Annotated in this window: 44 protein-coding genes and 1 tRNA gene (2 of these 45 running past the window's edge); 15 read left to right on the forward strand and 30 right to left on the reverse strand. The window is 70.3% G+C overall.

Annotation, left to right across the window (positions count from 1 at the left end; all coding sequences use genetic code 11):
- Positions 1-697: the 5' portion of a FadR/GntR family transcriptional regulator gene (locus LX12_RS09555; RefSeq protein WP_253654292.1), read on the reverse strand. The gene continues 119 nt to the left of window position 1, outside the view; the window shows 697 of its 816 coding nt (coding positions 1-697); its start codon is at positions 695-697; the stop codon falls past the left edge of the window.
- A gap of 151 nt (positions 698-848) precedes the next feature.
- Here LX12_RS09555 and LX12_RS09560 point away from each other — a divergent pair, with 151 nt between their 5' ends.
- From LX12_RS09560 to LX12_RS09575, 4 genes are read left to right on the forward strand one after another with little or no spacing between them, the layout of a single operon-like run.
- On the forward strand, positions 849-2,558 hold the full coding sequence (locus tag LX12_RS09560) for an L-lactate permease (protein WP_253654293.1): 1,710 nt from the start codon (positions 849-851) through the stop codon (positions 2,556-2,558).
- A complete protein-coding gene (locus LX12_RS09565; RefSeq protein WP_253654294.1) occupies positions 2,555-3,295 on the forward strand; it encodes a (Fe-S)-binding protein in 741 nt (246 codons plus the stop codon). The genes LX12_RS09560 and LX12_RS09565 overlap by 4 nt, the downstream gene beginning before the upstream one ends.
- Positions 3,292-4,791, forward strand: a complete 1,500-nt coding sequence (locus LX12_RS09570) for a LutB/LldF family L-lactate oxidation iron-sulfur protein (RefSeq protein ID WP_253654295.1) — start codon at positions 3,292-3,294, stop codon at positions 4,789-4,791. The genes LX12_RS09565 and LX12_RS09570 overlap by 4 nt, the downstream gene beginning before the upstream one ends.
- Entirely contained in the window at positions 4,788-5,414 is a 627-nt protein-coding gene (locus LX12_RS09575) for a LutC/YkgG family protein (RefSeq protein ID WP_253654296.1), read from the forward strand. Before LX12_RS09570 ends, LX12_RS09575 begins: the two co-directional genes overlap by 4 nt.
- A 9-nt stretch (positions 5,415-5,423) precedes the next feature.
- Here the strand turns inward: LX12_RS09575 and LX12_RS09580 are convergent, their stop codons facing one another.
- The 3 genes from LX12_RS09580 to LX12_RS09590 all read right to left on the reverse strand — a co-directional run bounded on the left by LX12_RS09580 (position 5,424) and on the right by LX12_RS09590 (position 8,531).
- Positions 5,424-7,097: a cellulase family glycosylhydrolase gene (locus LX12_RS09580; RefSeq protein WP_253654297.1), complete on the reverse strand. Its 1,674-nt coding sequence runs from the start codon at positions 7,095-7,097 to the stop codon at positions 5,424-5,426.
- Positions 7,098-7,192: 95 nt separating this feature from the next.
- Positions 7,193-7,268 (reverse strand) — tRNA-Arg (locus LX12_RS09585).
- A complete protein-coding gene (locus LX12_RS09590; protein ID WP_308213995.1) occupies positions 7,224-8,531 on the reverse strand; it encodes a YbfB/YjiJ family MFS transporter in 1,308 nt (435 codons plus the stop codon). Before LX12_RS09590 ends, LX12_RS09585 begins: the two co-directional genes overlap by 45 nt.
- Between LX12_RS09590 and LX12_RS09595 the strand changes: the two genes are divergently transcribed.
- Positions 8,511-9,383, forward strand: coding sequence for a LysR family transcriptional regulator (locus LX12_RS09595; RefSeq protein ID WP_253654298.1), 873 nt, complete (start codon positions 8,511-8,513; stop codon positions 9,381-9,383). The two genes, LX12_RS09590 and LX12_RS09595, sit on opposite strands and share 21 nt — an antisense overlap.
- A 162-nt stretch (positions 9,384-9,545) precedes the next feature.
- Entirely contained in the window at positions 9,546-11,720 is a 2,175-nt protein-coding gene (locus LX12_RS09600) for a glutamine synthetase III family protein (RefSeq protein ID WP_253654299.1), read from the forward strand.
- Positions 11,721-11,767: 47 nt separating this feature from the next.
- Here LX12_RS09600 and LX12_RS22210 read toward each other — a convergent pair whose 3' ends face one another.
- From LX12_RS22210 to LX12_RS09635, 7 genes are all read right to left on the reverse strand, one after another.
- Entirely contained in the window at positions 11,768-13,480 is a 1,713-nt protein-coding gene (locus LX12_RS22210; RefSeq protein ID WP_253654300.1) for an AMP-binding protein, read from the reverse strand.
- A gap of 150 nt (positions 13,481-13,630) precedes the next feature.
- Positions 13,631-15,289, reverse strand: a complete 1,659-nt coding sequence (locus LX12_RS09610) for a substrate-binding and VWA domain-containing protein (protein ID WP_253654301.1) — start codon at positions 15,287-15,289, stop codon at positions 13,631-13,633.
- Between the two features lie 65 nt (positions 15,290-15,354).
- Positions 15,355-15,795, reverse strand: a complete 441-nt coding sequence (locus LX12_RS09615) for a type II toxin-antitoxin system Rv0910 family toxin (RefSeq protein WP_253654302.1) — start codon at positions 15,793-15,795, stop codon at positions 15,355-15,357.
- A 38-nt stretch (positions 15,796-15,833) separates the two neighbouring features.
- Positions 15,834-17,090 (reverse strand): lipase family protein, encoded by a 1,257-nt coding sequence (locus tag LX12_RS09620; protein ID WP_253654303.1) that lies wholly within the window; start codon positions 17,088-17,090, stop codon positions 15,834-15,836.
- On the reverse strand, positions 17,090-17,254 hold the full coding sequence (locus LX12_RS09625) for an antitoxin (protein WP_253654304.1): 165 nt from the start codon (positions 17,252-17,254) through the stop codon (positions 17,090-17,092). The genes LX12_RS09620 and LX12_RS09625 overlap by 1 nt, the downstream gene beginning before the upstream one ends.
- A 75-nt stretch (positions 17,255-17,329) precedes the next feature.
- The gene (locus LX12_RS09630; protein WP_253654305.1) at positions 17,330-18,469 is read right to left on the reverse strand and encodes an MBL fold metallo-hydrolase; all 1,140 of its coding nucleotides are present in this window, start codon (positions 18,467-18,469) and stop codon (positions 17,330-17,332) included.
- Positions 18,466-19,122, reverse strand: coding sequence for an SDR family oxidoreductase (locus LX12_RS09635; RefSeq protein WP_253654306.1), 657 nt, complete (start codon positions 19,120-19,122; stop codon positions 18,466-18,468). Before LX12_RS09635 ends, LX12_RS09630 begins: the two co-directional genes overlap by 4 nt.
- 218 nt (positions 19,123-19,340) lie before the next feature.
- On the opposite strand from LX12_RS09635, the gene LX12_RS09640 reads away from it, so the two are divergent.
- The 3 genes from LX12_RS09640 (at position 19,341) to LX12_RS09650 (ending at position 22,566) form a co-directional block, all read left to right on the forward strand.
- Complete coding sequence (locus tag LX12_RS09640) at positions 19,341-20,597, forward strand: cytochrome P450 (protein ID WP_253654307.1); 1,257 nt, start codon at positions 19,341-19,343, stop codon at positions 20,595-20,597.
- Positions 20,598-20,735: 138 nt separating this feature from the next.
- Positions 20,736-21,632: an SGNH/GDSL hydrolase family protein gene (locus LX12_RS09645; RefSeq protein ID WP_253654308.1), complete on the forward strand. Its 897-nt coding sequence runs from the start codon at positions 20,736-20,738 to the stop codon at positions 21,630-21,632.
- A 4-nt stretch (positions 21,633-21,636) separates the two neighbouring features.
- A complete protein-coding gene (locus LX12_RS09650; RefSeq protein WP_253654309.1) occupies positions 21,637-22,566 on the forward strand; it encodes an SGNH/GDSL hydrolase family protein in 930 nt (309 codons plus the stop codon).
- Between the two features lie 143 nt (positions 22,567-22,709).
- Here the strand turns inward: LX12_RS09650 and LX12_RS09655 are convergent, their stop codons facing one another.
- From LX12_RS09655 to lysX, 7 genes are all read right to left on the reverse strand, one after another.
- The gene (locus tag LX12_RS09655; protein ID WP_253654310.1) at positions 22,710-23,060 is read right to left on the reverse strand and encodes a hypothetical protein; all 351 of its coding nucleotides are present in this window, start codon (positions 23,058-23,060) and stop codon (positions 22,710-22,712) included.
- A 78-nt stretch (positions 23,061-23,138) separates the two neighbouring features.
- Positions 23,139-25,376 (reverse strand): FUSC family protein, encoded by a 2,238-nt coding sequence (locus tag LX12_RS09660; protein WP_253654311.1) that lies wholly within the window; start codon positions 25,374-25,376, stop codon positions 23,139-23,141.
- 65 nt (positions 25,377-25,441) lie between these two features.
- Positions 25,442-27,175 carry a twin-arginine translocation signal domain-containing protein gene (locus tag LX12_RS09665; protein ID WP_253654312.1) on the reverse strand — a complete coding sequence of 578 codons (1,734 nt, stop codon included), beginning with the start codon at positions 27,173-27,175 and terminating at the stop codon, positions 25,442-25,444.
- 121 nt (positions 27,176-27,296) lie between these two features.
- On the reverse strand, positions 27,297-28,088 hold the full coding sequence (locus LX12_RS09670; RefSeq protein ID WP_253654313.1) for a DUF1295 domain-containing protein: 792 nt from the start codon (positions 28,086-28,088) through the stop codon (positions 27,297-27,299).
- Between the two features lie 60 nt (positions 28,089-28,148).
- Complete coding sequence (locus tag LX12_RS09675; protein ID WP_253654314.1) at positions 28,149-29,456, reverse strand: SAM-dependent methyltransferase; 1,308 nt, start codon at positions 29,454-29,456, stop codon at positions 28,149-28,151.
- A complete protein-coding gene (locus LX12_RS09680) occupies positions 29,453-30,133 on the reverse strand; it encodes an alpha/beta hydrolase (protein ID WP_253654315.1) in 681 nt (226 codons plus the stop codon). The genes LX12_RS09675 and LX12_RS09680 overlap by 4 nt, the downstream gene beginning before the upstream one ends.
- A gap of 90 nt (positions 30,134-30,223) precedes the next feature.
- Positions 30,224-33,637 (reverse strand): bifunctional lysylphosphatidylglycerol synthetase/lysine--tRNA ligase LysX, encoded by a 3,414-nt coding sequence (gene lysX / locus LX12_RS09685; RefSeq protein ID WP_253654316.1) that lies wholly within the window; start codon positions 33,635-33,637, stop codon positions 30,224-30,226.
- A gap of 184 nt (positions 33,638-33,821) precedes the next feature.
- Here lysX and LX12_RS09690 point away from each other — a divergent pair, with 184 nt between their 5' ends.
- Positions 33,822-36,245, forward strand: a complete 2,424-nt coding sequence (locus LX12_RS09690; protein ID WP_253654317.1) for an APC family permease — start codon at positions 33,822-33,824, stop codon at positions 36,243-36,245.
- A 110-nt stretch (positions 36,246-36,355) separates the two neighbouring features.
- Here the strand turns inward: LX12_RS09690 and LX12_RS09695 are convergent, their stop codons facing one another.
- From LX12_RS09695 to LX12_RS09705, 3 genes are all read right to left on the reverse strand, one after another.
- Positions 36,356-37,666 carry an NAD(P)/FAD-dependent oxidoreductase gene (locus LX12_RS09695; RefSeq protein ID WP_253654318.1) on the reverse strand — a complete coding sequence of 437 codons (1,311 nt, stop codon included), beginning with the start codon at positions 37,664-37,666 and terminating at the stop codon, positions 36,356-36,358.
- 14 nt (positions 37,667-37,680) lie between these two features.
- Positions 37,681-38,184, reverse strand: a complete 504-nt coding sequence (locus LX12_RS09700) for a DUF5994 family protein (protein WP_253654319.1) — start codon at positions 38,182-38,184, stop codon at positions 37,681-37,683.
- A gap of 123 nt (positions 38,185-38,307) precedes the next feature.
- Positions 38,308-39,276, reverse strand: a complete 969-nt coding sequence (locus LX12_RS09705) for an ADP-ribosylglycohydrolase family protein (protein WP_253654320.1) — start codon at positions 39,274-39,276, stop codon at positions 38,308-38,310.
- 60 nt (positions 39,277-39,336) lie between these two features.
- Between LX12_RS09705 and LX12_RS09710 the strand changes: the two genes are divergently transcribed.
- The 3 genes from LX12_RS09710 (at position 39,337) to LX12_RS09720 (ending at position 44,138) form a co-directional block, all read left to right on the forward strand.
- Positions 39,337-40,833, forward strand: coding sequence for an APC family permease (locus LX12_RS09710; protein ID WP_253654321.1), 1,497 nt, complete (start codon positions 39,337-39,339; stop codon positions 40,831-40,833).
- A gap of 108 nt (positions 40,834-40,941) precedes the next feature.
- Positions 40,942-42,198 carry a bifunctional glycosyltransferase family 2/GtrA family protein gene (locus tag LX12_RS09715; protein WP_372504973.1) on the forward strand — a complete coding sequence of 419 codons (1,257 nt, stop codon included), beginning with the start codon at positions 40,942-40,944 and terminating at the stop codon, positions 42,196-42,198.
- Positions 42,195-44,138 carry a glycosyltransferase family 39 protein gene (locus LX12_RS09720; protein ID WP_253654322.1) on the forward strand — a complete coding sequence of 648 codons (1,944 nt, stop codon included), beginning with the start codon at positions 42,195-42,197 and terminating at the stop codon, positions 44,136-44,138. Before LX12_RS09715 ends, LX12_RS09720 begins: the two co-directional genes overlap by 4 nt.
- A 51-nt stretch (positions 44,139-44,189) precedes the next feature.
- On the opposite strand, the gene LX12_RS09725 is transcribed toward LX12_RS09720, so the two are convergent.
- Together LX12_RS09725 and LX12_RS09730 are read right to left on the reverse strand one after the other, a co-directional pair.
- Complete coding sequence (locus LX12_RS09725; protein ID WP_253654323.1) at positions 44,190-45,620, reverse strand: hypothetical protein; 1,431 nt, start codon at positions 45,618-45,620, stop codon at positions 44,190-44,192.
- A gap of 274 nt (positions 45,621-45,894) precedes the next feature.
- On the reverse strand, positions 45,895-47,364 hold the full coding sequence (locus LX12_RS09730) for a glycoside hydrolase family 183 protein (protein WP_253654599.1): 1,470 nt from the start codon (positions 47,362-47,364) through the stop codon (positions 45,895-45,897).
- 124 nt (positions 47,365-47,488) lie between these two features.
- On the opposite strand from LX12_RS09730, the gene LX12_RS09735 reads away from it, so the two are divergent.
- Positions 47,489-47,695, forward strand: a complete 207-nt coding sequence (locus LX12_RS09735; RefSeq protein ID WP_253654324.1) for a DUF2510 domain-containing protein — start codon at positions 47,489-47,491, stop codon at positions 47,693-47,695.
- A gap of 10 nt (positions 47,696-47,705) precedes the next feature.
- Here LX12_RS09735 and LX12_RS09740 read toward each other — a convergent pair whose 3' ends face one another.
- The 3 genes from LX12_RS09740 to LX12_RS09750 are packed head-to-tail and all read right to left on the reverse strand — an operon-like array spanning position 47,706 to position 50,295.
- Entirely contained in the window at positions 47,706-48,761 is a 1,056-nt protein-coding gene (locus tag LX12_RS09740; RefSeq protein ID WP_253654325.1) for a substrate-binding domain-containing protein, read from the reverse strand.
- Between the two features lie 53 nt (positions 48,762-48,814).
- Positions 48,815-49,267, reverse strand: coding sequence for a MarR family winged helix-turn-helix transcriptional regulator (locus tag LX12_RS09745; protein WP_253654326.1), 453 nt, complete (start codon positions 49,265-49,267; stop codon positions 48,815-48,817).
- Positions 49,264-50,295 carry an AAA family ATPase gene (locus LX12_RS09750; RefSeq protein WP_253654327.1) on the reverse strand — a complete coding sequence of 344 codons (1,032 nt, stop codon included), beginning with the start codon at positions 50,293-50,295 and terminating at the stop codon, positions 49,264-49,266. The genes LX12_RS09745 and LX12_RS09750 overlap by 4 nt, the downstream gene beginning before the upstream one ends.
- Positions 50,296-50,442: 147 nt before the next feature.
- Here LX12_RS09750 and LX12_RS09755 point away from each other — a divergent pair, with 147 nt between their 5' ends.
- Positions 50,443-51,480, forward strand: a complete 1,038-nt coding sequence (locus LX12_RS09755) for an aliphatic amidase (protein WP_253654328.1) — start codon at positions 50,443-50,445, stop codon at positions 51,478-51,480.
- A 59-nt stretch (positions 51,481-51,539) separates the two neighbouring features.
- On the opposite strand, the gene LX12_RS09760 is transcribed toward LX12_RS09755, so the two are convergent.
- The 4 genes from LX12_RS09760 to LX12_RS09775 all read right to left on the reverse strand — a co-directional run.
- Positions 51,540-51,902, reverse strand: a complete 363-nt coding sequence (locus LX12_RS09760; RefSeq protein WP_253654329.1) for a hemophore-related protein — start codon at positions 51,900-51,902, stop codon at positions 51,540-51,542.
- Between the two features lie 231 nt (positions 51,903-52,133).
- The gene (gene katG / locus LX12_RS09765) at positions 52,134-54,344 is read right to left on the reverse strand and encodes a catalase/peroxidase HPI (RefSeq protein ID WP_253654330.1); all 2,211 of its coding nucleotides are present in this window, start codon (positions 54,342-54,344) and stop codon (positions 52,134-52,136) included.
- A 72-nt stretch (positions 54,345-54,416) separates the two neighbouring features.
- Positions 54,417-54,854: a Fur family transcriptional regulator gene (locus LX12_RS09770; protein ID WP_253654331.1), complete on the reverse strand. Its 438-nt coding sequence runs from the start codon at positions 54,852-54,854 to the stop codon at positions 54,417-54,419.
- Positions 54,855-54,917: 63 nt separating this feature from the next.
- Positions 54,918-57,671: the 3' portion of an ATP-binding cassette domain-containing protein gene (locus LX12_RS09775; RefSeq protein WP_253654332.1), read on the reverse strand. The gene runs 753 nt beyond the window's last position; 2,754 of the gene's 3,507 nt are visible here — the last part of the coding sequence; the start codon falls outside the window, past its right edge; the stop codon is at positions 54,918-54,920.

Genomic DNA, 57,671 nt, shown 5'->3' on the forward strand with positions numbered 1-57,671 from the left:
CCGCGCCGTCCGCGTCCCCCGCGTCGATCGCCGCGAGGATCCCGCGGTGCTCCCGCATCAGGTGGTCGCGCACGGTGCCCCAGTCCGTCAGTGCGTGGAACGCAGCGAGGATTGCGGGTCGCTGCGCGTTGCGGATCGCCACCGTCATCGCCGTGACCAATGTGTTGCCGCCGGCCTCGGCGATGGCTGTGTGGAACGCGGTGTCCGCGTCGTTGAACGCCGTCCGGTCCTCGCCCGCCTGGTCCATCGCGGTGATCGCTGCCCGTGCGCCCGCCATCCGTTCGGGATCCGGGTGTCGGGCGGCGAGGGCGACACTCGACGACTCGAGCGTGACCCGGGCGTCGACGATGTCGGCGACGGCGAAATTGGACAGGGCGATGTGCAGGCGCAGGAAGTGGGTCAGCGCCTCCGACGGCATCGACGCGACGAACGTACCCGCACCGCGACCGCGTCCGACCGCCGAGCGGACTACCCCCTGCGCTGCGAGCACTCGGAGGGCCTCACGCACGGCGGGTCGGCTGACCTGCAACAACGCCGCCAACTCCCGTTCCGGCGGCAGGGGGTCACCGACACGCAGCGTCCCGGAGAGGATCTGCTCCTCGATGGCGGCGACAACCATCTCGAACGTCTGTCCTCGGGCGACCGGCTGCCACGCGGCGTCGTCGGCGCCGCGTGACCCCGTGTCCTCCGCCGGCATGGGTCAACTCTGCCACGCGAGTCCACCGATCGAACTCGACCGACACCGCACCCGCACGACCATTGACATCGTGACGCGCGTCACTCTACCGTCGAATGGTCTGACCACAAGAGGTCTGACCAATACGGATCCGATTGTCGAAGGCAGGTCCATGTACATCCCCGACGTCACCCCCGTCGCCGACAGCGGGCTCGCATCCGCTGCGGTGGCGGCACTCCCGTTGCTCACCGTCTTCGTGACCCTCGGAGTCCTGCGGTGGCGAGCGCACCTCGCCGGCCTGGCGGGGGTGGTCGTCGCGATCGTGGTGGCGATCGCCGTCTACGGAATGCCCGCGCACCTCGCGCTGCTCTCGGGCACCGAGGGCTTCGTGTTCGGGCTCTTCCCCATCATCTGGATCGTCCTGAACGCGATCTGGCTGTACGAGATCACCGTCGCGAGCGGCCGTTTCGACGATCTGCGACGCGTCATCGACAACGTCTCGGACGACGCGCGGATCCAGGCCATCATCATCGCGTTCTGCTTCGGCGGGCTGATGGAGGCGCTGGCCGGATTCGGCGCCCCGGTCGCCATCACCGGTGTGATGCTGATGGCTGTCGGGTTCACCGCGATGCGGGCGGCCGCGATCGTGCTGCTCGCGAACACCGCGCCGGTCGCCTTCGGGGCGATCGCGACGCCGATCCTGACCGCCGGCAAGCTCACCGGCATCGACTACCGCGACATCGGCGCCTACGTCGGCCACCAGACCCCGCTCCTCGCCGTCATGGTCCCCGCGTTCCTCGTGCTCATCGCCGACGGCCGTCGCGGACTGCGCGACGTGTGGCCGGTCGCGCTCGTCGTCGGCATCACCTTCGCCGTCACACAATGGGTGTCGGCGACCTTCATCTCGGTGGAACTCACCGACATCATCGCCTCACTGGTCTCCCTCGCCGGCGCCGTCGGGATGCTGCGTGTCTGGCGGCCGGCCGGTTCCGCCGAGGCGTCACGGCGCCTCGGCACCGAACGCACACGGGAGCTGCAGTCGGTCTCGGCGTCCGCCGGCGATGGTCCCGACCTGCCACCGCGGGACGACGCGGCCCGGATCGGGGGCAGCTCCGATGGCGACGTGGAACCGATCGGAGCACGTCGCGCGATGGGTGCGCTGGCACCGTATCTGCTGATCGTTGTCGCGTTCGGGATCACCAGGCTGATCGGCCCGGTGAAGGACTTCCTCACCGGCACCGACATCCTCGTCCGGTGGCCCGGACTCGACGGGCAGATCGCATCGTCGTCCGGGAAGGTCTCCACGGCGACGCAGTACGTCTTCGGTTGGCTGTCGTCGCCGGGCTCCACGTTGTTGGTCTGCGGAGTCCTCGTCGCGGGCCTCGCGGGGATGTCCCCGCGGCGCGCCGCGTCGATCTGGGTCGCGACCGTCGTGAAGATGCGCTGGTCGATCCTCACGGTCGCCTTGGTGTTGGCGCTCGCGTACGTCATGAACCTGTCGGGCCAGACCATCACCATCGGTGTCTGGATCGCCGGTGCGGGAACGGCGTTCGCGTTCTTCTCCCCCGTCCTCGGGTGGCTGGGCACCGCGGTGACCGGTTCCGACACCAGCGCCAACGCCCTGTTCGCGACGCTGCAGCAGGCCGCCGCGCAGAAGGCGGGACTCGACCCGACGCTGCTGGTCTCGGCCAACACCTCCGGCGGCGTGGTCGGCAAGATGATCAGCCCGCAGAACCTGACCATCGCAGCGACGGCCGTCGGACTCGTCGGCCGCGAGTCGGAGATCCTCCGACGTGTCATCTGGTGGAGCGTCGGCCTGCTCGTCGCGCTCTGCGTGCTCGTCGGCCTGCAGTCCACGGTGCTGTCCTGGATGCTGCCGTGAGGGTCGCGCTGTTCGCCACGTGCTTCAACGACACCATGTGGCCCGAGACCCCGAAGGCGACCGTCCGCCTGCTGGAGAGGCTCGGACTCGACGTCGAGTTCCCACGCGCGCAGACCTGCTGCGGACAGATGTTCACCAACACCGGGTACGCCGACGAGGCCGTCCCGGGGGTCCGCCGCTTCGTCGACGTCTTCGCCGACTACGACGCGGTGGTGGCGCCGTCCGGCTCCTGCGTGGGATCCGTCCGGCACCAACACGCGACACTGGCCGCCCGCGCGGGCGACAGCGGGCTCGAGTCGGCCGTTCGCGAGCTCACCGCACGCGTGCACGAGCTCAGCGAGTTCCTCGTCGACGTGCTCGGCGTGACCGATGTCGGCGCCTACTTCCCCCACCGGGTGACGTACCACCCGACGTGTCACTCGCTGCGGATGCTCCGTGTCGCGGACAAGCCGTTGCGTCTGTTGCGCGCCGTGCGGGGCATCGACCTCGTCGACCTCCCCGCCGCGGACCAGTGCTGCGGGTTCGGCGGGACGTTCGCGGTGAAGAACGCCGACACATCCGTCGCGATGGGTGCCGACAAGACCACCGCCGTCCGGTCCACGCGTGCCGAGGTGCTCGTCGCCGGCGACAACTCGTGCCTCGCCCACATCGGCGGGATGCTGCATCGCCAACGCAGCGGGGTGCGCACGATGCACCTCGCCGAGATCCTCGCCTCGACCGAGAAGGAGCCGGCATGACCGCCCCAGATCAGACCCGCCCGCCGTCCACTCGTCCGCGGATCGGCGTCACCGACACGTTCATGGGCATGCCGTCGTTCCCGGAGGCGGCCCGCGACGCGCTCGGACAGACGACACAACGCCGCAACCTCGCCCACGCGACGAAGACCATCCGCGAGAAGCGTGCGGCTGTCGTCGCCGAACTCGACGACTGGGAGGACCTACGGCGGGCCGCCGAGGCCATCAAGAAGCGCGCTCTGATCGACCTCGACGTCCTGCTCGAGCAGTTCGAGCGCACCGCCACCGCGGCCGGCGCGACCGTGCACTGGGCGCGGGACGCCGAGGAGGCCAACAGGATCGTGGTCGACCTGGTGCGCGCCACCGGCAGCTCGGAGGTGGTGAAGGTGAAATCCATGGCCACCCAGGAGATCGAGCTGAACGAGGCGCTCGAGGCCGCCGGGATCGACGCCTGGGAGACCGATCTCGCCGAGCTCATCGTGCAGCTCGGCGACGACCTGCCCAGCCACATCCTGGTGCCCGCGATCCACCGCAACCGCAGCGAGGTCCGAGACATCTTCGCGGCCCGGATGGGTGACGTGGGACGGCCCGCGCCCGACGACCTCACCGACGACCCGCGGCGGTTGGCCGAGGCGGCTCGACTGCACCTGCGGGAGAAGTTCCTGCGCGCGAAGGTCGGGATCAGCGGTGCGAACTTCGCCGTCGCCGACACCGGGAGCCTCGTCGTCGTCGAGTCCGAGGGCAACGGGCGGATGTGCCTGACCCTGCCGGAGACGCTCATCTCGGTGGTGGGGATCGAGAAGATCCTGCCGACCTTCGCCGATCTCGAGGTGTTCCTGCAGGTGTTGCCGCGCTCGAGCACAGGGGAACGCGAGAACCCGTACACCTCGATCTGGACCGGTGTGACGCCCGGCGACGGACCACAGGATGTCCACATCGTTCTGCTCGACAACCACCGCACCGACGTCCTCGCCGATGACGTCGGCCGGGATGCGTTGCGCTGCATCCGATGTTCGGCCTGTTTGAACGTCTGCCCGGTCTACGAGCGCACCGGGGGCCACGCCTACGGGTCGGTCTACCCCGGTCCGATCGGCGCCATCCTCACACCCCAGCTGCGCGGGACGTCGTCGGCGGTGGACAAGTCCCTGCCGTTCGCCTCGAGCCTCTGCGGCGCCTGCTTCGACGTCTGCCCGGTCCGCATCGACATCCCCTCGATCCTGGTGCACCTGCGAACACGGGTGGTCGACGAGAAGCGCGGCCCGGTGCCGACACCCGAGGCGCTCGGGATGCGCACGGCGGCATGGATGTTCGCCGATCACCGCCGCCTCGAGCGCGCACAGAGACTCGCCGCACGCGTGGGTCGCCTGTTCCGTCGCAAGGGTCACATCGGCGCCTTGCCCGGACCACTGTCGCCGTGGAGCGGTGCCCGCGACACCCCGGCTCCTCCTGCGGAGAGCTTCCGTGACTGGTGGGACCGCGAGCACGGAGACAACCGATGAGCGCCCGCGACGACATCCTGCGCCGCGTCCGTTCGGCGGTGAGCGATGTCGACCGCAGCACGCTGCCGATGATCGAGCACGTCTACGGCCGCGAGGTGTCGACGGGGTCGCTCGATCGCGTCGACCGCTTCTGCGAACGCGTGGACGACTATCGCGCGACCGTCGTCCGGTGCGCCCGCGAGGACGTCGGGCGCAGCGTCCGCGACGCGCTGACCGACCTCTCGGGTCCGATCGTCGTGGACGACGTCCTCGTCCCACGTCTCGGCACCGATGATCGCTGGACGACCGACACCGACGCGGGCCCCGCCGCACTCGACGACGTCGATGCGGTGGTGACCACGGCCGCAGTCGGCGTGGCCAACACCGGCACCATCGTGCTGGACCACGGTGCGGGTCAGGGACGACGCGCGACCACGCTCGTCCCCGACCGTCACGTCTGCATCGTCGACGTCGACCAGATCGTCGGGGATGTGCCCGAGGCGGTGGCGCGTCTGATCGAGACCGGTTCGGCCCGGCGACCTCTCACCTGGATCAGCGGCCCCAGCGCGACGAGCGACATCGAGCTCGACAGGGTGGAGGGTGTCCACGGCCCGCGGACCCTCGTGGTGGTCGTCGCCGGCTGACGGTCACGGTCATCCCGAGGGCTGCGTGGACACCTCGGGCCGCGGCCCACCTGCGGACGGCGTCGATATCCCGGTGACTGCCGACGGGGTGCTGGTCGTCGGGGGGACTGTCGTGACGGTGGTCGTCGGGATGGCGGTCGACCCCGTCGTGAGCGACGTCGGAGCCTCCGAGGCCGGACGCGTCGAGGTCGGGACCGTCGTGCTCGTCGCCGAGGTCGTGGTCGTGGGTGCTGTCGCCGGACGCTCCACCGCTGCCCGCCCGGTCGTCGAAGCGGCCGCCGGCTGCGGCGGCGGGGTCACCGACGAGGTGGTGGACGCAGCGCCGGAGGTGGGCGTCGTCTGGTTGGGCGCGACGGCGGCGGACCGGGCGCTCACCGTCGTGGGAGCGGCGGCACGCGGGACGAACACGGCCGTGATCGCCTCGACGATGGCGCGCACGGTGTTCTGCACGGCCGCGGTGACGGTCGCGGCGATCTGCGAGAAGAACCGCTGGATCGCCTGGGTCACGACGGCGAGCAGGTTCGGGCCGGGCGCGTACTGCGGATGTGCGGCGATGAAGTCGGCGACCACCTGCGCGGCGGGCTTGGGTGTGCCGTCGGCGCGGTAGAGGCCGAAGGAGTCCTCGAGCGAGCCGGTGTACTGCGGCTTGTCCTGCATCGTGTATATGAACATCGGACCCGCGAACGACTGCGCGCTCCACGCCGCGATGAAGTCCTTGATGTAAGCCGCCTGGTGCTCCTCGGTGACGGCCTGGTCGGCCGGTGCGATGGGCGCGATGGTCGCCAGTCCGTACTCGGTGGCCCAGATCAGTTTTCCGCCATCGCCTTTCGCGACCATCAGGGCCCGCATGGCGTTGACCTCGTTCAGCGGCGACCCGGTGAGGTCGAGGCCCTGCGAGTACGGCGTCGTGAACTGGTACGGGTGGAAGGCGATCGCGTCGAAGTACCCGTGCGCGCCCGCGTCGTACATCTGCTGCAGGAACGTCGGCGAGTCGATCGACTCCCCCGGGCGCGTCGGCACCGCGCCCAGGATGCCGCCGATCACGGTGACCGACGGATCTGCTGCCTTGATCTTCGCGTAGGCGTCCTTGAGGAGTTCGGTGTACCGCGCGGCGTCGGGCGTGGGTGTGAAGGCGATCGCGCCGTTCGGCTCGTTCCACACCTCGTAGGCCGCGATCTTCCCGGCGAAGCGCTGTGCGACCAGGCCGGCGAAGTCGCCGAACACCGCCGGGTCGGCGGGCGGGCTGGTCACCGGGGTGTCACCCGGGCGCACCGCCCAGTAGGGCGAGTGGGTGACCGTCGCCAGGATGCCCATCCCGCGCTTGTCCGCCGCCGCCACCACGCGATCGATGTTGTCCCACTTGTAGACTCCCTCGTCGGGCTCCACGTCGTACCACGGGATCAGGACGCGGACGTTCCGGACGCCGAGCGCCGCCATGCGGTCGAGGGAGGCGTCGATCTCGGCCTGGGACTTGAAGTAGAGATCGCTGTCGGCGATGCCGAGCGTGTCGGCCTGCTCGAGGATGTCGGCGACCGTCATCACCGGCGCCCAGATCACCGGACGCTCCGCGGGACGCCCGCCCGGCATCAGCGCCTGACCGGCCGCGGCAGCGAGGAGGACGAACGCCGCCGCGGCCACCAGCCTGCGGGCGAGCGGACGAGATACCCGGGCAGTGCGCGTCATTCGGTCTCCGAGTGCCTGTCGCGGACCCAGCTCCGCGAATCAGACAATCAGTACACCATCGGGGCGACAGTCCGCTCGGCGACCACCGGCGGCTCTGGTGCCCTCGGCAGGATTCGAACCTGCGACCTACCCTTTAGGAGAGGGTTGCTCTATCCCCTGAGCTACGAAGGCTGGCGTCCGGGAGTCTACGGCAGGCGAGGTCTCCGACGGTCCCGACGGCATGGTCCGGGCGACACCGAACGCCGCCACCGCAGCCATCACGAGGACGCCCGCTGCAGCCGCGAACGCGACCACGTACGAGGAGCCGATGACCGGTGCGACCACGAGCGGACCGAGCATCTGACCCACCCCGTAGACCGCGGTGAGGATCGCGGCCGTCCGCGCCACGGGCAGCGCCGAACCGACGGCCATCGTCACGGCCACGACCCCGAGGAACGTCGACCCGAACATCGCTGCGGCGACCACCGCGACCACCGGACTCGACGACAGCGCCGGCAGCACGGCGCCGACGGCCTGGACCGCCAATGCGATCACCAACACACGATGCGCACCGAACCGTCGGGCGCATCGCGACCACAGCGCGACCGACGGCGCTGCGGCCACACCGACGACCACCCAGACCAGCGGACCCACCTCGCCCGCCGACGATCCCGCACTCACCGCGGCGACGAGGAACGTGCCGATGACGATGTAGCCCACCCCCTCGAGGAAGTAGGACATGAGCAGGAACCGCCACGTCAGACGGTGCGCGGCAGAACGATCGCGGTGAGCGGGCACCGTGGCGGCCTCCGGCTCGACGTCGACGACGAGCATGGGCACCAGGAACACGGCGGTCAGGGCGGCGGACACCAGCCACAGGTGCTGCCAGTCCAACAAGTCACCGATCGCCGCGACGACGGCGCCGCTCAGCGCGATGCCGATGCCCACACCGGAGAAGGTCACGGCCGTCGACGCCCCGTGGCGCCGCGCCGCCGTCACCGTGCTGATGCACCCGACGAAGACCACCGCGCTGGCGACGCCCGCCATGAAGCGGAGACCGGAGAACGCGGCCACGCCGGACACGACCGCCATCAGGGCCTCGGACACGATGAGCAGCACCGCCCACGCCCGCAGGTGCAGCGTGGTGTTCACCCTGGGCCGCACAACGAGTGCGGCAGCGCCCACCAGATAGCCCGCGTAGTTCGCCGTGGCGACCAGAGCGCCGCCGGACGAGGTGAGGGCGTGATCGGACTCCATCACCGGCAGCAGCGGCGTGAACGCGAAGCGGCCCACCCCCATCGCGGCGACCAGGCCGCCCGCGCCCGCCCATGCGATTCGCTGACGTGTCCCGAGGATGCTGCTCACCCGGGCAACGCTAGGTCGCTGCCCGACGGAACGGAAATACCTTCTGAGCATCGGGTATAACCTCGACGCATGGATCCCGAGGTGCGGCATCTCCGCGCGGTCGTGGCCCTGGCCGACGCGGGCACGTTCACCGCCGCGGCGACGGCGCTGGGCGTGAGCCAGCCCGCGCTGACCCGCACCGTGCAGCAACTCGAGCGGATGGTGGGGCGCGACCTCGTCGTCCGTACGTCGCGGTCGTCCGGACTGACCGACGCCGGGGTCGAGTTCGTGGAGCAGGCCCGCCGGATACTGGCCGACCTCGACGCCCTCACCGCGCGGATGCGGTCCGCGACGGACGTCACCGTGGGTTTCGCGTGGTTGCTCCCCCACTGGTTCACCGACGCCGCGCGCACGTCGGAGTCCGACGGCGGCGCCGTCACGGTGCGACGACTCGACGACCCGCTCGCCGCGGTGGTGACCGGCGAGGTCGACGTCGCGATCAGTCGCGTTGCGCCCGACCCCGCCGCCGGCCTCGCCACCCGGGTGCTCGCGACGGAGCAGCGGGTGGTCGCCCTGTGCGCGACCTCGGACCTGGTGTCGCGCGCCGACCTCACCTGGGGCGACCTCGCCGGCGAACCAGTCATCGTGAACACCGCGTCGGGTACGACGCGACCGGACTCGTGGACGGACCCCGACCCCGATCGGGTCGTCGTGCGGTGCAACAACTTCGACGAGTGGATCGAGCTCACCGCGGCGGGCCGTGGCGTGAGCGCGGTGCCCGAGCTCATCTGGTCGCGGGTGGCGCACCCGGGTGTGGTCTTCCGCCGGATCCCCGGCGTCCCGCCGTCCACGGTCCTCGCGGCCTGGCGGCCGTCGGGCGGTGCCGTCGCGGCGGTCCAGCGGTTCGTGACGACGCTCGCGGACGCGGCCGCTGCGCATGACAGTGACGCGCGCCTGTCGTAGGCTCCGTAGCACCCCTAACGGCTCCGCTCCGGCCACCGGCCGTGTTTCCTGGGCGTCACATGACGGAAACGCCACGGCGATCTGTCAGCCCTACCGTCGCCTGAGGTTTCGACACGAGCATCGGCGCCTCGCGGCGCGCGATCGGACATCAGGGGTGAGCAGATGAGTGGCAGCATTTCCCGCCGTGAGGCGATCAAGGCGGTAACCGCCCACAGCACGCCGGAGTGCGCCACGGCGGAGGCGCCGCTCGCGGATCTGTTCGGCGTCAACGTGTTCGGCAAGAGCGTCATGAAGGCGCGTCTGCCGAAGAACGTCTACAAGAAGGTCGCGGCCACCATCGACGAGGGACTCCCCCTCGACCCGGCCCTCGCCGACGTCATCGCCACCGCCATGAAGGACTGGGCCATCGAGAAGGGCGCCTCGCACTACGCGCACGTGTTCTACCCGCTCACCGGCTTCACCGCGGAGAAGCACGACTCCTTCCTCGAGCCCGACGACGCCGGTGCGTCGCTGGCGGAGTTCCAGGGCAAGACGCTGCTGCAGGGCGAGCCCGACGCGTCGAGCTTCCCCAACGGTGGCCTGCGCGGGACGTTCGAGGCGCGCGGCTACACCGGCTGGGACGTCACGAGCCCGGCCTACATCCTGGAGAACCCCAACGGGAACACCCTGTGCATCCCGACGGTGTTCATCTCCTGGACCGGTGAGGCCCTGGACAAGAAGACACCGCTGCTGCGCAGCCAGCAGGCGATGAGCAAGCAGGCGATGCGCCTGCTGTCACTGTTCGGCCACGCCGACGTCGACACCGTGGTGTCCTACGCGGGCGCCGAGCAGGAGTACTTCCTCATCGACGAGCACTTCTACTACGCCCGTCCGGATCTCATGACGTGCAACCGCACGCTGTTCGGTGCGAAGCCGTCGAAGGGCCAGGAGTTCGACGACCACTACTTCGGCGCGATCCCGGATCGCGTGCTGGCGTTCATGATCGAGCTCGACCGCGAGCTGTTCAAGCAGGGCATCCCGTCGAAGACGCGCCACAACGAGGTCGCCCCGGGCCAGTTCGAGATCGCGCCCGTCTTCGAGCGGTCGGTACTCGCCCACGACCACCAGCAGCTCATGATGACGACGATGAAGAAGGTCGCCGAGCGCCACGGCATGACCTGCCTGCTGCACGAGAAGCCCTTCGCCGGCGTGAACGGCTCGGGCAAGCACGTCAACTTCTCGCTGGGCAACGGCAATCAGGGCAACCTGCTCAACCCCGGGGACACCCCGCACGAGAACATGCAGTTCCTGACGTTCTGCGGCGCCATCATCCGCGGCGTCCACAAGTACGGCGGGCTGCTGCGCGCCGCGGTCGCGTCGGCGTCGAACGACCACCGCCTCGGCGCGAACGAGGCTCCGCCGGCGATCATCTCGATCTTTCTCGGCGAGCAGCTGATGGACGTCTTCGACCAGATCGCCAAGGGCGGGGCCACGGACTCGAAGCAGGCCGGCGTCATCGAGCTCGGCGTCGACACACTCCCCCCGATGAAGGCCGACCCGGGCGATCGCAACCGGACCAGCCCGTTCGCGTTCACCGGCAACCGGTTCGAGTACCGGGCGCCGGGGTCGAACCAGTCGATCTCGGACCCGATGGTCGCGATCAACACGATCCTCGCCGACTCCCTGGACTACATCGCCACCGAGTTGGAGGCGAGTTTCGCCGGCGGACTCGAACTCGCCGACGCCGTCCAGAAGGTGTTGCAGCAGATCATCACCGACCACGGCGCGGTCATCTTCAACGGTGACGGGTACGCCGACGCGTGGCAGGAGGAGGCGGCCGCACGTGGCCTGAAGAACCTCCGCACCACGGTCGAGGCCGTCCCGTTCATGGCCGAGAAGGAGAACGAGGAGCTGTTCGAGAAGTACGGCGTGCTCAGCGCTCGCGAGCTCGAGGCCCGCAAGGACGTGATCCTCGAGCAGTACTCGCTGACGATCCTCGTCGAGGCCAAGGAGAGCGTGGAGATCGCCAAGACGATGATCCTGCCGGCGGCACTGCGCTACCAGGGCGAGTTGGCCTCGGTGGCGGCGAATCTCACCACCGCCGGTCTCGACGCGACGAACCCGCTGCTGTCCGAGCTCACCGAGCAGATCGGCGCCCTGTCGGCGGCGCTTGCCACCCTGGAGAAGGGTGTCGAGGGCTTCCACGGTGAGTCGGAGAGCGAGGAGGCGAGCTACGCGCTGGAGACGCTGATCCCGGCGATGGCGTCGGTACGCGAGGCTGTCGACGCCCTGGAGAGCATCGTCGCCGACGACCTGTGGCCGCTGCCCACCTACAACGAGATGCTGACGATCCTCTAGTCACACATCACGATCGTCGACCGCCCGGTCCGGGGCGGGACCCGCCTCTAGAGCGTGGGCCCGCTGCGCGCCGGGCGGTTCTCGTCGGTGTGCACGACGTCGTCACGCAGGGCCGCGTCGCGCTCCGAGACCCCGACGGCGGCGACGACACGACGCAGGACGTCGACGTCCTCGGACACCGACCGTCCCCGCGCCGCGACCGACCCGACGCGCACCATCCGCTCGCCCGGCCGGAAGGGGTTGGCCACGAAGTGGTCCGCGGTCGCGGCGGCATCGCGGGGCCAGCCCAGGGCGAGCTGCGCGCCGCCGACGTAGAGGTCACCCGACGCGCCCGGCGGGACCAGGCGGAGGTGCTCGTCGAGGACATACGCCTCGACGTTCCATCCCGGTCGTTCGTCACCGGCCACGCGGAACGCGGCGCCACCGGCCTCGATGACGCTGCCCGTGCCGGCGGTCGGGCGGTCGATGCCGTGGCCCACCGTGGTGTGCGCGGTCGCCCCGATCACCAACGGCCACAGCACATCACACAGGTCGCGCAAGCGGTGGGCGTCGGCGGGGACCAGCACCTGCTGGACACCCGGCGTCCGCGAGGCCTCCCAGTCGTCGATCGTCCACTGCAGGCGGTTGGCGAGCGCGGCATGGGAGTGCGCCAGGGCGGCGAGGTCGTCGCCGACGCCGCTGACCGTGACCTCGGCGGTCGCCATCAGATGACACGGACGCGCACCGTCCTCGGCCGAGATGGGCTCGTCGGGGTGGTGGTCGAGCTCGTCGTCGTCGAGCGCGACGACCTCCACCCACGGCGGGACGACCGCGGCGGCGGGGCTGTCGGTGACGACGCGTGTGGCGCGCGCCTCGGCGATCCGGACGATGGTCTCCGGCGCTCCCGCGCGCGTCGACAACATGAGCACGGCGCCGCCGGCCCGCAACACCGCGACCGCGGCGACCATGGCCGCCGGTGCCGACTCGCAGAGGACACCGACGACCGACCCCGCCCCGACGCCGGAGGCGAGGAGGGCACGGGCGATGCGGTTGGCGAAGCAGTCGATGTCGCCGTGGGTGACGACGCCGTCGCGGGTGACGATCGCGGCGCGGTCGGGGTCGCGCGTGAGACCCATCTCGACGAGGTCGACCAGCGTGGTGGGCGCGAGCAGTTCGGCGCTGTCGTTCCACTCGTCGAGCAGGACGTGCTCGTCCTCGGTCACGATCTGCAGGCTCCCGACGGCCACTCGGCCCGCCCGGGCGAACCGTTCGACGAACTCGGCGAAGCGACGCCGATGCGCGTCGGAGACGGACACACCGGGCGCGGTGACGATCTCGAGGGTCAGACACCCGCCGTCGGCGAGCCGGCACCAGACGACGACGGGGATCCCGGCGAGGACGGTGGTCGCGTCGGTGGGCTCGCCCGCCGCCACGACGACGTCGCGCGGCGCGACACCGGGATCGGGATCGGGATCGACCGGGCTGTCGACGCACGCCCCGACCCGCACGACGAGCCCGGAGGCGCTGTGACGGGCACCGACCGGCAGGTCGACCGGGGCGATCCGCGAGCCGCCGGACACGGCGACACCCACACGCGGGGTGGCGTTCTCGGGACCGGGCCCGCGGTAGGCGACGAGCGCCGCGGCGACAACGGTCTCCGCGCCGATGTGGTGGTCGGTGGCGAGTGCGCGCACCGCGGCGGAGCCGGCGGCGGACAGGACGGTCACCGAGGGCACGGCGGTGCGGACGCCGGGGGGCGTGAGGTCGTCGGGGATAGGCACGCTGTGTCTCCTCCGGCTCGGCGAGTTGCCTCGTCAGTCGCGCGACGACCCCTCCCCGTTACATGCAACGGGCATCGCGACCATGATTCGCCACCGAGACCGCGCCGGATGGGTGTGACGGGTGCCGATTTCGCGGCCCGTGCCGTGGGGTCAGCGACCGGCGGCCGTCACCCGTGCCGCGACCGCGTTGACCAGCACGTTCGCGATGTCCCCGGGGTCGCGCGCGACGTAGCTCGTGCCGCCGGGCGACAGGGCCGAGATCTGCTTCAGTGCGTCGGTGTCGACGTCGTCGGAGATGCCGATGGTGACGATCTCGACGGGTCGGGCCGGGTCGGCCAGTGCGCGGATGCGACGACTGAGCTCGTCGAGGGAGATCGACTCCGGATCGTCGTTGCGACCGTCGGTGAGCACGATGATGCTGTTCGAGTAGTTCGGGTCGTAGGTGTCGAGCACCTGCCGGTAGGCGGCCAGCGTGGTGTCGTAGAGGCCGGTGCCGCCCCCGATGTAGCGCGTGAAGTTCTCCGCGCGGGAGTTCAGGAACTCGCGCTGGGTGGTCCCGTCGGGTCGGACGAAGTCCTCCCGCTCGATCGGCGCGATCTCGGTCCAGTCCCGGCCCGGGCCACCCTTGTCGGTGGAGAAGAACCACAGCCCGATCTCGGTGTCGTTGGGGAACAACTTGTTGCCCGCGAGCGCGGCCTGCACGAGCAACTGCGCCCGCGTGGTGGAGCCCACCTGCTCGGTCATCGACCCCGAGACGTCCATCGCGACGAGGGTGCGGATCGGTTCGGCGACGACCGCCCACTGACGCAGCGTCCGCTCCTGGGCGGCGGTGTCGCGGATGGTGACCGCCTGGACCTGCCCGACGCCCGCCCCGGGCAGAGGCTCCCGCGAGGCGGGCCGGTAGCCGGCGTCGCGCAGCGCCGACACCCCTTCCGGCGTGGCCATGGCGGCGGCGAACCGACGTCCGGCGTCGCGGGCGGCGTCGCGGTCCCCCGCACCGGCGGTGACGACCATCGGGAAGTCGAGGAAGGTCGTGCCATCCTTCGGCACCGTCGCGGTCAGCGTCGAGGCCGGGGTGCCCCGCTTGTGGTCGACGAACTGTTGCTCGCTGGTCACGGTCGGTGAACCGGTGCTGTCGGCGAGGGCGAGACGGGTGGCCTCGCTGTCGTCGTCGGCGCGGATGTTGCCCTGTTGGATGGCGAGGATCGTCATCGCGTCGGTGAGCTGCCTGGTGGTCAGCGTCCCCTTCTCCACGGCAGCGACGGCGCCGGCGATCGGGGCGTTGCCGGTGCTCGTCGTGATGGGGCTGCCGATGCGCAGTCCGGGCAGTCGCATGACGTCGACCCACGTCGCCAGGGACAGCACCTGCTTGCCGACGACGACGGCGGGCGACGACGCGAGGGAGCCGATGGTGTCGAGCGGGATGCGGACCTGTCCGGTGACGTCGGCGGCGCGCCGCGACGAGTCGGCCACCCAGAGGTCGGGGGCTCTGCCGGTGCTCAGCTCGCCGGCGATGCCGGCGCCGGACACCGCCTCGACGGTGTAGTCGACGCAGGAGTCGGCGGACACCGTCGGCGCCACCGCCTTGAGCGCACTGGTCATGGCCGGGTCGGCGGCGATGGTGATCGGCGTGCGCGACGAGCAGTCGGGACCGGCGTCCCACGTCGCCGCCCACGCCACGCCGCCGGCCACCGCCAGGGCGACGACGATGCCGAGGACGAGCCATCGACCGCGACGTCCCCGGCGACGCGGAGCACGGTCGGTGCCGTCCGCCCGCTGCGGCGTCGCACCCATGGCGTGCCGACCCATGCCTCCCCCGTCCCCGGCCGAACCCGTCGAATCGGACGGATGGTAGCCGACGGGACGGGGCCGGACTACTCGGCGAAGGTGGCCGTGAACTTCTCCAGGGAGTCACGCACGTCCGACTGGACGAGCTTGGCGGCGGCCTTCCCGGCGGGGCCCATCATCGGCAGGCCGCCGAGGTCGACGTCGAGTTCGACGGACGACCCGTCCCCGTCGGGTGTGACCGACAGGGCGAGCTTGACCTTCACCCCGCCCTTGCCGTTGCCCTTGAGCCCGACCTTCTTCGGGGGGTCGAAGGTGTCGACGGTCCACTCGAAGCGCACGCGGGTGCCCTTGATGACGACGACGCTGGCGATCTTCGTGCCCTTGCCCAGCTCGTCGGGTCCGGGGACGTCGCTGCGCCAGCCGTCGTGGATGGTGAGCCACTCGTCGAATCGGGAGAGGTCCTGCACGTGCCCCCAGGCGACGTCAGGGGTGAGCGGGACCGACACGGACTCTCGCACGGATGCCATGGCGCACAGGATAGGGGGCGACGGTGACCCGCCGTGGCTCAACAGGTCGATGGCGCGGGCGCACCGGCGAACCGGTCGCCGATCCATGCCAGCGCGGCGGGTCCCGAGCGCAGGTCGGTGTGTCCCCGACCGGCCTCGACGGTGACCGCGACGCGGTCACCGATCCCGCAGGCACGCCGGACGGCGGCCGCGGTCCAGGCGGGTGTGACGAGTTGGTCCCGGTCGCCGTAGGCGACGAACAGCGGACCGGCGGCCGGCCGCTGCGGCAGCGACGACCGCGCGAGCTGGTCGTGCAGGACGCGCAGCGCCTGCGGGGACGCGACGGTGGCGTCGCCCGGCCGGACCTGGGTGAGCGCGGAGTACTTCTGGAACTCGCTGCCCTCCCCGCACGACGAGAGCACGCCGGCCCCGGCCGCCAACCCGCCGCGGATGTACTGCGACACAGGCAGTCCGGGGTCGACGGTGCGCAGGCCGTTCAGCACCAGCGGGATGAGGCCGAGCTGCAGCACGGTGAACGTCGGCGCGCGGAACGGCGTGGCGTCGTAGCCGTCGGCGATCGGCGCGACGTCGGCGGCGGGCGCCAGGGTGGCCGCGCCGACGAAGCGCAGACCACTGCCGTAGTCGGTGCCGGCCCACTCGGCCGCGGCCCAGGCCGCCTGTCCCCCTTGTGAACTCCCGAGCGCGGCCCAGCGGTCGGAGGTGCCGGGGACGACCTGCCGCGCGGCGCGGACCGCGTCGATCATCGAGTACGCCGCGCTGCGGGCGACGAGATACGGGTGGGGGGTGCCGGGCTCACCGAGCCCGACGTAGTCGGTGGCCGCCACGACGTAGCCCGCCCGCGCCGCGGCCGCGATCTGTGACGCCTGCCCCAGGAGATCGGGATGCAGGGAGGGGCCGCACTGTTCGTCGGTGCCGGTGGTCCCGTGCCCGAACGCGATGACCGGCCACCCACCCGGCGGGGGCGTCCCCTGCGGTGTCACCACGACACCGGAGACGTCGACGCCGAAGTCACCGTCGGGATCGTTCGGCGCGTACCCCGACGTCGATCGATAGACCACGCGGGTCGTGGTGAACCCCGCCAGCGGGCCGTCGGGGTCGAGCTGCATCGGGGACCGTTCGACGACGCGCCCCCGATCGCCCGCGTCGGGCTGTGCGGGCATCGACGTCGACGTCGAGGTCGACGCGCTCGACGACTGCGCCGTCGGAGCCTGCGGCGACTGTCCCGGAGAGCACGCGGCCGCGACCACCACGAGGGTGATCGCGGCCGTCGTGCCGCGGGCGAGCCGCGAGAGCACTAGCGCTTGTCGCCGAACTTCTTCGCCGCGTCGCGACCCTTGTCGACCTGGCTCGAGTACTTGCCCTTGGTCGCCTTGTTCAGCGCGTCGGCGCCCTTGTCGATGTACTGCGGGTTCTTCTGCACGACGGCCTTGGCCTTGTCGGCGAGCTGCTTGAAGTTCATGTCTTCCACCTCGTCGGTTGGTGCGGGTTGTCGTCGGGTCAACGCGCCGGGCCCCTCCCGGGTTCCCGAAACGGACTATCCGGCCACCGATCGCCACCACGCGGCGGAGTCGATGCCCGGGCCCGTGCGGGTGCTGACGTCGATCCGCGCCCCCGGTGCCGGGGTCGCGGTGACGACGCCGGTCTCCGAGGCCGCCGCCAGCATCCGTGCGACCGGCTCGGCCCACGGGTGCAGGGCGAGGTTGAACGTCGCCCAGTGGATGGGGACCATGAGCGAGTTCGACAGCTCGTCGCCGGCCAGCATCCGGTGCAGGGCGACGCCCTCCTCGGGGTCGACGTGGATGTCGGGCCAGGTGCGGTCGTAGGCACCGATCGGGACGAGCGTCAGCTCGTAGGGCCCGGTCTCCCGCCCGGCGTCGGCGTAGCTCTCGGTGAAGCCGGTGTCGCCGGTGAAGAACGCCGAGCGCGTCGGCCCGTGGATCCCCCAGCTCGCCCACTGCGTCAGGTTGCGCACCACGCCACGACCCGAGAAGTGCCGCGCGGGAACGCAGTCGAACGACAGGTCACCGACCGTGACGCGCTCACCCCAGTCGCCCTCGGAGATGCGCTCGGACCCGATCCCCCAGTACTCGAGATGCGCGCCGACGCCGACCGGCGCCACGAACCGGGCCGACGGCTGCGACTGCGCGATGTCGACGACCGTCGCCATGTCGAGGTGGTCGTAGTGGTCGTGGCTGATGAGCACGACGTCGAGCGGTGGCAGCCCCGCCACCGCGAGCGGGACGTCGTGCATGCGGGCCGGGCCGACCAACTGCGACGGCGAGCACCGGCGGGAGAACACGGGGTCGGTGAGGACCCGACGCCCGTCGATCTCCACGATCGCGCTCGCGTGGCCGAGCCAGGTGACCGCGAGAGCCGCGGCGTCGGCCCGCAGATCAGGGGTGACCACCGGCACCGGTTTCGGCGGCTCCCCGCGGCGTCGCTGCCGGATCATCTCGACGGCGGTCCCCCGGTCGGGGGTGCCGACCGACGACGGCTCACGGTTGGCGAAGAAGCCCTCCGTCTGGTGCGGTGAGCGCGCGATGTGCGGCGCGATCTGCTCCGGAGGGGCCCCGAAGGCCCGGCCGGTGGCCGATCCCGCCGCCGCCAACCCGGAGGTCACGGCCTCGACGGTGCCGACACCGGCCGTCGTGACCAGCCTGCGGAGCGGCGTCATGCGCCCGCCACGGCGTCGGCGATCGGGGTGTCCCCCGCGGTGAACTCGATCATGCGGCCGACGCTACCGGGGCTCTCGAGCACCGCGGTGATCACCGCGGCCACGTCGGCGCGGGCGACCTTCGTACCCCGCTCGGCGCCCTGCTCCTTCGTCGTGATGGTGCCCGCCCCCTCGTCGTCGGACAGGGTGCTCGGCGCGACGATGGTCCAGTCGAGGTCGCTGGCGCGCAGGTACTGGTCGGCATCTCCCTTCGCCTCGGCGTAGGCGTAGAAGGAGTCGTCGGGGTCGACGCCGTGGTCGGTCGACGCGCCGAAGTAGGAGACCAGGACGAAACGCCGGATCGATGCGGCGGAGGCCGCGTCGATCGAGCGCATCGCGGCGTCGCGGTCGACGGCGTAGGTGCGATCGGGGTTCCCGCCGCCGGCGCCGGCGGAGAAGACGATCGCGTCGTGCCCGTCGAGGGCCTCGACGATGTCCTCGGTGGAGGCCTTCTCGATGTCGAGCACGATCGGGGTCGCGCCCGTCGCCGTGATGTCGTCGGACTGGCCGGGGTTCCGGATGACCGACGACACCTGGTGCCCGTCACCGGTCAGGAGCTTCGCGGCCTGCAGCGCGATCTTGCCGTGTCCCCCGATGATGGCGATGCGTGACATGTGGTCCTCCTCGTGTCCAGTGGCGACGTCGTGTGCTCGTCTGCCCGATCCGTGTGGGCGATCGGTGCCCGTTCTCGACCCGACGGTCGGTCCCAACGTCATCCCGTGCCGTCACATTTCTCGTGGCACGGGCGGCGCATCCCTTGTCAGGGGCAGGACACCGGCCTAATTTGTTTCGTGGTGCTAAGCAACCCCTTGCCCCTTGAAAGGACTGAGCCGTGACCCTCGCCCACGAGTCCGACCTCGACACCGTGCTCGACTACCCGTTCAACCGCCCGGACTCGTTGGGCCTGGCGCCCGAGTACGCCAGCATCCGTCGGTCGACCGGTCTCGCCCGGGTGCAGCTGCCGTTCGGTGAGCAGGCCTGGCTCGCCACCCGGTACCACGACGTGCGGACCGTCCTGGCCGACCCGCGCTTCAGCCGCGCGGTCGCGGTCGACCACGACGAGCCGCGGATGCGGGCCGGACGCGTGACCTCCGGGATCCTGTCGATGGACCCGCCGGACCACTCGCGGTTGCGGACGCTGGTGTCGCGCGCGTTCACCCCGCGTCGCATCGAGCAGCTCCGACCGAAGGCCGCGTCGATCTGCGCCGGCCTCGTCGCGGCGATGCGCGCCGAGCACGCCCGCACCGGCGCACCGGTCGACCTCGTCGACGGCTTCGCGCTCCCCCTCCCGGTCCAGGTGATCTGCGAACTGCTCGGTGTCCCCGCCGAGGACCGGCCGCTGTTCCGGAGGTGGAGCGACGACGCCATGTCGACGACGACCCTGACGGCGGAGGAGTTCGACGCCAGCCGCGAGGAGTTCCGCTCCTACATGCGGGATCTGCTGGCCGACAAGCGGAGCCGTCGTGCCGCCGGTGAGGACCCGGACGACCTGATGTGCGCGCTGCTCGACGCCCGCGACGGCGAGGACCGCCTCACCGAGCTCGAACTGATCGACCTCTGCAACGGCATCCTCGTCGCGGGGCACGAGACCACCGCGTCGCAGATCCCGAACTTCCTCCTCTTCCTGATGGGCCGGCCGGACGAGTTCGGGTCGTTGCCGGTGCCGGACGACGCCTGGCGCTCGCTGCACGACGACGCGTCGCTCGCCCCGGGCGTCGTCGAGGAACTGATGCGTCTCGTGCCGCTCGGCGTCGGCGGCGGGCAGGCGCGATACGCCACCGAGGACGTCGAGCTGTCCGGCGTGGTCGTGCGTGCGGGCGAGCCGGTGCTGGTCAGCCTGGCCTCGGCCAACCGCGACCCGGAGGTGTTCGAGCGCGCCGACGAGTTCGACCCGACGCGGGGTCGATCCGGACACGTCGGGTTCGGCCACGGGGCGCACCACTGCCTGGGTGCCGCGCTGGCCCGCGTCGAACTGCAGGAGGCCCTGATCGCACTCAGCGGCGCGTTCCCCGGCCTCCGCGTCACCGACGTCGACTGGAAGTCGAGGATGATCGTCCGCGGACCACGGCATCTGGCCGTCACCTGGTGAAGGCACACCGACCACCCACATCGGGCGTGTCCGGTCACGACGTGATGCCGAGTTCGGCCGGAGTTCGGTTCCACGACACCGGGATGGGGCATGATCCTCGCGGCGTCGCAGCGACGCCGGGGGACACGAGGGGGATCGGTGAGGACAGCTCTGCTGCGCTCGAGGGGTACGCGCGCCGTGGTGGCCGCGACGATCGTCGCCCTGGCGGCACCGCTGGTCACGATGGCGGCGTCCGCCGGCGCCGCGCCGCTCGGGTCGGGTCCGATCCGCTACGTCGCCCTCGGTGACTCCCGTGCCGCCGCGCCGTCGCTGACGTCGCTCCTCGAGCCGAGCGGGTGTGCGCGCTCGGGTCAGGGCTACCCCTACCGCGTGAAGGCGGCGCTGAGGCCGGCCTCGTTCACCGACGCGACCTGCGTCGCCGCGACGACCGACGACGTCGTCGACCGCGGTCAGCGGACTCCGGTGCCACCGTTCCGTATGACGCGGCCCCAGGTCGACGCACTGCGGTCCGACACGAACCTCGTCACGGTGTCGATCGGTGGCAACGACATCGCCTGGGCGTCGCTCCTGCAGCCGTGCTTCGGCCTCACGGACCAGATCGACAGCGGGTGCCGACGCGATACGCGCCTGCGGGCCCGCCAGGACGCCGCGCTGACCGCTCTGCTGCCGAAGCTGCAGCGGACCCTCGACGCGATCCGGCAGCGCTCCCCGCAGGCGCGCGTCGTCGTCGTCGGGCACGGCGGGTACTACGGCGCGACCGGGTGCTTCCCCACCGCGACCGTCAGCCGCGCCGACCTGGTCTTCGTCGCCGACTTCTTCCGCCGCTTCGATGCGACGATCGCGCGGGCCGCTGCCTCGCGCGGTGACACGTTCGTCGACATCGCCGGACCCGCCGTCGGACACGACGCCTGCGCGCCGATCGGCACCCGCTGGTTCGCGGGCCAGTTCCCGTCGGGTCTGACGCCGCCGAACCACCCGACGCCGCTGGGCAGCGCGTCGATGGGTGATCTGGTCCTGCGCGCCTTACGATCCTGAATCCATGGGAAAGAATCGACGTGCTGCGGCACGCCGGCGATCGCCCGCTGCCGTCCCCGTCGTGCTGCTCGCCGTGATCGCGGTCCTCGTCGGACACCTCGCCGCAGCGTCCGCGACACCCCTCCCCGCCGACCCGGCAAGCGCCCCGACGTCGTCGTCCGTGCACTACGTGGCGCTGGGTGATTCACGCGCAGCGGGCCTGACCACCACCTCGCAGGCCGCCGGTGACGGATGCGGTCGCACCGATGCCGGGTATCCCGTGCTCGTCGCACGGGCGCTGCGTGTCGCGTCGTTCACGACCGTCGCCTGCGGAGGAGCGGTCACGGCCGACGTCGTCGACCGTGGGCAGTCGACGAGCGACGGCCGACGGGTCCCGGTGCAGACCGCGGCGGTGCGCCCGGACACCTCCCTGGTCACCCTGTCCATCGGCGGCAACGACATCCGATGGTTCGGCATCGTCAGCCGGTGCATGGAGACGACGCCGGGCCGCGACCGGGACTGTCGGGCCGACCCTGGCCTGCCCGGGCTGGTCGCCGAGCGCCTGGCGACACTGTCGACCCGGCTCGACCACGTGCTGCGCCAGATCCGTGCCCACGCACCGGCCGCGCGGATCCTGGTCGTCGGGCACGGCGGGTATTTCGGTCCGCGGGGGTGCGCGGGTGCCGCGCCGTTCAGCGACCCAGACGCACCCGTGATCGCCGATTTCTTCCGGCAGCTCGACGGGGTCTACCAGGCTGCGGCACTCCGCGCCGGCGCCGGATTCGTCGACGTCGGCGCGGCGGCGGTCGGACACGACGCGTGCGCCCCCGACGGACAGCGGTGGTTCACCGGGGTCCGGGCGGCCGACGGTGTCCCGTCGACCCATCCGACGCCGACGGGCAGCGACGGCATCGCCCGAGCGGTCGTCGCGACCCTCGCCCTCTCCCTCACCTGACGAGGCGCCGGCCCCTCACCCGTCACCCGTCACCCCTGTCCGCCCCCGTTCGTCGGGCACCCGGAACCGTTCGTTGGGCACCCGGGACCACTCGTTGGGCACCAGGAACCACTCGTTGGGCACCCGGAGCGGTCGAGTCGACCTCAGATGAGCAGGCCGGCGTTGTTGAACGGGTTGAGGTCCCCGTTGGCCGACGTCGTCAGGAAGGCGTCGGGATACGGCGATCCGGGCGGGCAGTCGAAGATGTGATAGGTCGACGCCTGACCCGGGGCCAGCGTCGTCGGGAACGTCGACAGTCGGCCGAAGGTCAGCGAGTACAGCGACACCCCCGTCGCCGTCGCACCGCCGACGTTCGTCACGGTGATGTCGCACGAGTTCCGGGTGATCGACAGACTCAGGTCCGGCACGGCGGGCGCGGCGGACGCGGCCGGGGCGATCACGACCGCGGCGCCGACTGTCGCGAGTGCGGCAGCGGCGGTGAGCATCCTGCGCATGGGGTGTCCTCTCGTCGGGTCCCCGGCCCACGTCATGGCTACCACATCTGTACGTTCGAACGGAAGAGCTCGTGGCGGTCAGATGCGCACCCGTGTCAGCGCCGCGGCGTGGTCGAGACGGTCGAGCGCGCGGACGGCGATGCGTGTCGCGGTGGGCAGATGCTCGGGATCGCGTTCGACGAGCGCGGTGACAGGAGTCTGTTCCATGGCGTGCGCCCGGGTGCCCTCGTAGCCCTCGGAGTCGCCGCCTGCCTCCCGCACCACGGAGCGCAGCGCCGCGACCGAGGCACGGACGTCGTCCCGTCCCGACCGCAACGCCTCCCGGACGTCCTCCGACGGTGCGCTGCTCGGATCGGCTGCGGCGGCGACGATCCCGGCGCGGGTCAGCGCGTGCGCCGCCCGATCGCACGCCTCGAGGACACGCACCAACCGCGCGGTGGACCGTCGTGCCCGACTGGCCGGCGCAACCCGCAGCGATCGCCGGTCGGACGCACCGACCTGCAGGGGTCGGGCCGCGGTCTGCAGCGCCTGCAATGCGAGGTCGAGACGACGGGCCGCCGGGACGAGGTCCACCTCGCGGCCGGGTTCGACGACGGAGTCGACGCACTGCACGATGAGGTCGTCGAGAGCCTCGAGATAGTCGTCGACCTTCTCCCGCACCGTCTCCCGCGTCCGCGTCGGCAGGATGAAGTAGGCGGCCGTGATGCCGACGCTCGCGCCGACGCACGTCTCGACGATCCGCAGCTCGAGCACCGCGATGCTGAACGTCCCGAGCAGCCCGTAGAGCATGGCGAGCAGGACCGTGATGAAGAAGACCAGCAGTCCGTTGGCGACCGCGACGAGATAGAACGCGAAGAACACGCAGACGACGATGAGCGCCAACTGCACCGGCGGATCGTGCCCGACCAGCGCGGCCAGCAGCACCCCGGCGATCACACCGACGACCGTCCCGACGATGCGGTGACCCGCGCGCGTCAGGATCTCGCCGCGCGTCGTCGTGCCGGTGAACACGACGAACGCCGACAGCACCGCCCAGTACCAGCGGGCGGGCGACACCATCTCCCCGAGCACCGTCGCGATCGACGTCGCCACGGCCACCTGGATCGCGGTGCGCGTCGTGGGCTGCAGGCGCGCGTACCAGCCCTTCTGCTCCGACGGCGACGCCTCGTCGTCGGAGGCCTCGGTCGGGGTCGGCGCGTCGGGCGCGCTGGACCTCTCCCCCGCGGCCTCGCGTTCGATGGCGTGGGCCGCGACGCGGTGGACGGCGGTGTGCGCCCGGACCGCCCGGGCGACCGACCGGATCACGATCGATTCCTGGTCGCTGCCCGTCGCGGCGGCCTCGGCCTTCGTCACGACGCGTCGCGCCGACCGGAGTTCGTCGTCGCTGGGGGTGGTGTGCAGGACGACGCGCAGCGCGGCGAACGCCCGTCGCACCGGGTCCGACAGGGTCGTCGGGTCGGCGCCGCGCATCGCGAACGCGACCTGCTCGGTCGCCTGCTGCGCGTCGAAGATGCGGCGCGACAGGTCGTTCCCGGTCACCGACACGTGGGCGGCGGCCACGTTCCGGTCGAGCCAGTCCTCGATCATCAACGCGGTGTTCGCGAGCCGTTCGAGCCGCTCGGCGACGGTCCGGCGGGCGCCGGCCTCGTGGCGACCCGGTATCGGCGGCGTGTACCCCTCCGCGCCGAGCGGGTCGACGGTGTCGACGACGTCGAGCGCCGACGCGCGCAGCGCCCGGGTCAGACGGGTCAGTTCCGCTCCGGCCCACTCGCGTTGGAACAGGAAGCGGACGGTGAGCGCGGCCGCGACGCCGATGACCACGGCCATCAGCAGGTACGGCAGCTGCGCCGTCTGCGCGCGGAGGAACAGCGCGAAGAAGTAGGAGATGAACGCACCCATCCCGAGCGCGAAGCCCCGTGGCCCGAAGCGTCGCACGTAGACGGCGGTGAACAACACGACGATGAACCCGACGTCGGCGGCGACGCGGATCGGACCGAGCAGCGTCGAGACCGTCACCGCGACGGACGCGGGCACGACGATAAGCCCCGTCGTGAGCAGTCGACCGGCCGCCGAGCGGTCGCGGACGACGAACGCGGAGAACATCGCCACGACCGACCCCAGCATCGCCACCGTGATGGGTTGGCCCAGCGCCTTCGTCGTCACCACCAGGCAGGCGAGCGCCACGACCAACGTCGACGTGGTCTGGCTCGCGCTGCGCAGCCGCAGTTGACCGGGGTCGGAGACGACGAGGAAACGGGCGAGTCGGGCGAGGGTGTCGCCGACGCCCTGCGACGTCATCCCCCGCGGCCGGCCCATGGCGGCAAGCCTACGGCGGGGCGGGGTCGTCGCCGCTCACGAACGGCGACGACCCGGCACGGACGTCAGGACCCGAAGCCCACGCCGAGCGGGACGCGACGGGTGAAGGTGAGACGGTCGAACTCGCGGCCGTACTCGTCGATGGCCGAGATGTCCATCCTCGACTCGAGACCGGGGAACCCGGGCGTCACGTCGATGCTGATGAACGAGTAGTTGCGGAAGCGCACCCGCGACCACTCGACGCTCCCGGTCTGCTTCTTGCCGTCCGAGGTCCACACGTAGCTGTTCGGCACGGTGTCGTCGGCGACGACCTTGCCGCGGTAGCTCTCGGACTCGCCCGGCTGGAACTCGTAGCGGGGACGGCCGCCACCGCCGACGGTGTAGTAGACCGTGCCGTCGGTCTTCGCCGACACCGTCGAGCGGTCGGGAGCGGCCTTGCGGGGCTGTCCGTTCCGGATCGGGTCGGTGCGCTCGAAGATGTGGTTGTGCGCCTGGAAGACGGCGTCGACCTGGTACTGGTCGAACAGCTTCGTCCACGCGGCCCGGACGCCGCCGTCGCTCGCGTGCTGGGCGGTCGTCGAGTACGCGCAGTGGTGGAAGAAGCAGACGATGAAGTCGATGTTCGGGTCGTTCCGCAGGCGCGCGAGCGTCGACGCGACCCACGACGTCTGCGCGCCACCGCTGTAGCCGGTGTTCGCCGTGATCTCGAAGGAGACGTCGTTCGCGTCGAGCGACAGCACCGCGACGTTGCCGTAGGTGACCGAGTACACCGACGGGCACCCGGCGGGGCCGTTCGTCGGCATGTCGAGGCGCGCCGCGTGACCGCCGTAGCCGTGCGGCGAGTAGAGGGCCTCCATGTCGTGGTTGCCGGTGGCGAACATCCACGGCGCGCGCGAGGCGCTCTTCTCGATGGCGGCGAGGTAGCCGTCCCAGACGTACGGGTTGTACTTGTCGAAGCCCGACGCGGCGCTGCCGCCACTCGGCACGAACTGGACCTGCTTCCCGCCGCCCGACGGGTCGGCGTAGGCGATGTCGCCGGCGAGGATGTGGAAGGCCGGGTTGCGCGCGGCGATCGCGTTCACGATGTTCGCGGCGTGCGGGGCGGTGGGGTCGTTGTCGGCCTTGTAGTAGCGGTCGTCGTAGTCGCCGGCCTTGAGGCCGGGCGGCTGGGTGGGGGTGGTCTCGGTGCCCTGGTCACCCATCATCGTGAACCGGAACGGCAGGCTCCGGCCGGGACGCAGGCCCGTCGACGCGCTGCGGATGTCGGTGGTGCGGCCGTCGGCGGTGCGCCAGCGGTAGAAGTGCGGCAGGTGCGCGGGCAGGCCGTCGACCGCGGCGTGGACGTAGAACTGTTCAGCGCCGAGGATGCCGCCGGAACTGATCGGCACCTGGCTGACCAGGTTGCGGACCTCGGCGACCGTGGTCGCACCGAGGGCGGGCGTCGGGCCGTGGTCGAGGAAGACCTTCGCACCGCCCGGGTTGCGTGAGAGCTGGGCGGAGAACCGGAGCTGGCTCGCGGCGTCGTTGCCGAACGCCACGTGGCGCCCACCGACGGCGAGAGGCGCGTCGGCCGCGTACGCGATGCCCGACCACGCGAGGTTGCCCATCCCCGCGGCCGCGGCGACGGCCGCGGAACCGTACAGGAAGTTGCGCCGGCTCACGCTGTGCCGTTTGAGGTTCCACCGGTGCCAGTCGTGCTGCTCCGCCGTGGTCATCGACGCCGCGACCTCCCGCGGGATGCCGGTGTCGACGGTTTCTCCGAAGGGGTTCGCGCGGGTGTCGGATGCAGAGTCGGCCATGCGTCGAGACCACCGTCCCGGCCCGGCACCACGGTGTCGGTGAGGAGGCGCCGAGATGAACGACGGGTGAAGGTAGTGAACTGCCGCTATTCGGACATGCAGGCCGACGTCGCGGCCGACGTCACGCCTTCTTGGGCGGCAGCGGGATGAAATAGCTGGTGCGCTGCTGGTATTCGCGGTATCCGGGCCGCTCCGCCATGTGCCGTTCCAGCAGACGCGCCCCGGTGGCGAACACCAGGAAGTAGGTCATCGCGACCGGCGACAGGATCGTCGCGACCGTCGGCCAGAAGGTGCAGCACACCAGGAACGTCCCCCACCAGACGCACGCGTCGCCGAAGTAGTTGGGGTGGCGGGTGTAGCGCCACAGCCCGCGGTCCATCACGGTGCCCTTGGTCGACGGGTCGGCCTTGAAGCGGTCCATCTGCAGGTCGCCGACGGTCTCGAACGTGACCCCGACGATCCACACGACGACACCGATCAGGGCCAGGTACCAGAGCGTCCCGTGCGCCACCGACGAGACCTGCAGCGGCAGCGACACGAACCACAGCGCCGGACCCTGCGTCGCGTAGATCTTCGTGATGGCGGTCAGGGCGCGGTTGCCGCCCGCGTCGTCGAGGAGTTTCTCGTATCGCGGGTCCTCACCCTTGCCGCGCGAGCGTCGGAACATCGACGACGCCAGCCGCAGACCCCACACGCCGATGAGCACGAGGACCAGCAGACGCCGCCACAGGTCGCCGTTGCCGAGCACCGCGGTGATCGCCGCGATGAGGACGAACCCCAGGCCCCAGGTCACGTCGACGACGTTGTGCCGACCGATCGAGAACCCGATGACCGCGGTGATCGCCAGCAGGATGATCACGCCGGCGATGCTCGCCCCGGTCACGATCCCGAACTGGCTCCAGTCGAAGCTCACTTCTGACACCTCCGGCTCGGGTGATGCGTGCTGACGCCGAGGTCAGCGTCGGAGTGTCGCTCAGAAATTCCGGACCGGCGGCATCGACGACCGACCGCGGGCGTCCGGACGCACCGACAGGATCTGGTCGACGCCCATGCGGCCGTCGCGGAACGCCATCCCCCCGCCGACGAGGTAGAGCCGCCACACCCGCGCGACCTCCTCGCCGACCATCGCGACGACGTCGTCCCACCGGTTCTCGAACGTCTCGTACCAGACGTCGACGGTGCGGACGTAGTGCTCGCGCATGGCGTGGACGTCGCGGACCTCGAGCCCGGACTCCTCGATCATCGCGACTGTCTCACCCACGGGCCGCATGAACATGTCCGGGGCGATGTAGGACTCGATGAACGGGCCGCCGCCGGGGTTGTCGCCGTGCTTGCGGGACATCTGCTGGATCAGTACCCGGCCGCCCTCGACGACGTTGTCGTGCAGCGCTTTCGTGTAGACGGGGTAGTTCTCCTGGCCGACGTGCTCGCCCATCTCGATCGACGCGACGGCGTCGAACGGGCCGTCGGGGATCTGCCGGTAGTCCTGGATGCGGATCTCGACGCGGTCACCCAGACCCCGCTCGGCGATGCGCGCGTCGATGAACGCCTTCTGTTCGCGCGAGATGGTGACGCCGACGACCTGCGCGCCGTAGTTCTCCGCCGCGAACAGGCTCAGCGAGCCCCAGCCGCACCCGACGTCGAGGAACCGCATCCCGGGCCGGGCGTCGAGACCGACTTTGCGACAGACCATGTCGAGCTTGTCGCGCTGAGCGTCGGCGAGCGTGTAGTCGGGCGCGTCCGACGTCCAGTACCCGCTCGAGTAGGCCATGTGCGGGTCCAGGACGAGCGCGTAGAAGTCGTTGGACAGGTCGTAGTGGTGGCTGATCGCGGCGCGGTCGCGGGCGAGGGTGTGCAGCTTGCCCTTCACGACGGCCTGGCTCGCCGGCGCGGGCAGCGGTCGCCCGATCGCACCGAGCTTCGCGGCCGACCGGACGAGCCGCGCGACGCGCGACGGCGTGATCGAGATCCGCGAGAGGTCCCGCTCGGCGATCACCGACCACACGTGCGTCAGCGCCTCGTTCAGGTCGCCCTCGACGTCGAGCTCGTTCGTCACGTAGGCCTGCGCGGCACCCAGCTCACCCGGGCTCCACAGCAGGCGGCGCAGGGCGTCCGGGCTGCGCAGCACCACGACGGGCGCGTCGGCCGGACCGGCCTCGCTGCCGTCCCAGGCGCGCAGGTGCACGGGCAGTTCGCCGCCGACGTAGGGGGCGAGCAGGTCCGCGATGGTCTGGGCCGCACCGGTCGTGGTGGGTGCCGTGGCGGTCTGGGTGGTGGTCATCGCAGGTTCTCCTGGGGTGCGCGCTGAGCGTCGTCGGCGATACGGGCGGCGGCCGCGCCGACGGCGGCCGTGACGCGGCGGGTCCACACCCACGGCCGCATCAGCATGAAGTGTCCGGCCAGACCCATCGAGAGCCAGCGGGCGTCGACTCCGCGTCCGGCGGCGCGCAGGGTCGCCTGAAGGGAGGTCTTCGGGCTGGTCCACCGGTCGAGTCGGCCGTGCAGCACCTGCAGATGCTGGCCGGGACGCATCAGGTCGGTCTCGGTGCCGTCCGGCCACCACGGCGCCAGCGCGACGATCGTGTCGACCGACGGGTCGTCGGCGACGGCGGCCGCGGCACGCCCGCCCATCGAGTGCGCGAGCAAGACGACCGGGACGTCGCCGTGGCGGTCGCGGATCTTGTCCAGAGCCCAGCGCACGTCGGCGACGGGACTGCGGTCGGAGCCGTTCCAGCCCCGGAAGCGGTACTGCAGCATCAGGACGGCCGCGTCCGGCATCCTCCGCGCGACGGCCCGTGCGAACGGACGCATCCGCGCGGCGGACAGATGATTCGTCTGGGCGGGCTCGGTGCTGCGCACCTTCCCGCCGTGCAGCACCAGCACGACCATCGTCGGCGCGGCGACATGGTGGATGCGGTGCAGCACCGGCGGGTGCGGGCCGGGCGTCGTCGACGTCATGACTGCCATTCGGCGCGGTCGACGGCGTGGATCTGCCGACCGTGCGTGTCCGCGATCACCATGCCGACGACGGTACCGACACGCGTGCCGCTACTGCGTCGGCCGCACGAACGGGAACGTGAGCGTGGGGCGGATGGTCACGCCGGTCAGCATCATCACCAGACGGTCGACGCCGAGTCCGAGGCCACCGGTCGGCGGCATGGCGTAGCCGAGGGCGTGCAGGAAGTCCTCGTCGAGGCTCATCGCCTCGGGGTCACCGCCTGCCGCCTGCATCGACTGCGACGTCAGCCGTTCCCGCTGGTCGACCGGGTCGGTGAGCTCGGAGTAGGCGGTGCCCAACTCGGCGCCGAACCCGACCAGGTCCCACTGCTCGGTCAGCCGCGGATCGGTGCGGTGCCGACGGGCCAGCGGTGAGACCTCCTTGGGGAAGTCGCAGTAGAACGTCGGGAACCGGGTCTGCTTCTCCACGAGCGCCTCGTAGAGCTCCATCACCATCTTCCCGGCGGGCATGTCGGAGGTGACCTCCACGCCGTGCTCGGCGCACACCGCTGCGACCTCGGTCTGCGTGCTCGACGACGTCAGCGACGTCCCCGCCGCCCGCGACACCGCCTCGTGCACCGTCATGATCGGCCAGGCGCCGTCGAGCCGGACCTTCTGGCGGTCACCGTTCTCGTCGGGTTGGTACGCCACCGGCTCCCCGTTGATGGCGACGGCCATCGCCAGGATGAGCTCGCGGGTCAGTTCGCGCATCGAGTTGTAGTCGCCGTAGGCCTGGTACGCCTCGAGCGAGGTGAACTCCGGGTTGTGGGTGGCGTCGGTGCCCTCGTTGCGGAAGTTGCGGTTCAGCTCGAAGATCGCGCCCATCCCGCTGACGCACAGCCGCTTCAGGTACAGCTCCGGCGCGATACGCAGGAAGAGCTGCTGGTCGTAGGCGTTGATGTGCGTCTTGAACGGTCGCGCCGACGCGCCGCCGTGCACGGTCTGCAGCATCGGCGTCTCGACCTCGTCGAACCCGTTGTGCTGCAGGGTGTCGCGCAGCGCCCGGACACCGCGGGACCGCTTCTGCAGCAGGTCGACGGCGTCGGGGTTGGTCAGCAGGTCCAGCGGCCGGTCGCGGACGCGGACGTCGTCACCGATCTCGGAACCCAGCGTCGGGAGCGGGTTGAGGCACTTGCCCGCCATCCGCCACGACGACATCGCGATCGACAGCTCGCCCGTCCGCGAGGCGACCACCTCCCCGGTGACACTCACCAGGTCGCCGGTGTCGACGCGGCGGCGAAAGGTCTCGTGCATGCCGCGCTCGGCGACGCGCGCGTCGGAGAGGATCTGGATGCGCGCACGGTCGTCCTCGAGGACGGCGAACTCGACGCCGCCGAGGTCGCGGATCGCCCGGATGCGGCCTGCGACGGACACCGTGGTCCCCGACCGCTTCTCGGCCGCGAGACCGCGGTGCGCGGCGACGATGTCGGCGACACGGTCGGTGCGCGGCACCGAGACCGGGTAGGCCTCGTCGCCCTCGGCGCGGATCCGCTCGAGCTTCGACATCCGGACGCGCTGTTGGTCGTTGAGCCGCGGAGCCGGCGCGCGGGCGACGAGGAAGCGGTCGTCCAGTTCGGCGACGCGCGCGAGGAAGTCCGGGTCGGTGCGACGCGGCTGCTCCTCGGGGGTCTTGTCACCGACGAGGAACGTCGGGCCCAGGTGCGGCAGGAAGCCCTCGGCGACACCGACGGCGATCGCGGCGCGCATGACCGTGAGCGACGGGTGGTAGCAGAGCAGCCGCGGCACCCACACCGGGTGGTACTTCTGGTTCGACCGGTACAGCGACTCCAGCTGATAGAAGCGCGACGCGAACCCCAGCACACCGTCGACGGCGCGGGTGACCGGCCCGGCGCCCTCCCGCTCGGCGCTGGAGAACACCGACCGGAACACCGCGAAGTTCAACGAGATCCGCCGCACCCCGAGGTCGTGCGAGGCCTCGATGAGCCGCGCCACGAGGAACTCGTTGACCCCGTTCTCCGCCGCGCGGTCGCGGCGCATCAGGTCGAGCGAGACACCCCGCAGACCCCACGGGACGAACGACAGGAACGCGCGGATGCGGCCCTCGGCGTCGTGCGCGCAGATGATGAGGCAGCGCCCGTCGACGGGATCGCCGACGCGGTTGAGCGCCATCGAGAACCCGCGTTCGGTCTCCTCGCCGCGCCACTCGTCGGCGAGACGCTCCACCTCTGCGAGCTGCTCGGCGGTCAGCTCACCGTGCCGACGGATCGTGGTGGTGTACCCGGCCGCGGTCACGCGGTTGACGGCCTGGCGCACCGGCTTCATCGACTGCCCGCGCAGGGTGAAGTCGTCGACGTCGATGATCGCCTCGTCACCGATAGCGAGGGTCCGCAGGCCCGCCTCGCGGTACACACGGCCGCCGGCCTCGCTCGCCGCGAGCACCGCGGCGTGCAACGAGTGGACGCGACAGTTCGTCAGCCACTCCTGTACCGCCGCCGGCCACGACTCCCGGTCGCCGATCGGGTCGGCGCTGGCGACGCTGGTGCTGCCGACGACGCGGAAGGTGACGGCCGCCTTGCCGTCCGGGGAGAACACGGCCGACTTGTCGCGACGGGTGGCGAAGTAGCCCAACGAGTCGTCCTCACCGAACCGCAGCAGCAGCTCGCGCACCCGCAGTTCCTCGTCGGCGTCGACGAAGTCGTTGTCGCGGTTGGCCCGGTACAGGGTGACCAGGGCCAGGATCAGCGCGATCGCCGACATCCAGCCCGCGGCCGCGTAGATCCAGTGGTGTCCCTCGTGGCCCTGCAGGACCGCGTCGCCGATGTCGGCGCGGTCGCCGAACGTCGACCGCAGCGACCACACGAACTCCTCGTCGAGACCCCGCAGTCGCCGGGGGAAGAGCACCGTGAGCACGAACGTCACGACGAACGACGTGAGGATGCCGCCGACGAGCACCGCGAGCGCGGTCCGCACCGATCCCGGCGCGAGCTCGGCGGTGTACGCGCGCCGGGAGAACGCCACGGCCACGAACACGACCACGCCGACCGCGAGGACCACCGACGCGGTGACCGTGGACGTGCGGAACTGCCCGTAGGCGTCGGAGACGGTGACGTCGTCACTGTAGACGGAGATCAACGCGAACACGTCGTCGAGCACCGACAGCGCCATCACGAGCATCAGCGCGGTGTGCGCGCCCTTGAACCGCCGTCGGACCGCGCCCGCCAACGCGAACACCAGGCAGACGACGAAGATGCTCGGGTCGGCCGGGAGGTTCAGCGCCCCGAGGATGTCGGTGGCGATGTCGGTGACGCGGAAGTGCCGCAGCGGGATCGACAGCAGCGAGACGATCGCGGCCAGGGTCAGCAGTCGCGACGACCACCTGGCGATGTGCTCGGCGTAGGTCTCCCGACGGTTCCGCGACGGTCGGGGCCTCCGCGTCGGCGCGGTCGGCGAGGCGGGGCGTGCGTCGCGGCCGTCGGGGCGGTCGAGCGTCGGTGCGGCGGACATGAAAACCGACACTAGCAGCGGGAAGTCGGCGCAATCGGACGTTCAGGACACGTGCCGCACGCGTGTCCGTGCACCGGTCCCGCCGGATATGTCCGGCCCCGTCGACGGGGCGTGCCACTGCCCGTACGCCGCCGGTCCCGGCTGCGTAATGTCACCGCGGTCGAGCACTTCCGAGAGGGTCGTCATGTCGCAGCAACCCGGGTCGCGATCCCGCCGCGCCGTCGACGTCCAGCTGTCGCGGGACGTGCCCGAGTCACTGGGCTACGGGTTCAAACGTCTGGTCCTCGGCAAGCCGATGATCACCGACCAACTCCGCAACGAGCGGCTGACCAACCCGGTCGCGCTCGGTGTCCTCGCACCCGACGCCATCTCGTCGACGGCGTACGGCAGCGAGCTGATCCTCGTCGAACTGCTCCCCTACGCCGGCCTCGCCGCGTTCTCGCTGCTGCTCCCCATCACCGGTGTCATCCTCGCGATCCTCGTGCTCGTCGCCGCGTCCTACCGCCAGGTCGTGATGGCCTACACGCGCGCCGGCGGCTCGTATGTGGTCGCGCGGGAGAACTTCGGCCCGCGGGTCGCGCAGATCGCCGCGGCCGCCCTGCTCATCGACTACGTCGTGACCGTGGCCGTCCAGGCCGCCGCCGGGACCGTGGCCGTGGTGTCGGCGGTGAAGGTGCTCGGGCCCTACAGCCTCGAGATCACCGTCGCCGTCGTGTTGCTCATGTGCCTGATGAACCTGCGCGGGCTGCGCGAGGCGGGCCGACCCTTCGCGGTGCCCACCTACTTCTTCACCGGCATGGTCCTGCTGCTCATCGTCGTGGGCCTGGTGAAGGACTTCACGACGGGCCTGCCGCGGTACATCCCGTCGGAGCTGCCCGGCACCGTCGAGGTCCACCAGGGCGGCGGGTTGATCGCCGGGGCGACGATCCTCGTGCTGCTGCGCGCCTTCGCCAACGGCGGCTCGTCGTTGACCGGTGTCGAGGCCATCAGCAACACCGTGGGCTCGTTCCGGAAGCCGGAGGGCGGCAACGCCCGACGGGTCCTCACGGTGATGGCGACGATCCTGTTCGTCCTCCTCAGCGGCGTCGCCTGGCTGGCGCACGAGACGCACGCGACGCCGTACGTCGACGGCTACCCGTCGGTGCTCAGCGAGATCGCCCGTGCCGTCTTCGGGTCGGGCGCGGTCGGCACCACGCTGTACGTGCTGCTGCAGATCGCGACCGCGGCGATCCTGTTCACCGGCGCCAACACCAGCTTCAACGGCTTCCCGGCGCTGGCCAACTTCGTCGCCGCCGACCGGTTCCTGCCCCGCCAGCTCGGCAAGCGCGGACATCGACTGGTCTTCTCCAACGGCATCATCGTGCTCACCGTGCTCGCGGTGGTGCTGCTGCTGGTGACCGGCGGCTCGGTCAACGCGCTGATCCCCTTCTACGCGATCGGCGTGTTCACAGGGTTCGCGATGGCCGGGTTCGGCATGACCAAACACCATCTGACACACAAGGAGTCGGGCTGGCGTCACCGCCTGGCCATCAACCTGAGCGCGGGCGTCCTCTCGGCGATCGTCGTCGCGATCTTCGCGGTCGCCAAGTTCACCGAGGGCGCCTGGCTCGTCGTCGTGGTGTTCCCGCTGCTGGTGTTCATCCTCATCCGGCTCAACCGCGAGTACCGCGCCGAGGCCGCGATCCTCGAGGAGTTCCGGACCAACCGCCCCGAGCAGGTCAACTACGCGCGCCACACCGCGTTCGTCCTCGTCAACTCCGTCGACCTCGCCGTCCTCGAGGCACTGCGGTACGGGCACGGTCTGCGCGCGGACGAGCTCACCGCGGTGCACCTCGTCGTCGACGCGGCGCAGGCCCGCAAGCTGCGCGAGCGGTGGGAGCACTTCGGCGTGCGGACACCGCTGAAGATCATCGACTGCCCCGACCGCCGCATCACCCGCGGCGTCCAGCGACTGGTCGTCGAGGCGCTGTCGGCCGCGCCGCGCACCCACGTCACCGTGCTGCTCCCCCGGCGCACCTACGCGCCGCTGCTGGGGCGTCTCCTGCACGACCGCAGCGCGGACAAGATCTCCCGCGCCGTCAGCGAGATCCCCCACGCCGCGGCCACGATCATCCCGTTCGACGTGCAGGCCGAGATCCGCAAGGCGTTCCCCGACCTCATGGAGGAGCGGCTGGCCCGCCGAGTCGAGTCGTTCCAGGCGCGTCTGGCCGAGGAGGCCGACCGCGACATCGCCGACCACGACGCGCCCGAGAGCTCGTCGTCGGTGCTGGCGATCAGCGGCCTCATCCCGGGTCACCGCGGGACCATCGAGGGCCGCGTCCGCGACACGTTCGACCGCGTCATCGACGACGACGAGGTGCACATCGTCGAGGTCACCGACGACAGCGGGTTGATGCGGCTGCGGTTCACCGGCAAGAACGGCAGCACGGGCAGCGACCTGGTCCCGGGGCAGCTCGTCCGCGCGGGTGGCAAGGCCCGTCAGGGCCGCAAGGGCACCGTCATCATCGACCCGACGTACGAGATCGTCAGCGAGAACGACGGCGACGAGGCGGCGGACAACTCCGCGAACTCACCCGGCAGCGCCGACGACTCCCCGACCGTGCAGTAGATCCCGCCCACCGTGCGGCAGATCCCGCCGACCGTGCCAAAACTGCCCGCCGACCGTGCCAAAAGTGTTCGTCGAGCGTGCCAAAAGTGTTCGTCGAGCGTGCCGATCCGTCAGGCGTAGGGCCGACGGGCCGTGTCGGGATCGCCGTAGGTGATGGCACGTTCGCCGCGGCTGCCGCCGATGATCGTCGTCGCCCAGCTCGCGAGCGTCCACGCACGGTTGCGTGTCCCCGCGAGGAAGGTGATGTGGATCCCGCCCCACCCGAGCCAGCCGAGGAACCCCGACAGCCGGATCGGCCCCGACTCCAGCAGCGCGTGGTACCGGGCGATGTAGGCGGCGGTGCCGAGATCGCGGTACTTGAATGGGGTGCGCGGGTTCGACTTGCCCTCGACGACCCGCGCGATGTTGCCCGCAGCATGGAAGCCCGACTGCATCGCGACCTCGGCGACGCCGGGAAGCTGCTCCAGGCTCATCACGTCGCCGACGACGGAGATGGTCGGGTGGCCGGCGATCGTCAGGTCGGGCTGGACCGGGATCGTCCCGCCGCGGCCCTGCGTCACGCCGGTGGCCTCGGCGAGTGCGTGCGCGAACGGAACGGCCTCGACACCAGCCGTCCACAGGATGGTGTGGGCGTCGATCTGCTCGGTGGCCTTGGTCTTCTTGTCGGTGGTGACGACGTAATCGCTGCACACGTCGGTGACGTGACGACCCAGCAGCGTGCGCACACCGATGCGGTCGAGGATCTTCTGCGCTTTCCCCGACAGTTTCGGGTGGAACGACTCCAACACCCGCTCGCCGCCGTGGACGAGGATGACGTCGGCCTCGGTCGGGTCGATGGTGTCGAACTCCTTCGACAGGGCGCGGGTGGCCATCTCGCGGATCTGCCCGGCGAGCTCGACGCCGGTCGGCCCGCCGCCACTGACGACGAACGTCAGCCACGGCTTGCGCAGGTCGGCGGTCGGGAGGGTCTCGGCGATCTCGAACGACGAGATGATCTTGCGACGGATGGCCAGTGCGTCGTCGACGGTCTTCATCCCCGGCGCGTACATCGCGAACTGCTCGTTGCCGTGGTAGCTCTGCCGCATCCCTGCCGCGACGATGAGGTGGTCGTAGTCGACCTCGAACGTCGAGCCGTCGAAGCGGGTCGCGGTCACGACGCGCTTCTCGGCGTCGATCCCCGACGCCTCGCCGAGCAGCACCGACAGATTCTTGTTGCGCCGCAACAGGTGTCGCAGCGGGCTCGCGATCTCCCCCTCCGACAGCAGGCCGGTCGCGCACTGGTAGAGCAGCGGCTGGAAGACATGCGACGTCCCGCGATCGAGCAGGGTCACGCGCACGTCGGCGCGCTTGAGCCGACGCGCGGCGTACACACCGCCGAAGCCGCCACCGATGATCAGGACATGGGGTCGCGAGTCGGCCATGGCCCAATACTGCCCTACCGTCGCTGTGGCCGATCACCGTCCGGGGCGTCGTCTGCGCGGCCCGGTTCAGTTCTGGATGGCCCGAGCAGAGCGGTCATGTCGTCGACGGTGACGACCGAGCCGTCCGCCGAGCACTGCTCGAGGATGTCCGCAGCGATGTCCGCGGCGGTCTCCGGCGGGATCACCATCATGGTCATGGCGTCGGTGTCCTTGACGGCGCGGATCTTGACCAGATGCGACGGCCAGAAGCGGTAGCCGTCGAGGCGGATGACCGTGCCGGCGTGCTGCATGCGCGCGTGCGGGCAGTTCCAGTCGTCGGCGTGGAACACCACCCGTCCGACGGCGATGACACGATCCCCGAGCGCCGGAAGCAGCAGGTCCACCTCGGCGGCGAGGTCGCGGGAGGACGGCCACCACGCTCCGTCGACCTGATCGCTGGGGGTGGGTCGACTCTTCAGTGCGACGCGGCCCGACACGCGCTCGACGACATCGGTTCTGGCGGGGGTGGACGGCGTCATGGCGACGATCCGATCTGCCCGGACGACACCGGGCGATGACGCACCGAGAATCACAGGACACCAGCTGGTGTCTCACTCGTCGGTACGTGTCGAGCCTACGCCGTGACCGGAACCCGCCCGACCTCAGGAGTGCCCGAGCGTGTTGACCGGGTCCTCCCCGAGGATCCGCAGAGCGGTTGCCCGCAGGTCGGTCGCGGTCCACCCCGGGTAGCCGTGGAGCATGTCGGTCCACCGTGACGGGATGCCCGACGTCCCGGCGCACGCACCCGCGAGTGCCCCGGCGATCGCGGCGGTGGTGTCGGTGTCGCCGCCGGCGCGGACGCAGTTCCCGATCGTCTCGACGACGTCGCCGTCGGCTGTGCAGATCGCCCACCACGCCGTCTGCAGCGCGTGAACCACCCAGCCGTTGTTCGAGAAGTCCGACGGCGCGCCGGACTCGGCCTCGTCGAGCAGGGGCTCCCAGAAGGACCGCACGTCGGCGTCACGCTCGGACAGATACTGCCGCAGCCCCGACCGGTCGCCGGAACGGATGCCTCGCGCGATCGCCACCGACCACAGCTCGCACGCCTGGCGCGCCTGCGGGTCGGAGTGTGTGAGGTCGCTGATGTCCCCGGCGGCCTGCGCGCACGCCGCGTCGTCGGACCGGACGAACGCGACGCCGACGGGGCCGGTCCGCATGAGCGACCCGTTGCCGCCCGTCCTGCCCGACAGCGAGGACCCGCGCGCCGTCATCGACGCCGCGGTGGTGTCGCGGTGGGTCAGCACCGACCGCGTCTGGGTCCCGATGTCGGCCGGGTGGGTGTCGTACCAGGCGATGAACGCCGCGGCGATCGCGTCGAGGTCGACCGCTCCCGGCGAGAGTCCCGCCGCCACGCCGGTCGCCATCGACGTGTCGTCGGTCCACTGTCCGGGCGCCCAGTCGAACGGGCCGCCACCGATCATGTCGACGACGACGTCCTGCGCCGGGTGGCTGAACTCGTAGCCCGCCCCGACCGCGTCCCCGACCGCGCTCCCCAGCAGGGCACCGACGGCTCGATCCCGCTGCTCCTCATCCAGCTGCATGGTCGCGATCATGCCCTGCGAGTCGGACATTTTCGCCCGGTTGGCGCGGTACACGTCGGCCAACCGGACATGCGCAGTAGCGTCAGGTCGGTGGGCATATTGCGGACGAAGAGCGTCGAGGCCATCAACCGCGACGTCGAGAGCGGTGCCGGCGACGGCGAGAGCAGAGGCCTGAAGAAATCCCTCACCACCCGCGACCTCGTCGGCTTCGGCGTCGGCATCGTGATCGGGACCGGCATCTTCACCCTCACCGGCATCCAGGCCAAGGAGAACGCCGGCCCGGCGGTGGTCATCTCGTTCCTCGTCGCCGGGATCGTGAGCATGCTCGCCGCGGTCTGTTACGCCGAACTCGCGTCGTCGGTCCCCACGGCGGGCAGCGCGTACACCTACGCCTACGCGACGCTCGGCGAGGTCTTCGCCTGGATCATCGGCTGGGATCTCGTCCTGGAGTTCGCACTCGGCGCCGCAGTCGTCGCCCGCAGCTGGTCGGGCTATCTCGCCGACCTCTTCGACCTGCCGAAGTCGCTCTTCACCGAGGACGCGACCGTGAACATCGGCGCGGTCGCGCTCGTCCTGGTGCTCGGCACGATCGCCGCCGTCGGCGTGAAGGAGTCCGCACGGGTCACGAACACCCTGGTGCTGGTGAAGGTGGCGATCTCGGTGTTCATCATCGTCGTCGGCGCGTTCTTCGTGACGAAGGCGAACCTGGTGCCGTTCGTCCCGAGATCGGAGCCCTCGACGGAGTCGGTGAGCACGTTGAAGCAGCCACTGCTGCAATGGATCGGCGGTTTCGAGCCGGCGACGTTCGGCGTCGCGGGGATCTTCACCGCGGCCGCGGTCGTGTTCTTCGCCTACACCGGGTTCGAGGCGGTCGCGAACCTCAGCGAGGAGACACGCAACCCGTCGCGCGACATCCCCCGCGCGCTGCTCATCGTCCTGGGCCTGTGCACGACGCTGTACGTGCTCGTCGCGTTCGTCGTGACCGGCATGCAGAAGTACACCGGCCTCGACGCGAGCGCCCCCATCGCGAAGGCGTTCGACGCCAACGACGCGAGTTGGGCCGGCACGCTCATCGCGATCGCGGCGGTCGCCGGTCTCACCTCGGTGACGCTGGTCGACATCATCGCCATGAGCCGTATCGGCTTCGCCCTCGGCCGCGACGGTCTCCTGCCGCAGGCGGTCGCGAAGTCGCACCCCCGGTTCGGGACGCCGTTCCGGTTCACCGTCGGGACGACGATCTTCGTCGCCGTCCTCGGCGGTCTGGTCCCCCTGGCCGATCTGTCCGAGATGGTGAGCATCGGAACGCTGTTCGCCTTCCTCGTCGTGTCCATCGCGGTTCCGGTGCTGCGGCGGACCAAGCCCGACCTGACGCGCCCCTTCCGGGTGCCCTTCTCCCCCGTCGTGCCGATCGTCTCCGCCCTGGCGTGCATCTACCTCATGACGAACCTCGTGGTGGAGACCTGGCTCCGGTTCCTCGTGTGGCTGCTGATCGGCCTGCTCATCTACGTCTTCTACGGACGACGGCACGCCCGCCTCGCCGGCGGCGACACGACACCGGCCACTGTGGCGGAGACCACCGCGGACTGACCTCGCGCGAGCGGTCTGCCCGGAGACGCGCACGTACACTCGGATCGTTAGCGGTACTCACTACCGCGGCAATTCCGACATCCGCTCCGGCACAGCGAGGCTCGCCGCATGACGACCCCACCGAAGGTCGACCGTCCCGGGATGGTCGTCGTCCTCGACCACACCGCACCGTCGCCGACGCTCGACATCGTCGTACCCGTGTACAACGAGGCGGCCGGCCTCGAGCGCTGCGTGCGCCGATTGGCATCCCATCTGCGGACGTCGGTGCCCTTCTCGGCCCGGATCACCATCGCGGACAACGCGAGCACCGACGGGACACTCGCCGTCGCGCGGTCCCTCGCCGAACGCATCGACGGTGTGCGCGCCGTCCACCTCGACGACAAGGGGCGCGGCCGAGCGCTGAACGCCACCTGGCGGGACAGCGACGCCGAGGTCGTCTGCTACATGGACGTCGACCTCTCGACCGACCTCAACGCGCTCGTGCCCCTGGTCGCACCGCTGCTGTCGGGTCACTCCGACATCGCAATCGGCTCGCGACTGTCGCACTCGTCACGCGTCGTGCGGGGCGCCAAGCGCGAGATCATCTCCCGCAGTTACAACCTGATCCTCCGCACCGCACTGCGGACCCACTTCCGCGACGCCCAATGCGGTTTCAAGGCGATGCGGGCCGACGTCGCCCGACGCCTGCTCCCGCTCGTCGCCGACACCGGGTGGTTCTTCGACACCGAGGTGCTGGTCCTGGCCGAGCGCGTCGGCCTCCGCATCGCGGAGATCCCGGTCGACTGGGTCGACGACCCCGACTCGAAGGTCGACATCGTCCGCACCGCCACCGACGACCTCCGGGGGTGCTGGCGGGTCGCGCGGGCCATCAGCCGCGGCGACCTGCCCATCGCGGAACTGCGGCGGACGATCGGACGCGACCGCCTCGACGAGCCCGAGGTCACCGGCGTCCCGCGCGGGATGATCGGGCACCTGGTGCGATTCGGGATCATCGGTGTCGCCTCGACGATCGGCTTCGCCGTGCTGTACCTGCTGCTCCATCCCGTCGTCGGCGCGCAGCCGGCGAACTTCCTCGCCCTCCTCGTCACGGCGGTGCTGAACACGTGGGCCAACCGCGCCTTCACCTTCGGTGTGCGAGGCCGCGACGGAGCGGCCGGCCACCACGTGCAGGGCATCGCGATCTTCCTCGTGGGATGGGCCATCTCCGCCGGCGCGCTCTACGTCCTGCACGTCGATTTCCCGCACGCCGACAAGCACGTCGACCTCACCGTGCTCATCGTCGCCAACCTCGTCGCGACGGTGATCCGCTTCGTCGCGCTGCGATGGGTGTTCCGCAAGCACCTCACGACAGGGGCCTCCGCATGACCGCCGTCCTCGACCGTCCCACGCGGCGAACGGATCCCGCACCGGAGGACCCCTCGCGTGCCCACGCACTCGGCCTGGCGCTGCTGCTCGTCGGAACCGGGGTGCTGTACCTCTGGGATCTGTCGATCAACCGGTACGCCAACGACTTCTACACCGCCGCGATCCAGGCGGGCTCGCAGAGCTGGAAGGCGTGGTTCTTCGGCTCGTCCGACGCCGCGAACTCGATCACCGTCGACAAACCGCCGCTGTCGCTGTGGATCCCCGGTCTCGCGGTCCGCCTGTTCGGGCTGAACTCGTGGGCCGTGCTCGTCCCCCAGGCGCTCATGGGCGTCGCGACCGTGGCGATCGTGTACGCGATCGGGCGGCGGCTCGCGGGTCCGTCGGCCGGGCTGCTCGCGGGCCTCGTCATGGCCGTGACACCGGTGATGGTCGTCGTGTCCCGCTTCGACAACCCCGACGCGCTGCTCGTCCTGCTGCTCACCGCGGCGGCGTGGGCGACGGTGCGCATCCTCGACGACGGTCGCCTGCGCTGGGCGGTGCTCGCAGGCGGGCTGCTCGGTCTCGCGTTCCTCACCAAGCAGTTGCAGGCTCTGGTCGTGGTCCCGGCGATGGCGATCGCCTTCCTCGTGTTCGCGGCGGCACCGGTCCGGCGGAGGATCCTCACGCTGGTGGCCGCGCTCGGGGCGCTCGTCGTCGGTGCGGGCTGGTGGGTGCTGGCGGTCGAGGTGTGGCCCGCATCGTCGCGCCCGTACATCGGCGGAACGCAACACAACTCGATCATCGAGCTCACCGTCGGGTACAACGGCCTCGGGCGCGTCACCGGGGACGAGTCGAGCGGGATCGGTGGGGCACCGGGTGGCGGCGCCGGCCACTTCTCGGCGATGTTCGGTGGTCACACCGGCCCGCTGCGCATGTTCTCCCCCGCCGTCGGCGGTCAGGTCGCCTGGCTCATCCCTGCCGCGCTCATCCTGGGCGTCCTCGCGATCGTGCTGCGCGGTCGTGCGTCCCGCACCGGCCCGGAGCGTGCCTCGCTCGTGTTCGCCGGGCTGTGGCTCGTGACCACCGCGGCGCTGCTGAGCTCCATGGCGGGGATCTTCCACCCGTATTACACGCTTGCCTTCGCGCCGCCGATCGCGATCCTCGTCGGGGTGGGCTCGATTCGCGGGTGGCAGGCGCGTCGGCGTCCCTGGGTGCGAGCGACGCTCATCGCGACGGTGGTCGTCACCGCGGTGGTCGCGGTCGTCTTCCTGCGTCGGACACCGCAGTTCGCCGGCTGGCTCTCCTGGGCGATCGTGATCGCCGCCGCGCTCGCCGTCCTCGCGGTGCTCGTCGACGTCCTCCGGCCGACCCGACTCGTCGCGGTCGCCGGCCTTTCCACCGTCCTCGTCGTCGCCCTGGCCGGGCCGGTCGCCTACAGCCTCGACACCGTGGCCACGCCCCGGGTCGGTGGGCTCGTCAGCGCCGGCCCTCGCGTCGGATCAGGATTCGGGTTCGACCCGACCGAAGGTCGCACCGGGACAGCGCGGTCGCAGGCGTTCCCGATCCCCGGCGGCCAGGCCGCGCTGCAGGCAGCGCGCCGCGCGTTCACCGGAGAGGCGCCACCGCGGGCGGTCGTGGATCTCCTGGGCCAGGACGCCGGCCGCCATCGCTGGGTCGCCGCGTCGGTGAGCTCGCTGTCGGCCGCCGGGTATCAGCTGGCGACAGGCCGTCCCGTGATGCCGGTCGGCGGGTTCGCGGGCAGCGACCCGTCGCCCACGCTCGCGCAGTTCCAGGCAGACGTCGCCGCAGGGCGCATCCACTGGTTCATCGGCGGGTTCGCCGGCTTCGGCGGCCGCGCCGCCGACCGACCGTCGACCCAGATCACCCAGTGGGTGACAACGCATTTCACCCCACGCACCGTCGACGGCGTGACGCTCTACGACCTGACTGGACGCAGATGAACGCGACGACCGACTTCGGTGCTTCTGCGTTTTTCCCAAGTACAGTCGCGGTCAGACGGGGTTTGCGGTCGGCTGATCAGGCTGGCGGAATAAGGTTTCCTGCGCCGGACTCCCAATCGAGACGGGCTGCCCGTATGACTGGAACGCCGCGACTTCCACGCCGTACTGTTCGAACAGCGCACCCACCCGAACGACATCGGCCGTCGTGACTGGGCCTCTGATAGCCGCGTCGTCCGCGCCGGACGCTGCGATCACTCCTGCTTCGAGGCCACACCCGAATTCGCTTGCGGGACCGAAAAGCCCCGCTCCGTCCCCGTAATTGTAGGGAACGCCCTGGGTCATAGAGCCATCGCGAGTGAGGAAGCTGTCTCGAGAGCCATCGCTTCCGACTACCCACACGAGCACACCGTTTCGGGCTTCCACCTGGTGTCGGTGGAACGAGCCCGGTTGACTGTCGTCGACAATGACTTTGTTGGCCAAGTCGATGGGCATGTCGTCATCGGCTTCGATGACGTCGAGGTCTACGTAACCCGTGATTGCAGAGATCGTCACCGCGCAACGCTCAAGAACGCTTCTCACCGATTCACGAACGCATACGCGGCTACCGAGGCGAGCACGCAACCGCGCCGTCCTGTCGGCTCGTACGTCGAACACATTGAGACGGACCTTCGGGTTCGTCGACAATAGGTATTCGCATGTTGCGCCACCGATCGACCCGCCGGCGCCCAGAACCCCGATCTCGTTCTCGGGATATCCGAAGTCCTTGGTTAGACGATTCACCGTCTCACAGACAAGGAACACCGTGCCGCCGTGTCCGGTTGTCGTGACTCTGTTTTCGCTGTTCGCGAAATCTTTCAGAGTGGCTCCGAACCGGGTTATCTGCGGGAGCAGCGCACCGAGCCCGATCACGCGAGCGCCCAGACGATGAGCAAACGCTATGGAAGACGAAAGGTTTTGGTCCGCGACTGTCTGAGCGGCGCTTGGCGACAGATGCATCATCATGTCCGCATACAGAGGAGCGATCATGACGGCACCTCTTCGTATCCGATCATTACTCGCCGTATAGGTGTCAACCAGTAAAGGGGGTAGGCCGATTTGCGCCCTCATGCGAATCCACGGCGACACCGAAAACCCAGGGATTGCCAGCGGCACATGGTATCGAGACTCGCTCGCATACTCGTCCGCGTCGAAACTGCTCGCCCGTCGTGTCACCAAGAAGACACGCTCCAGATCGGCAGGGCTCGACGACTCGTAAGCGTCAAATGTGTTATGGTAGAAACGAATAGATGCCTCGTGCGCAAGGCGAACAAGCGGCGGGTTCGCATCCGTCTCAGCAAGAATCGCCGCAGCTAGTTCATCGACCCTTCGAAGCGATTGCTCACGTGAGAATGCCGAGTAATCAGGCACGCCGTCCCACAGGTCGCTCCCGGACTGCAGACAGAGCTGAACATTTCGACACTGCTCGTCCATCGCCGTCGTCATACGGCCGGCACCTCGGCGGGAGCTGGGGTCGGCCGTGCGGTCTGGGTGGAGCTCGCGCGTCTGATCCGTCCCGCCGTCATCAGGCCAGACAAATGCCACACCGCAGCAAACGGCACCGAGATGAGGCCGTACAACACGCGGTCGCGAATCTGTTGTCGCATAGCATGGAGTATTAGGGCGGAGACGAAGGGTTCAGAAGCCTCTGTTCACATGACAGGCCACACCTTCGCCGTGAACAAACTTGGGCGGGACTCCTACGCTCGTTCCTGGCGCATCAGTTCGTGCGGATGTGCATGAGGTCGACGTTGTAGGACGTGTACGTCGTCGCCGTGAAGTAGAGATCCTTGTCCGTCGACCAGGGGTGCATGAACCCGCCGTAGAGCTGCGGGTACTGCGCCGACGACATCAGCAGGGTCGGCTCCGACCACAGGCCCTGCGGCGACTTCGACTGCCGCAGCACGATCCCGCCGCGCAGGACGTCGAGATAGGTGGCCTGCCACAGCTGCGCGGCGGCGTCGTACCGGACCGACAGCTCGCCGGTGGGCCCGCCGAACAGCGGCGTCGCCTGGTCGCCGTTGGCGGTCGGCCGCCAGGTTCCGTCGACCCAGTACTGGTAGGCGGTCTTGTTCAGCACGTCCGACGCCGGGACGCGGGCGAGCGCGGTGGTGCCGAGACGCCCGTTCGGGGTGCCGAACATGTAGACGTAGCCGTTCGCCGGGACCATCGACGAGACCTGGAACTTGGACTGGCCGAAGAAGTTGTCCCACCGCGCGTACTGCGAGTTGGTCCACGTCGACCCGCCGTCGTCCGACCACGCGAGACCGCCGTAGTTGGTGAACCACTGGCCGGGCAGCGTGAAGTTGTTGATCGACATGTAGCTCAGGTACTGCCGGTTGCCGACCGCGAAACCCGATGTGGGGATGACGGTCTGCTCCACGTAGTTGATCTTCCGGCTCGCGATCACCTCGGCAGCGTGGCAGCGGCTGTCCTGCACCATCGAGTCGATGCTCAGACCCTTGGCCAGGTTCTTGTTCGTCGAGAAGCCCAGGGTGTTCGACCGCCAGTCACCACCGTTGGCGCCCGGGGGCCGGAAGCCCTTGCCGAACGTGTCACCGAAGGCCACGGCGACCTTGTCCGGCGTCGCCTGCCACATGATCCCGAGGTCGGTGCCGTTCACCTGGTAGCGCTTGTCGGTACGGCTCGTCGACCCGTGGCCCGTCACCTGAGCGACGTAGGACAGTCCGCCCGCGCGGGGATTGCCCGGCTTCGCGGTGACGGCACCCCGCTCGGCCGCGGGGTTCTGCAGCGGCGGACGCGCCTGCGGGGCCGGCGGCGTCCCGCCCGGGACCGGCACCGGGATGGTCGCGATCGGGCGCGGGGTGAAGGTGATCTTCGGGACGGCGATCGAGCCGGATCCGGAGCCGACGGACGCCGCGGGCGGCGGCGGATCGGTGATGTCCGGGCACGGGTCCTTACAGGGGTCCTTCGGCGCGGGCGGCGACGGGATCCGCCTGCGGGAGTTCTGCGGACCGAACTGCGGGACTGGCTTGAATTGCAGGTACGGGAGACCGAAGTCGATGCGCGGGGGCAGCGGGCTGCCCGGTCGCGGCGGCTGCGGGAGGTCGTTCACGCACCCCGAACTGGGGAGCACCGCGGCCGCCGCAGGCGCTGCGACCGCGGGCGCGGCGATCGCGAAAGGAACCAGAGCGGCCCCGGCCATGGCCGCGTACAGGGTTCGACGCATCACCGGTCTCGTCCTCTTCGTGCATCGGCAATTCAGACGGCTGAACCTAACACGGGTACAGGCGGTGCACGAGGGGACGATGAGACTCGAGTACATATAGCGGACAAACCGTCATACTCGACGGGTGCAGACCTGGCTGATCATCGTCATCGTCGTGATCGTGGTGTCCGTGCTGGTGGGAGCGATCCGCCCGGCGATCCGATTCGCCCGGTCGACCCCTCCTCCGACCCCCGAGGGCTGGTATCCCGATCTGCACGATCCGTCGATCGAGCGCTACCACGACGGCGAGGGATGGACAGAACAGACGCGTCCGAACCCCGAGGAGTCCTGACCGCCGACCCTCAGGCCACCGCACTCACCTGCGCCATCACGTCGAACTCCAGCGCATCGGCGGCGGCGACGTAGACGTCCTGGGCGAGGTGTCGGCCGTCGAAGACGACGTCGCCGCGGGGACTGACGTACCGGAAACCCTCGGCGGCAACACGATTGATCGCGAGCCCGTTTAGACAGCCTGCGCGGCGGGCCAGTTCGACGAGCAGTCGGATGCCCTCGTAACAGGACTCACCCGGCGACGTCAGGGGCGGCGCACTCGTCCCGAGCCTGCCGAAGTACCGTCCGCTCAACTCCAAGCCGTCCGGACTCGCCAGGTTCTCGAAGAACCCGGCCGTCGAGTACAGACCACGGGTCGCGCCGGCACCCGATGCGAGCAGCATGTTCTCGTCCATCAGCGGCCCCAGCCGCACGCACCGGTCGGCGAGTCCGCGCCGAGCGAACGCCCGGTTGAACGCGACCGCGTCCGAGCCGAGCAGCAGAACGAGCACGCCGTCGACCTCGGCGCGGTCGACGGCGTCGAGAACGGGACCGAACCGCGACGTGCCCAACGGGACGAAGGTCGTCGACGCCACCTCGAGGACACGGGATCGGCGTGCAGCCCGTCGCACACGCGCCTCGGTGCGTCGCGGCCAGATGTAGTCGCTCCCGACGACGGCCCACCGCCGGACACCGAGTTGCTCGCCGAGCCATCCCATCGCCGGTAGCACGTGACAGTCGGGGGTCTCCCCGGTGAGGAACACGCCCTCGGTGGACTCGCCGCCCTCGTAGGTCGCGGTGTAGACGTAGGGCACCGACGGCGTCCGTGCGGCGACCACCGCCTTCCGGACAGACGAGTTGTGCCAGCCGACCAGGGCGTCGACGGCGCCGTCGCGGCACAGAGCGGTGACCTTCCGGGCAACGACTTCCGGCGATGCGCCGCCGTCGACCACGGTGACCGCGATCGGCTCGCCGAGGAGTCCGTCGGCCTCGTTCAGTTCGTCGACCGCGACCTGGACCGCTGCAGCGCACGATGGCCCGAAGATCCCGGACGGCCCACTCTGCGGGATCACCACACCCACGCGCATCGCGTCACCGCCGTCTGTCGTCGAGAATCTCGCCCCAGGGTGGCACCGGCCGATTACGTCGACGTTTCGTCGACGAGAGCGCCTCTGGTCCCGTGGGCGAGATGGATCAGCCCGTCACCGAGGGCGAGGAACCGCGCTGATCCGATCTCGGCGGCGATCGTCGCGTCGACACGGCTCACCTCCTCGAGGGCCGGGGCGACCGTCGCTGCACCGTGGGCGCTCAGGAACACGACGACCCGCCGCTTGTCCGTGGGGTCGGCGCGTCGGTAGACCAGCGCCCGGTCGGCGAGGGTGTCGATCGCGCGGGTGGCCCCGGCCGGCGACAGCACGGACAGTCGCGCGAGGTCACTCATCGTGATCCCGGTGGTGGTGCTGAGCGTCACCAGGACGCGCCACTGATCGGCGGTCACGCCGAGGTCGTCGAGGATCGGCGCCATCCGCTCGTCGACGGCGCGGCTCGCGCGGGCGAGGAGCATCCCCAGCGGCGGGGTGTCGTCGCTGGTCACGATGCGCCGCCGCCCATGACGGCGACGGCGACCTCGCCGTCCACGACGTCGACGAGCAACCGCCGGGGCGGATCGCCGCGGGTGTCGGCGAGCACGGCGGCGATCGGCGCGACGAGGTGCACGCGCAGCGCGCGGTGCAGGGCGCGGACCCCGTAGCGGATGTCGAACGCCCGACGCAGCAGCTCGTCCCGTGCGGATTCGGTGACGACACAATCGATCCCGCGATCGGCCACGGTCGCGATCAGACGGTCGATCTCCCGGTCCACGACCGTGCGCGCCGTGCCCCGGTCGACGGAGTCGAACACGACGATCTCGTCGAACCGGTTGAGCAGTTCCGGGTCGAAGAAGGACCGCACGCGGTCGAGCACGACGTCGCGCGGACCGCGGCGGCGCACAGCCGCGGCCACGCGGCGCACCGACTGCCGTTGCAGGTCGTGGACCTCCCGCGAACCGAGATTGGACGTCAGGAGGACGATCGCGTTGCGGAAGTCGATGGTCGTCGTACCCGACGCGAGGCGCAGTCGTCCGGTGTCGAGGATCTGCAGCAGCGCACGCAGCACGGTGGGATGGGCCTTCTCGACCTCGTCGAAGAGGACGACGCCCGGGCGACTCGCGCTGCCCTCCACCGTGTCGCGGTCGAACAGGGAGAACTGCTCCTTGGAACCCGCGTAGCCGGGGGGCGCTCCCGACAGCGCCGCCGCGTAGTGCTCCTGGGCGAGCGAGTTCATGTCGATGCGGCACAGGCTGTCGACGTCGCCACGGACGTGCCGCGCGACCTGCCGGGCCAGCTCGGTCTTCCCGACACCGGTGGGTCCGACGAGCAGCAGGGATGCGATCGGACGGTAGGGGTCTCGCAGGCCGACGGCGGCGATGGTGAGCGCCCGGACGACCGCGTCGACGGCCTGCGGCTGGCCGACGATCGCCCCTCCCAGCCCGGTGCGGAGGTCCTCCGGTGACCGCAGGTCGCCGAGCCGGAACCCCGTCCCCGCGGACAGCTCCTGAAAGCGCTGCGTGGCGAAGCCGGACATGCTGCCTCCTCTCGTTCCAGATGAAAGTACACCCCGGGCCCGGTCGTCATGAGGTGTCAACCGGAATGCAACACGCTGGTCATCGCGGGACAGCTAGCGTGGGCATACGCTTCCGAATGGAAGCATCACATCCGATCAGGAGGCATCATGCGCCACGGAGACATCTCGTCCAGCCCCGACACCGTCGGCGTCGCGGTGGTCAACTACAAGATGCCGCGACTGCACACCCGCGACGAGGTGATCGCGAATGCGAAGAAGATCGCCGAGATGGTGGTCGGGATGAAGAGCGGCCTGCCGGGCATGGACCTCGTCGTGTTCCCGGAGTATTCGACGCAGGGCATCATGTACGACCCCGACGAGATGTATGCGACGGCGTCGGTGATCCCCGGCGACGAGACCGACATCTTCTCCGCCGCCTGCCGGCAGGCCAAGACGTGGGGCGTCTTCTCGATCACCGGTGAGCGGCACGAGGACCACCCGAACAAGCCGCCCTACAACACCCTCGTCCTCATCGACGACCAGGGCGAGATCCGGCAGAAGTACCGGAAGATCCTGCCGTGGACGCCGATCGAGGGCTGGTACCCGGGCGGACAGACCTACGTCACCGACGGGCCGAAGGGCCTGAAGATCTCGCTGATCATCTGCGACGACGGCAACTACCCCGAGATCTGGCGCGACTGCGCGATGAAGGGCGCCGAGCTCGTCGTCCGGCCGCAGGGCTACATGTACCCGGCCAAGGAGCAGCAGGTGCTGATGGCGAAAGCGATGGCGTGGGCGAACAACTGCTACGTCGCTGTCGCCAACGCGACCGGGTGGGACGGCGTCTACTCGTACTTCGGTCACAGCGCGATCATCGGGTTCGACGGGCGCACGCTCGGCGAGTGCGGCGAGGAGGAGTACGGCGTGCAATACGCTCAGCTGTCGCTCTCGACGATCCGCGACGCCCGGGCGAACGACCAGTCGCAGAACCACCTGTTCAAACTCCTCCACCGTGGCTACACCGGCGTGCTGGCCGGCGGCGACGGCGACAAGGGGATCGCGGAGTGCCCCTTCGACTTCTACCGGAACTGGGTCAACGACGCCGAGGCGACGCAGCGCGAGGTCGAGAAGATCACCCGCGAGACCATCGGTGTCGCCGACTGCCCCGTCGGTGACCTGCCGACCGAGAAGGTGATGGAGGCCTGAGACGCGACCGTGCCCGGCCGACGTCGCGGTCGACCGGGCACGGCGGGCAGTCCCCCAGCTCACCTGCGCTTCGGGTGGCACGCCTGGCGGTAGTCCCGGATCGGCGTGCGCGCCTGGCGGAGTTCCTTGAACTCCTCGCGGTGGGTCGTTCGGAACTCCTTCAGCTCCGCGCGCCGCTGGTTCTTCGGCAGCGTCCGCAGATGCGCGAGCTCGGCGGCCAGGTCGGGATGACGAGCCAGCACACCGGCGATCGCGGGCGCGGCCTGGGCGACGGCGGCCGCACGGGCCTGCGGCGAGCACTGGATCGGCGCGGCGGACGCGGTGGCCGCGGGTACGCCGGCGGCGAGGCCGATACCCACCGTCACTGCGGCGGCGGCACCGATCCGTCGTGTCCAGCGGGCGGGGTGTCGGGTGTCGGTCATGGTCTCTCCTCACGGGATGCAACGGTCATGCGCCTGTGACTGTGGGACGGGAGTCTGAGCGCAATCTGAGAGTCGCAGCACGAGACCGGCATCCCTCAGCGGACTTTCAGGTGCCGCCGGACCATTCGGACGAAACGGATTCCGACAGTCGACCCGCACACGAGGAACGCCCCGCGAACCACATGGTTCGCGGGGCGTTCGCATCAGGCTGAGGACTCAGCCGTCACGACCTCAGCGGTGCAGGTCGAAACGGTCGGCGTCCATGACCTTCGTCCATGCGGTGACGAAGTCGCGGACGAACTTGTCCTTGGCGTCGCTCGCGCCGTAGACCTCGCTGATCGCCCGCAGCTCAGAGTTCGACCCGAAGATCAGGTCGACGCGGCTGGCGGTGAACTTCTCCGCACCGGTCTCCCGGTCCTTGCCGACGAAGGTGCCGTTCTCGTCGTCGCGGGGCTCCCACACGGTGTCCATGTCGAGCAGCTCGACGAAGAAGTCGTTGCTCAGCGTCTCCGACTTGTCGGTGAACACGCCCAGCTTCGACTCCTGGTAGTTCGCACCCAGGGCCCGCAGACCACCGACGAGGACCGTCATCTGCGGGGCGGAGATGCCCAGCAGGTTGGCCTTGTCGACGAGCAGGTACTCCGCGGACAGGCGGTTGCCCTTGCCGAGGTAGTTCCGGAACCCGTCGGCCTTGGGCTCCAGGTAGGAGAACGACTCGACGTCGGTCTGCTCCTGGGTCGCGTCGGTGCGGCCCGGGTGGAACGGCACGGTGATCTCGACACCGGCGTTCTTCGCGGCCTTCTCGACGGCGGCGACGCCACCGAGCACCACCAGGTCGGCGAACGACACCGTGCCGCTGAACGACTCCTGGATGCTCTCCAGTTTGCTGATCACCTGGGCGAGCTCGTCGGGCTCGTTGGCCTCCCACCCGGCCTGCGGCTGCAGGCGGATGCGGCCACCGTTGGCGCCACCGCGCTTGTCGGAGTTGCGGAACGACGACGCGGCCGCCCACGCGGTCTTCACCAGCTGCGAGATGGTGAGGCCCGAGGAGAGGATCTGCTCCTTCAGCTGCGCGATCTCCGCGTCACCGATGAGCTGGCCCTCCTGGGCCGGCACCGGGTCCTGCCAGAGCAGCTCCTCCGAGGGCACCTCGGGTCCGAGGTAGCGCTCCTTGGGGCCCATGTCGCGGTGGGTCAGCTTGTACCAGGCCTTGGCGAACTCGTCGGCGAGCTCGGCCGGGTTCTCCAGCCAGCGACGGGTGATCTCCTCGTAGATCGGATCGGTGCGCAGGGCCACGTCCGACGTGAGCATCATCGGCGGGTTCTTCTTGCCCTCGACGTGCGCGTCGGGGACGAGATCCGTTGCCGCGCCGTCCTTCGGACGCCACTGCCACGCACCACCGGGGCCCTTGTGGACCTCCCACTCGTACCCGTAGAGGGTCTCGAGGTAGCTGTTGTCCCACTGGATCGGGGTCGCGGTCCACGCACCCTCGATGCCGGAGGTGATGGTGTACTCCGCGTTGCCGGTGCCGAAGCTGTTCTTCCAGCCCAGGCCCTGCTGCTCGATCGGGGCACCCTCGGGCTCGGGCCCGATGTACTTGTCGGGGTCACCCGCGCCGTGCACCTTGCCGAAGGTGTGGCCGCCGACGATCAGCGCGGCGGTCTCGACGTCGTTCATGGCCATGCGACCGAACGTCTCGCGGATGTCGTTGGCCGACAGCTGCGGATCCGGGTTGCCGTTGGGGCCTTCGGGATTGACGTAGATGAGGCCCATCTGCACGGCACCGAGCGGCTCCTCGAGCTCGCGGTCACCGGTGTAGCGCTCGTCGCCGAGCCAGGTGTGCTCGGGACCCCAGTACACGTCCTCCTCGGGCTCCCAGCGGTCCTCGCGGCCGCCGGCGAACCCGAAGGTCTGGAACCCCATGGACTCCAGCGCGACGTTGCCGGTGAGGACGATGAGATCGGCCCAGGAGAGCTGGCGGCCGTACTTCTGCTTGACCGGCCACAGCAGGCGGCGGGCCTTGTCGAGCGAGGCGTTGTCGGGCCAGCTGTTCAGCGGCGCGAAGCGCTGCATGCCGGCGCCCGCGCCGCCGCGGCCGTCGTGCACGCGGTAGGTGCCGGCGGAGTGCCACGCCATGCGGATGAAGAAGGGGCCGTAGTGACCCCAGTCGGCGGGCCACCACGACTTGGAGTCGGTCATGACCGCGGTGAGGTCCTTCTTGACCTCGGCCAGGTCGAGCTTGGCGAACTCGGATGCGTAGTCGAAGTCGGCGCCCTCGGGGTTGATGACGTCGGGGTTCTTCGCCAGGATCCGGAGGTTCACCTTCTCGGGCCACCAGTCCCGCGAGCTGGACCCCTCGACGGGGTACTTGCGGTGACCGCCGACGACGGGGCAGCCGGGCGCATGCGAACCGGACAGCTCCTCGGGCTGGTCCTGGTTCATCTCTTTTTCGCGGGTTGTGTGGTCTTCAGACACAGCTTTCCTTCCAGGAGTGATGAACTGAGCTGATCTCGATCACGGCTGCGATCGAAGCGTGGACGTGCAGTCGGGGCAGGTGCCCCAGTAGATGACCTCGGCCTCGTCGATGACGAAGCCGTTGTCGTCCGATGCGTGCAGACAGGGAGCCTCCCCGACGGCGCAGTCGACGTCGGCGATGGCCCCACACACCCGGCACACGACGTGATGGTGGTTGTCCCCCACGCGCGACTCGTACCGGGCGACCGATCCCGTGGGCTGGATCTTGCGGACGAGCCCGGACGCGGTGAGCGCGCCGAGCACGTCGTACACGGCCTGTCGCGAGACGTCGGGCAGGGTCTCGCGCACGGCCGTGAAGATGGAATCGGTGTCGGCGTGCGGGTGTGCGTCGACGACGTCGAGCACCGCCACCCGCGGGCGGGTGACACGGAGCGACGCCGAGCGCAACTGCTGCTCCGCATCTCCTCGGACTGTCACCCCGCTCACTATTCCACTTTTCTGGACTGAGTCAAGAGTTGGCGAGGGCAGCCTGGCCTGACGTCAGCCCGCCAGGTGACCCCATGCCGACTCGAGGTCGCGCCAGGTGCCGGTCGCCGCGATCGCGCCGTCGACGAGAACCATCACCCGGTCGGCCTGGGCGAGGGCGGCGCGTTTGCTGGTCGCGCCGAGTACCGCGGTCCCGCGCTCCCGCAGTGACCGCCACAGCTCGACCTCGGTGGCGGCGTCGAGCGCCGACGAGACATCGTCGGCGAGCAGCAGTTCCGGCTCGCTGGCCAGTGCTCGCGCCAACGCCAACCGTTGCACCTGTCCCCCGGACAGGCGCACCCCGCGGTGACCGATCACCGCGTCGACACCGCCGGCTGCGGCGACGTCGGGGGCGAGCCGCGCGTCGTCGACAGCGCTGTCGATCCGACGGTCGTGGTCGACGCGGATGTTCTCCGCGAACGTCCCCGACAGGACCCTCGGGACCTGTGCGACGTGGGCCACCTGACCGGGGCGCAGGAACGTCTGCGTGTCGTGGACGGGCTCACCGTTCCAGCGGATCTCACCGCGATGGTCGATGAGACCGGCCAACGCGGACAGCAGGCTCGACTTGCCCGACCCCACCTGCCCGAGCAGCAGCACCAGCTCGCCCGCGTCGACGTGGAGGTCGATGTGGGCGGCGCCGATGGTCCCGTCGGCGTGGACGGCGTCGAGCCCGCGCACCGACAACTGCTGCAGCGGGACGCGCGTGGGCGACTCCGGTGCGGGTGAGGTGCCGTCGAGCAGGTCGACCGCACGCGGGACTGCCATCAGGTCCCGACCGCCCGCGAACCGGGCGGTGGCCTTCTGCCACGCCCGGGTACCCGGGGCGTCGGTGATGACGGCACCGGCCACCCGGCCGAACCAGTCGAAGCCGATGACCGAGCCCGACACCAGCAGCGCGGTCGCGAGACCCCACCCGCCGGCGAGGAACACCGCCCACGCCGCGACGACTCCGGCGTAAACGAGCACCACCGGCACACCGATGAGGATCGACTGGATCCGGTGCTCACGGACCGCGGCGTCGACGCGGCCGCCGTCGGTGCGGATGAGGTGCGCGTGGGCGTCGCGAGTGGCCGCGGCGAGCTTGATGGTGCGGGCGCTTTCCAGGACCGACACCAGCGATCGCCCGAACGCGGCGCGGGTCGCCGACGCGGCAGCGGCCGACCGTCCGGCGAACGGCCGCCCGACCGCCGACGCGAGCGCTGCGGCGACCATCACGACCATGAGCACCCCGCCGGCCAGGACGCTGCCCGCGATCACCGTCGTCACGACGACGACGATCAGGCCGTTGACGACGTCGACCCAGCGGTCGGCGTAGCGGATGAAGCGGTCGGCGTCGAGGGTGCGGGCGACGATCTCACCGGGCGGCGTCCGCGGCAGTCGATGCTGCTCGGTCTGCGCCAGCAACACCGACGTGCGCACCCGCAGCAGGCCGTCGGCCCACCAGCGGGTGTACCGGCGGATCGCGACGGCCAGCACGAACGGGGACAGCAGCAGGCTGGCCACGACGCCGCCGAGAAGCCACACCGACACCTCGCCGCGACCGGCTTCGGCCACGACGTGACCCCACAGTGCCGCCGTCACCGCGCCGAACGCCCCGGTGAGAGCGGCGACGAGGAACATCGCTGCGCCGAGCAGACCCCACTCGGGGTGGACGCGCAGCAGCGACAGCACGCCGCGGCCGAGACCCGGTCCGGTGCGGACCGTCGGCGTCGGCGGCGGATCGCCCTGTCGCCGAACGGCTCCCACCGCACCCGACGACGCCTCCGACACCTCGCCCGTCGGCTGTGTCGCCGCGGCGTCGAGCAGTGTGCGGAACGGACCCGGACGCTGCGCGAGCGCCGACTGCGGGCCGTGGTCGATGAGCCGACCCCGATCGAGCACGGCGACCGTGTCGGCGCGGGCGACCGTCGTCAGGCGGTGCGCGATGAGCAGACCGGTGCGACGGGCGAGCAGCCGGTCGGCGGCGCGCACCACCCGCGCCTCGGTCAGCGGGTCCATCCGCGCGGTCGCCTCGTCGAGGACGACGATTCGGACGTCGCGGACCAGCAGCCGCGCGAAGGCGACGAGCTGCTCCTCCCCCGCCGACAGTGTGGTGCCGCCGGGACCGAGCGGGGTGTCGAGTCCGTCGGGCAGTCCCGCCACCCAGTCGGTGAGTTGCAGGTCGGCGACGGCGGCCGCGATGCGGTCGCGCGGAGTGTCGCCGAACAGTGCGATGTTCTGCGCGAGCGTTCCCGCGACGATCTCCGTTTTCTGGGTGACCACCCCAACCGCTGCCCGTAGGCCCTGCAGGTCGAGGTCGACGACGTCGACGCCACCGATGCGGACCGACCCCCGCGACGGGTCGACGGCGCGCGAGATCAACGCGGCGAGTGTGGACTTGCCGGATCCGGTGCGCCCGACGAGCGCGCAGGTGGTCCCTGCGGCGACGTGGAGGTCGATGCCGGACAACGCGAAGGTGCCCTCGTCGTAGGCGAACTCGAGGTCGGTGATGTCGACGTCGAGCGGGCCGTCGGGCAGCGACAACCCGCCGACCGGCTCCGGTGGCGACGCCAGCAACTGCCGGAGACGGACCACGGCACCCATCCCGGCCTGTAGGTCGGGCAGATGTCGGGCCAGCTGGTTGATCTGCCCCACGAACGTCGTCGACACCAGGAAGAGGGTGACCAGCGAACCGACCTCGAGGCGTCCGCCGGCGACCAGCAGCGCACCGGCCACCGCGATCATCGCCATCAGCAGATGCAGCAGCAGCCCGGCGCGCACCGTCAT

Origin of the sequence: Williamsia serinedens (genome assembly GCF_024171725.1) — a bacterium.
GTDB lineage: Bacteria > Actinomycetota > Actinomycetes > Mycobacteriales > Mycobacteriaceae > Williamsia_A > Williamsia_A serinedens.

What these genes read in the sequence shown, in the direction of transcription:
- LX12_RS09650 (WP_253654309.1), top strand. Translation starts at nt 21,637, where the DNA reads ATGGGAAAGAATCGACGTGCTGCGGCACGCCGGCGATCGCCCGCTGCC.
- katG (WP_253654330.1), bottom strand. Translation starts at nt 54,344, where the DNA reads ATGAACCAGGACCAGCCCGAGGAGCTGTCCGGTTCGCATGCGCCCGGC.
- LX12_RS09600 (WP_253654299.1), top strand. Translation starts at nt 9,546, where the DNA reads ATGAGTGGCAGCATTTCCCGCCGTGAGGCGATCAAGGCGGTAACCGCC.
- LX12_RS09715 (WP_372504973.1), top strand. Translation starts at nt 40,942, where the DNA reads ATGACGACCCCACCGAAGGTCGACCGTCCCGGGATGGTCGTCGTCCTC.
- LX12_RS09680 (WP_253654315.1), bottom strand. Translation starts at nt 30,133, where the DNA reads ATGACGTCGACGACGCCCGGCCCGCACCCGCCGGTGCTGCACCGCATC.
- LX12_RS09635 (WP_253654306.1), bottom strand. Translation starts at nt 19,122, where the DNA reads ATGTCACGCATCGCCATCATCGGGGGACACGGCAAGATCGCGCTGCAG.
- LX12_RS09660 (WP_253654311.1), bottom strand. Translation starts at nt 25,376, where the DNA reads ATGGGCCGGCCGCGGGGGATGACGTCGCAGGGCGTCGGCGACACCCTC.
- LX12_RS09750 (WP_253654327.1), bottom strand. Translation starts at nt 50,295, where the DNA reads ATGTCCGGCTTCGCCACGCAGCGCTTTCAGGAGCTGTCCGCGGGGACG.
- LX12_RS09730 (WP_253654599.1), bottom strand. Translation starts at nt 47,364, where the DNA reads ATGCGTCGAACCCTGTACGCGGCCATGGCCGGGGCCGCTCTGGTTCCT.
- LX12_RS09625 (WP_253654304.1), bottom strand. Translation starts at nt 17,254, where the DNA reads ATGAACTTCAAGCAGCTCGCCGACAAGGCCAAGGCCGTCGTGCAGAAG.
- LX12_RS09595 (WP_253654298.1), top strand. Translation starts at nt 8,511, where the DNA reads ATGGATCCCGAGGTGCGGCATCTCCGCGCGGTCGTGGCCCTGGCCGAC.
- LX12_RS09580 (WP_253654297.1), bottom strand. Translation starts at nt 7,097, where the DNA reads ATGACGCGCACTGCCCGGGTATCTCGTCCGCTCGCCCGCAGGCTGGTG.
- LX12_RS09570 (WP_253654295.1), top strand. Translation starts at nt 3,292, where the DNA reads ATGACCGCCCCAGATCAGACCCGCCCGCCGTCCACTCGTCCGCGGATC.
- LX12_RS09720 (WP_253654322.1), top strand. Translation starts at nt 42,195, where the DNA reads ATGACCGCCGTCCTCGACCGTCCCACGCGGCGAACGGATCCCGCACCG.
- lysX (WP_253654316.1), bottom strand. Translation starts at nt 33,637, where the DNA reads ATGTCCGCCGCACCGACGCTCGACCGCCCCGACGGCCGCGACGCACGC.
- LX12_RS09630 (WP_253654305.1), bottom strand. Translation starts at nt 18,469, where the DNA reads ATGACGCCGCTCCGCAGGCTGGTCACGACGGCCGGTGTCGGCACCGTC.
- LX12_RS09590 (WP_308213995.1), bottom strand. Translation starts at nt 8,531, where the DNA reads ATGCCGCACCTCGGGATCCATGCGTCGAGGTTATACCCGATGCTCAGA.
- LX12_RS09755 (WP_253654328.1), top strand. Translation starts at nt 50,443, where the DNA reads ATGCGCCACGGAGACATCTCGTCCAGCCCCGACACCGTCGGCGTCGCG.
- LX12_RS09705 (WP_253654320.1), bottom strand. Translation starts at nt 39,276, where the DNA reads ATGTCCGACTCGCAGGGCATGATCGCGACCATGCAGCTGGATGAGGAG.
- LX12_RS09760 (WP_253654329.1), bottom strand. Translation starts at nt 51,902, where the DNA reads ATGACCGACACCCGACACCCCGCCCGCTGGACACGACGGATCGGTGCC.
- LX12_RS09700 (WP_253654319.1), bottom strand. Translation starts at nt 38,184, where the DNA reads ATGACGCCGTCCACCCCCGCCAGAACCGATGTCGTCGAGCGCGTGTCG.
- LX12_RS09740 (WP_253654325.1), bottom strand. Translation starts at nt 48,761, where the DNA reads ATGCGCGTGGGTGTGGTGATCCCGCAGAGTGGGCCGTCCGGGATCTTC.
- LX12_RS09665 (WP_253654312.1), bottom strand. Translation starts at nt 27,175, where the DNA reads ATGGCCGACTCTGCATCCGACACCCGCGCGAACCCCTTCGGAGAAACC.
- LX12_RS09655 (WP_253654310.1), bottom strand. Translation starts at nt 23,060, where the DNA reads ATGCGCAGGATGCTCACCGCCGCTGCCGCACTCGCGACAGTCGGCGCC.
- LX12_RS09575 (WP_253654296.1), top strand. Translation starts at nt 4,788, where the DNA reads ATGAGCGCCCGCGACGACATCCTGCGCCGCGTCCGTTCGGCGGTGAGC.
- LX12_RS09560 (WP_253654293.1), top strand. Translation starts at nt 849, where the DNA reads ATGTACATCCCCGACGTCACCCCCGTCGCCGACAGCGGGCTCGCATCC.
- LX12_RS09615 (WP_253654302.1), bottom strand. Translation starts at nt 15,795, where the DNA reads ATGGCATCCGTGCGAGAGTCCGTGTCGGTCCCGCTCACCCCTGACGTC.
- LX12_RS09610 (WP_253654301.1), bottom strand. Translation starts at nt 15,289, where the DNA reads ATGGGTCGGCACGCCATGGGTGCGACGCCGCAGCGGGCGGACGGCACC.
- LX12_RS09690 (WP_253654317.1), top strand. Translation starts at nt 33,822, where the DNA reads ATGTCGCAGCAACCCGGGTCGCGATCCCGCCGCGCCGTCGACGTCCAG.
- LX12_RS09675 (WP_253654314.1), bottom strand. Translation starts at nt 29,456, where the DNA reads ATGACCACCACCCAGACCGCCACGGCACCCACCACGACCGGTGCGGCC.
- LX12_RS09725 (WP_253654323.1), bottom strand. Translation starts at nt 45,620, where the DNA reads ATGACGACGGCGATGGACGAGCAGTGTCGAAATGTTCAGCTCTGTCTG.
- LX12_RS09695 (WP_253654318.1), bottom strand. Translation starts at nt 37,666, where the DNA reads ATGGCCGACTCGCGACCCCATGTCCTGATCATCGGTGGCGGCTTCGGC.